Origin of the sequence: Marinobacter sp. ANT_B65, from assembly GCF_002407605.1 — a bacterium.
In the GTDB taxonomy this organism is placed as follows: Bacteria; Pseudomonadota; Gammaproteobacteria; order Pseudomonadales; family Oleiphilaceae; genus Marinobacter.
The window spans coordinates 1,086,981-1,143,348 of sequence record NZ_NXGV01000001.1; the positions used below are offsets into that span (position 1 = coordinate 1,086,981).

54 protein-coding genes and 2 tRNA genes (1 of these 56 running past the window's edge) are annotated in these 56,368 nt (G+C 53.5%); 35 read left to right on the forward strand and 21 right to left on the reverse strand.

Annotated features, from left to right (window positions below; all coding sequences use genetic code 11):
* Positions 1-162: the final stretch of a hypothetical protein gene (locus tag CPA50_RS05105; RefSeq protein ID WP_096781367.1), read on the forward strand. 603 nt of this gene lie to the left of the window's left edge; 162 of the gene's 765 nt are visible here — the last part of the coding sequence; its start codon lies off the left edge, out of view; its stop codon occupies positions 160-162.
* A gap of 38 nt (positions 163-200) precedes the next feature.
* Here the strand turns inward: CPA50_RS05105 and CPA50_RS05110 are convergent, their stop codons facing one another.
* Positions 201-1,775, reverse strand: a complete 1,575-nt coding sequence (locus CPA50_RS05110) for a DNA cytosine methyltransferase (RefSeq protein WP_096781368.1) — start codon at positions 1,773-1,775, stop codon at positions 201-203.
* 73 nt (positions 1,776-1,848) lie between these two features.
* Between CPA50_RS05110 and CPA50_RS05115 the strand changes: the two genes are divergently transcribed.
* The 5 genes from CPA50_RS05115 (at position 1,849) to CPA50_RS05135 (ending at position 4,967) form a co-directional block, all read left to right on the forward strand.
* Complete coding sequence (locus tag CPA50_RS05115; RefSeq protein WP_096781369.1) at positions 1,849-2,331, forward strand: very short patch repair endonuclease; 483 nt, start codon at positions 1,849-1,851, stop codon at positions 2,329-2,331.
* Positions 2,332-2,366: 35 nt separating this feature from the next.
* Positions 2,367-2,714, forward strand: a complete 348-nt coding sequence (locus CPA50_RS19610) for a class I SAM-dependent methyltransferase (RefSeq protein WP_227519492.1) — start codon at positions 2,367-2,369, stop codon at positions 2,712-2,714.
* A gap of 16 nt (positions 2,715-2,730) precedes the next feature.
* Complete coding sequence (locus CPA50_RS05125) at positions 2,731-3,282, forward strand: hemerythrin domain-containing protein (RefSeq protein WP_096781370.1); 552 nt, start codon at positions 2,731-2,733, stop codon at positions 3,280-3,282.
* Positions 3,283-3,379: 97 nt separating this feature from the next.
* Complete coding sequence (locus CPA50_RS05130; RefSeq protein ID WP_096781371.1) at positions 3,380-3,694, forward strand: hypothetical protein; 315 nt, start codon at positions 3,380-3,382, stop codon at positions 3,692-3,694.
* Between the two features lie 67 nt (positions 3,695-3,761).
* Entirely contained in the window at positions 3,762-4,967 is a 1,206-nt protein-coding gene (locus CPA50_RS05135) for an MFS transporter (protein WP_227519493.1), read from the forward strand.
* An 8-nt stretch (positions 4,968-4,975) separates the two neighbouring features.
* Here the strand turns inward: CPA50_RS05135 and CPA50_RS05140 are convergent, their stop codons facing one another.
* On the reverse strand, positions 4,976-5,455 hold the full coding sequence (locus CPA50_RS05140; RefSeq protein WP_096781372.1) for an Lrp/AsnC family transcriptional regulator: 480 nt from the start codon (positions 5,453-5,455) through the stop codon (positions 4,976-4,978).
* Between the two features lie 160 nt (positions 5,456-5,615).
* Here CPA50_RS05140 and CPA50_RS05145 point away from each other — a divergent pair, with 160 nt between their 5' ends.
* Positions 5,616-9,155, forward strand: a complete 3,540-nt coding sequence (locus CPA50_RS05145; RefSeq protein WP_096781373.1) for an indolepyruvate ferredoxin oxidoreductase family protein — start codon at positions 5,616-5,618, stop codon at positions 9,153-9,155.
* A gap of 78 nt (positions 9,156-9,233) precedes the next feature.
* Here the strand turns inward: CPA50_RS05145 and CPA50_RS05150 are convergent, their stop codons facing one another.
* Genes CPA50_RS05150 through CPA50_RS05175 form a run of 6 tightly spaced genes read right to left on the reverse strand, consistent with a single transcriptional unit; the run spans position 9,234 to position 16,136 of the window.
* Positions 9,234-10,472, reverse strand: a complete 1,239-nt coding sequence (locus CPA50_RS05150) for a PucR family transcriptional regulator (RefSeq protein ID WP_096781374.1) — start codon at positions 10,470-10,472, stop codon at positions 9,234-9,236.
* Between the two features lie 11 nt (positions 10,473-10,483).
* A complete protein-coding gene (locus CPA50_RS05155; protein WP_096781375.1) occupies positions 10,484-11,401 on the reverse strand; it encodes an ABC transporter permease in 918 nt (305 codons plus the stop codon).
* A complete protein-coding gene (locus tag CPA50_RS05160; protein ID WP_096781376.1) occupies positions 11,398-12,465 on the reverse strand; it encodes an ABC transporter permease in 1,068 nt (355 codons plus the stop codon). Before CPA50_RS05160 ends, CPA50_RS05155 begins: the two co-directional genes overlap by 4 nt.
* Positions 12,466-13,980 carry an ABC transporter ATP-binding protein gene (locus CPA50_RS05165; RefSeq protein WP_096781377.1) on the reverse strand — a complete coding sequence of 505 codons (1,515 nt, stop codon included), beginning with the start codon at positions 13,978-13,980 and terminating at the stop codon, positions 12,466-12,468.
* Entirely contained in the window at positions 13,980-15,080 is a 1,101-nt protein-coding gene (locus CPA50_RS05170) for a BMP family ABC transporter substrate-binding protein (RefSeq protein WP_096781378.1), read from the reverse strand. The genes CPA50_RS05165 and CPA50_RS05170 overlap by 1 nt, the downstream gene beginning before the upstream one ends.
* An 18-nt stretch (positions 15,081-15,098) precedes the next feature.
* Positions 15,099-16,136, reverse strand: a complete 1,038-nt coding sequence (locus CPA50_RS05175) for an isopenicillin N synthase family dioxygenase (RefSeq protein WP_096781379.1) — start codon at positions 16,134-16,136, stop codon at positions 15,099-15,101.
* Positions 16,137-16,517: 381 nt separating this feature from the next.
* On the opposite strand from CPA50_RS05175, the gene CPA50_RS05185 reads away from it, so the two are divergent.
* The 5 genes from CPA50_RS05185 to CPA50_RS05205 all read left to right on the forward strand — a co-directional run bounded on the left by CPA50_RS05185 (position 16,518) and on the right by CPA50_RS05205 (position 21,314).
* Complete coding sequence (locus CPA50_RS05185; protein WP_096781381.1) at positions 16,518-18,824, forward strand: YdbH domain-containing protein; 2,307 nt, start codon at positions 16,518-16,520, stop codon at positions 18,822-18,824.
* 75 nt (positions 18,825-18,899) lie between these two features.
* A complete protein-coding gene (locus CPA50_RS05190; RefSeq protein WP_096782338.1) occupies positions 18,900-19,082 on the forward strand; it encodes a YnbE family lipoprotein in 183 nt (60 codons plus the stop codon).
* A 43-nt stretch (positions 19,083-19,125) separates the two neighbouring features.
* Entirely contained in the window at positions 19,126-19,470 is a 345-nt protein-coding gene (locus CPA50_RS05195; RefSeq protein WP_096781382.1) for a YdbL family protein, read from the forward strand.
* A gap of 110 nt (positions 19,471-19,580) precedes the next feature.
* Positions 19,581-20,126: a DUF5610 domain-containing protein gene (locus CPA50_RS05200; protein WP_096781383.1), complete on the forward strand. Its 546-nt coding sequence runs from the start codon at positions 19,581-19,583 to the stop codon at positions 20,124-20,126.
* Between the two features lie 45 nt (positions 20,127-20,171).
* Positions 20,172-21,314, forward strand: a complete 1,143-nt coding sequence (locus CPA50_RS05205; RefSeq protein WP_096781384.1) for an L-lactate dehydrogenase — start codon at positions 20,172-20,174, stop codon at positions 21,312-21,314.
* A 70-nt stretch (positions 21,315-21,384) separates the two neighbouring features.
* Here the strand turns inward: CPA50_RS05205 and CPA50_RS05210 are convergent, their stop codons facing one another.
* Positions 21,385-22,575 carry a trans-sulfuration enzyme family protein gene (locus tag CPA50_RS05210; protein ID WP_096781385.1) on the reverse strand — a complete coding sequence of 397 codons (1,191 nt, stop codon included), beginning with the start codon at positions 22,573-22,575 and terminating at the stop codon, positions 21,385-21,387.
* A 239-nt stretch (positions 22,576-22,814) separates the two neighbouring features.
* Between CPA50_RS05210 and CPA50_RS05215 the strand changes: the two genes are divergently transcribed.
* Positions 22,815-23,729, forward strand: coding sequence for an AEC family transporter (locus CPA50_RS05215; RefSeq protein ID WP_096781386.1), 915 nt, complete (start codon positions 22,815-22,817; stop codon positions 23,727-23,729).
* On the opposite strand, the gene CPA50_RS05220 is transcribed toward CPA50_RS05215, so the two are convergent.
* On the reverse strand, positions 23,706-24,692 hold the full coding sequence (locus tag CPA50_RS05220; protein ID WP_096781387.1) for a zinc ABC transporter substrate-binding protein: 987 nt from the start codon (positions 24,690-24,692) through the stop codon (positions 23,706-23,708). The genes CPA50_RS05215 and CPA50_RS05220 overlap by 24 nt on opposite strands.
* Before the next feature lie 184 nt (positions 24,693-24,876).
* Here CPA50_RS05220 and gltX point away from each other — a divergent pair, with 184 nt between their 5' ends.
* The 3 genes from gltX to CPA50_RS05235 all read left to right on the forward strand — a co-directional run bounded on the left by gltX (position 24,877) and on the right by CPA50_RS05235 (position 26,632).
* Positions 24,877-26,358 (forward strand): glutamate--tRNA ligase, encoded by a 1,482-nt coding sequence (gltX, locus tag CPA50_RS05225; protein ID WP_096781388.1) that lies wholly within the window; start codon positions 24,877-24,879, stop codon positions 26,356-26,358.
* A gap of 115 nt (positions 26,359-26,473) precedes the next feature.
* A tRNA-Ala gene (locus tag CPA50_RS05230) sits at positions 26,474-26,549 on the forward strand.
* A gap of 7 nt (positions 26,550-26,556) precedes the next feature.
* Positions 26,557-26,632 (forward strand) — tRNA-Glu (locus CPA50_RS05235).
* 87 nt (positions 26,633-26,719) lie between these two features.
* On the opposite strand, the gene CPA50_RS05240 is transcribed toward CPA50_RS05235, so the two are convergent.
* On the reverse strand, positions 26,720-27,571 hold the full coding sequence (locus tag CPA50_RS05240) for a 6-carboxytetrahydropterin synthase (RefSeq protein ID WP_096781389.1): 852 nt from the start codon (positions 27,569-27,571) through the stop codon (positions 26,720-26,722).
* A 135-nt stretch (positions 27,572-27,706) separates the two neighbouring features.
* Here CPA50_RS05240 and CPA50_RS05245 point away from each other — a divergent pair, with 135 nt between their 5' ends.
* Positions 27,707-28,357 (forward strand): NTP transferase domain-containing protein, encoded by a 651-nt coding sequence (locus tag CPA50_RS05245; RefSeq protein ID WP_227519581.1) that lies wholly within the window; start codon positions 27,707-27,709, stop codon positions 28,355-28,357.
* Here CPA50_RS05245 and CPA50_RS05250 read toward each other — a convergent pair.
* Positions 28,317-29,402, reverse strand: a complete 1,086-nt coding sequence (locus CPA50_RS05250) for a response regulator (protein ID WP_096781391.1) — start codon at positions 29,400-29,402, stop codon at positions 28,317-28,319. The two genes, CPA50_RS05245 and CPA50_RS05250, sit on opposite strands and share 41 nt — an antisense overlap.
* Before the next feature lie 165 nt (positions 29,403-29,567).
* Entirely contained in the window at positions 29,568-30,044 is a 477-nt protein-coding gene (locus CPA50_RS05255; protein WP_096781392.1) for a hypothetical protein, read from the reverse strand.
* Between the two features lie 99 nt (positions 30,045-30,143).
* Between CPA50_RS05255 and CPA50_RS05260 the strand changes: the two genes are divergently transcribed.
* The gene (locus CPA50_RS05260) at positions 30,144-33,068 is read left to right on the forward strand and encodes an insulinase family protein (RefSeq protein ID WP_096781393.1); all 2,925 of its coding nucleotides are present in this window, start codon (positions 30,144-30,146) and stop codon (positions 33,066-33,068) included.
* A 66-nt stretch (positions 33,069-33,134) separates the two neighbouring features.
* On the opposite strand, the gene CPA50_RS05265 is transcribed toward CPA50_RS05260, so the two are convergent.
* Entirely contained in the window at positions 33,135-33,950 is an 816-nt protein-coding gene (locus tag CPA50_RS05265) for a pyruvate, water dikinase regulatory protein (RefSeq protein WP_096781394.1), read from the reverse strand.
* Positions 33,951-34,102: 152 nt separating this feature from the next.
* Between CPA50_RS05265 and ppsA the strand changes: the two genes are divergently transcribed.
* Together ppsA and rraA are read left to right on the forward strand one after the other, a co-directional pair.
* Positions 34,103-36,475 (forward strand): phosphoenolpyruvate synthase, encoded by a 2,373-nt coding sequence (gene ppsA, locus CPA50_RS05270; RefSeq protein WP_096781395.1) that lies wholly within the window; start codon positions 34,103-34,105, stop codon positions 36,473-36,475.
* A complete protein-coding gene (gene rraA, locus CPA50_RS05275) occupies positions 36,459-36,986 on the forward strand; it encodes a ribonuclease E activity regulator RraA (RefSeq protein WP_202971736.1) in 528 nt (175 codons plus the stop codon). The genes ppsA and rraA overlap by 17 nt, the downstream gene beginning before the upstream one ends.
* A 27-nt stretch (positions 36,987-37,013) precedes the next feature.
* Here rraA and CPA50_RS05280 read toward each other — a convergent pair whose 3' ends face one another.
* The 3 genes from CPA50_RS05280 to CPA50_RS05290 form a co-directional block, all read right to left on the reverse strand.
* A complete protein-coding gene (locus CPA50_RS05280; protein WP_096781396.1) occupies positions 37,014-37,304 on the reverse strand; it encodes a PilZ domain-containing protein in 291 nt (96 codons plus the stop codon).
* A 5-nt stretch (positions 37,305-37,309) separates the two neighbouring features.
* The gene (locus CPA50_RS05285; protein ID WP_096781397.1) at positions 37,310-37,981 is read right to left on the reverse strand and encodes a TIGR04211 family SH3 domain-containing protein; all 672 of its coding nucleotides are present in this window, start codon (positions 37,979-37,981) and stop codon (positions 37,310-37,312) included.
* A 126-nt stretch (positions 37,982-38,107) separates the two neighbouring features.
* Positions 38,108-38,407 carry a YciI family protein gene (locus CPA50_RS05290; RefSeq protein WP_096781398.1) on the reverse strand — a complete coding sequence of 100 codons (300 nt, stop codon included), beginning with the start codon at positions 38,405-38,407 and terminating at the stop codon, positions 38,108-38,110.
* 129 nt (positions 38,408-38,536) lie between these two features.
* Between CPA50_RS05290 and CPA50_RS05295 the strand changes: the two genes are divergently transcribed.
* Positions 38,537-39,415: a PHP domain-containing protein gene (locus CPA50_RS05295; protein WP_096781399.1), complete on the forward strand. Its 879-nt coding sequence runs from the start codon at positions 38,537-38,539 to the stop codon at positions 39,413-39,415.
* Here CPA50_RS05295 and CPA50_RS05300 read toward each other — a convergent pair.
* From CPA50_RS05300 to CPA50_RS05310, 3 genes are all read right to left on the reverse strand, one after another.
* Entirely contained in the window at positions 39,412-39,954 is a 543-nt protein-coding gene (locus tag CPA50_RS05300; protein WP_096781400.1) for a YecA family protein, read from the reverse strand. The two genes, CPA50_RS05295 and CPA50_RS05300, sit on opposite strands and share 4 nt — an antisense overlap.
* Positions 39,955-39,957: 3 nt before the next feature.
* Positions 39,958-43,173, reverse strand: coding sequence for a ribonuclease E (rne, locus tag CPA50_RS05305; RefSeq protein ID WP_096781401.1), 3,216 nt, complete (start codon positions 43,171-43,173; stop codon positions 39,958-39,960).
* Between the two features lie 243 nt (positions 43,174-43,416).
* Positions 43,417-43,740 (reverse strand): hypothetical protein, encoded by a 324-nt coding sequence (locus CPA50_RS05310; RefSeq protein WP_096781402.1) that lies wholly within the window; start codon positions 43,738-43,740, stop codon positions 43,417-43,419.
* A gap of 43 nt (positions 43,741-43,783) precedes the next feature.
* On the opposite strand from CPA50_RS05310, the gene rluC reads away from it, so the two are divergent.
* The 3 genes from rluC to CPA50_RS05325 are packed head-to-tail and all read left to right on the forward strand — an operon-like array spanning position 43,784 to position 46,571.
* Entirely contained in the window at positions 43,784-44,860 is a 1,077-nt protein-coding gene (gene rluC / locus CPA50_RS05315; protein WP_096781403.1) for a 23S rRNA pseudouridine(955/2504/2580) synthase RluC, read from the forward strand.
* Positions 44,860-45,507, forward strand: a complete 648-nt coding sequence (locus CPA50_RS05320) for an HAD family hydrolase (protein ID WP_096781404.1) — start codon at positions 44,860-44,862, stop codon at positions 45,505-45,507. The genes rluC and CPA50_RS05320 overlap by 1 nt, the downstream gene beginning before the upstream one ends.
* Positions 45,508-45,545: 38 nt before the next feature.
* Positions 45,546-46,571 carry a S49 family peptidase gene (locus CPA50_RS05325; RefSeq protein ID WP_096781405.1) on the forward strand — a complete coding sequence of 342 codons (1,026 nt, stop codon included), beginning with the start codon at positions 45,546-45,548 and terminating at the stop codon, positions 46,569-46,571.
* 23 nt (positions 46,572-46,594) lie between these two features.
* Here CPA50_RS05325 and CPA50_RS05330 read toward each other — a convergent pair whose 3' ends face one another.
* Positions 46,595-47,203 carry a Maf family protein gene (locus tag CPA50_RS05330; protein WP_096781406.1) on the reverse strand — a complete coding sequence of 203 codons (609 nt, stop codon included), beginning with the start codon at positions 47,201-47,203 and terminating at the stop codon, positions 46,595-46,597.
* A gap of 139 nt (positions 47,204-47,342) precedes the next feature.
* Between CPA50_RS05330 and CPA50_RS05335 the strand changes: the two genes are divergently transcribed.
* The 11 genes from CPA50_RS05335 to CPA50_RS05385 all read left to right on the forward strand — a co-directional run bounded on the left by CPA50_RS05335 (position 47,343) and on the right by CPA50_RS05385 (position 56,133).
* Positions 47,343-47,897, forward strand: coding sequence for a YceD family protein (locus CPA50_RS05335; protein ID WP_096781407.1), 555 nt, complete (start codon positions 47,343-47,345; stop codon positions 47,895-47,897).
* 107 nt (positions 47,898-48,004) lie between these two features.
* On the forward strand, positions 48,005-48,184 hold the full coding sequence (gene rpmF / locus CPA50_RS05340; protein WP_096781408.1) for a 50S ribosomal protein L32: 180 nt from the start codon (positions 48,005-48,007) through the stop codon (positions 48,182-48,184).
* A gap of 43 nt (positions 48,185-48,227) precedes the next feature.
* Positions 48,228-49,229, forward strand: a complete 1,002-nt coding sequence (gene plsX / locus CPA50_RS05345) for a phosphate acyltransferase PlsX (protein ID WP_096781409.1) — start codon at positions 48,228-48,230, stop codon at positions 49,227-49,229.
* Between the two features lie 112 nt (positions 49,230-49,341).
* Entirely contained in the window at positions 49,342-50,280 is a 939-nt protein-coding gene (gene fabD, locus CPA50_RS05350) for an ACP S-malonyltransferase (protein WP_096781410.1), read from the forward strand.
* Between the two features lie 16 nt (positions 50,281-50,296).
* Positions 50,297-51,040 carry a 3-oxoacyl-ACP reductase FabG gene (gene fabG, locus CPA50_RS05355; RefSeq protein WP_096781411.1) on the forward strand — a complete coding sequence of 248 codons (744 nt, stop codon included), beginning with the start codon at positions 50,297-50,299 and terminating at the stop codon, positions 51,038-51,040.
* A gap of 134 nt (positions 51,041-51,174) precedes the next feature.
* Complete coding sequence (gene acpP, locus CPA50_RS05360) at positions 51,175-51,408, forward strand: acyl carrier protein (RefSeq protein WP_012136033.1); 234 nt, start codon at positions 51,175-51,177, stop codon at positions 51,406-51,408.
* A 136-nt stretch (positions 51,409-51,544) separates the two neighbouring features.
* Entirely contained in the window at positions 51,545-52,792 is a 1,248-nt protein-coding gene (gene fabF, locus CPA50_RS05365; protein ID WP_096781412.1) for a beta-ketoacyl-ACP synthase II, read from the forward strand.
* Positions 52,793-52,798: 6 nt separating this feature from the next.
* Entirely contained in the window at positions 52,799-53,629 is an 831-nt protein-coding gene (locus CPA50_RS05370; protein ID WP_096781413.1) for an aminotransferase class IV, read from the forward strand.
* 4 nt (positions 53,630-53,633) lie between these two features.
* The gene (mltG, locus tag CPA50_RS05375; protein ID WP_227519494.1) at positions 53,634-54,683 is read left to right on the forward strand and encodes an endolytic transglycosylase MltG; all 1,050 of its coding nucleotides are present in this window, start codon (positions 53,634-53,636) and stop codon (positions 54,681-54,683) included.
* Positions 54,680-55,315, forward strand: coding sequence for a dTMP kinase (gene tmk, locus CPA50_RS05380; protein WP_096781415.1), 636 nt, complete (start codon positions 54,680-54,682; stop codon positions 55,313-55,315). The genes mltG and tmk overlap by 4 nt, the downstream gene beginning before the upstream one ends.
* A 38-nt stretch (positions 55,316-55,353) precedes the next feature.
* Positions 55,354-56,133, forward strand: coding sequence for an AraC family transcriptional regulator (locus CPA50_RS05385; RefSeq protein ID WP_096781416.1), 780 nt, complete (start codon positions 55,354-55,356; stop codon positions 56,131-56,133).
* Positions 56,134-56,368 lie beyond the last annotated feature (235 nt).

Here is a 56,368-nt window from a genome sequence, read left to right on the forward strand (position 1 = left end):
GGTGCTTCGAAAATGGAGGACCTTATGAGGAGGGTCACCCTCCAAACCCGACTACAGAATGAAATTCAGCACCTGCCATCTATGCCTTCGGGGGAGCTTGAGGAATTGATTAATAATCTTTTTGACGATGCTGCAGAAGCTTTTGGGCTTTCTCTGGCCTGAACACATAGATCATGTGGTCAGGCTTACAGGATGGTCTTTCACGATTTAAGCAAACCGAATACGACTGCTGCGATCCGGATAGCGAGTAGTGGCGGTACCGCATTGCCCACCTGCACGTATTGTTCCGTGCGATTTCCCTCAAAAAAATAATTGTCGGGAAACGTCTGAATTCTTGCTGCTTCACGCACAGTCAAACTTCTGCACTGTGTTGGGTCGTAATGAATGAAGTAATGACCATCCTTCGAAATATGGCTGGTAACGGTACTTGCGACGCGATTTTCAGCCTGTACTTTGAAGCGGTCTGTGAAGTTGCCGCTCTTCCAGTTCTTGTGTGCTGGAGCTAAACTTTCAGGGTAATTCACCGAGCGTGGTGACACTCCATCTTTTACCGCAGCGTAGCAGCTTGCGAATAAGTATCGGTGGAGGTCTTCAGCCATGTGGTTTCTGGCTTGATGGTTTACAAAGCCGATCAGTTTGTCGTCTTTGTACCATTTGGCGAGTTCGGTTGGCAGGCTGTTTTTCTGCCTTCCTTTATTAAGGACGAATCTACCTCCTTGCCCGGGGTCTGATGTGGCTGACTCATAGGCGGCTTTGGCTTTATCTTGTGCACTTTCAGAAAACGCCAGTGCAGGGTGGACCTTAAGAAATCCGTCGCTCAGGTTTTCTTTCCATGCTGCGAAATCATTGGGGTTGCGTCTCGATAAGCCACTACGGAGTTTAGGCAGATCAGCCAGAATTTTCCCTGGGGTGACTTGAACGTCAGTCCTCCAGCCTGCTAGCAGCTCCCCTTCAAGGTCTTTGGGCAATAAATCTTTTCGTACACCCAGCAGGATCACGCGATGTCGAGCTTGGGGTATACCAAACTCTTCAGCTCGTATGACGAAGTCCTTGTTACGATAGTGTCCGTAAAGGTTGCGATCTTCGAGAGGGTGTGCGAACGGAAGAAGTTCATACTCGACTTCGTTTCGGCCGCTGTTCAGGGTTCGTGCAGGACAGGTCAGGTCTTCGCGAATTTTTTCGAAGATCGATTCACCATTCACCTTGGCGGTCAGGATCCCTTTTACGTTCTCCATGACAAAAATATCAGGCTGCACTAGATCAAGTACTTTTAAATACTCCTGATAAAGGAAATGCCGATCATCTTTTTCGGCCGTATAGTCTTTGATTCCTTTGTTCCGGGCACGGCCCACCAGAGAGTATGCTTGGCAGGGTGGTCCGCCTATAACAACCTTGTGCCCTTCGTGACCATCTAGAGCTTGCTCGATTGCGGCAAAGATCTGGTCGTGGTCCTCGCTACCCAGAGCTTGGGGCCCCTCAAGGGTCTCTTGTTTCGCAGCTTGCCATTGCTCTGAGAACTTCTCAGAAAAAAAAGCTTCAGCACTAATTTTATCGCCGGTTTTCAGATAATCATAATACTCCGGAGGTGTCGTGAGACCCCGAAACTGTCTGAAAAAGGCTCTAAGCGTGAGTGTCTTGTGGGCGCTTGCTTCTTTTTCGATTGAAGCCACAATCTTGAATGGATGAGAGTTCCTTTCGTTTTTGAACCGAGAAAACCCCTCGCCAAGGCCACCAGGACCAGCAAAAAGGTCTATTACTTTGATAGTGTCAGTCATCAGTGGTTCGCCAATATCAGGATGGAAGCTAGGATACCAGGTAACTCATTTTTTTCCAGGGGGTATTTAGCAAATGGTAGATGTTGTTGGCCCAGAAACCCGATCAAGAATGATGTCCGGAATCCGAGGCAAGAATACAAAGCCGGAGCTGATGATCAGGCGAGGACTCCATGCATGCGGGATCAGGTTCAGGCTGCACCGCAAGGATCTGCCCGGGTCGCCTGATATTGTGTTGCCACGGTATCGGGCTGTCGTGCTGATCAATGGTTGCTTCTGGCATGGCCATGATTGCCGATTATTCAAATGGCCGAAAACCCGACCGGAGTTCTGGCAGAATAAAATTATCGGAAACATCCGTAGAGATGAAAGGAAGTTGACCGCCTTGAAGAAACTGGGGTGGCGTGTTTGTATTCTTTGGGAATGTGAGGTAAAGACAGCTGGTGAGGAACGCCGCCAGGCAGTTGTGGCGCAAATTGTTGACTGGCTCCGGAGTGATTCCCCGGAAATTGATATTCCGCATTCGCGAACTCAATGCTCTCCATGCAATGAGCAATAGCCCCTAATACAAATGAGAATTCATCGGAAGACGCCATGACAGTCGCGCCCTACAACAAAAACGCCAAAAAGTTCTTCAACCAATACCAATCCCTGACGTTCGAACAGGTTCACAGCGATTGGCTCCCCTGGTTGGACAAAACTGGTGGACTTGCACTGGATGTGGGCGCGGGCAATGGGAGTGATGCTCTGGCACTGGCGGAGCGCGGGTGGAATCTGGTGGCGGTGGAGCCAGCTTCTGAACTGCGTCGCAAGCGCCACGGGCAGATAAGCTTAAACGCCTGGATGTCTGGTGGGAAACGGCAGTGTATCGGTAGACTCTGGTATTACAATACCGAACGATTCAATATGGGGCCTAAGGATAGGCAAGACACGGCCCATTAGCTCAGGAGGTTTTCACATGGCTACGCTTAACAAACTGCGCCGCGATCACGGCAATATGGCTCGGTTGCTGCACGTGCTCTCGCTCCGGCATACGACGCTGGAGGAGGGCGAGCGCCCGGACTTTCGTCAGATACGCGAGATTGTGGATTATATTCTTGATTATATGGATGGCTTTTTGAAGCCTCTGGAGCGTCTGTATAGTGAAAATCTGCTGTCCGGGAAACCCGATGGTGAGGCGTTGAGCCGTCGAATGACTGAAGACTATCGGGCCTTGCATACGCGTTTGAAACTGCTTTCCGAGACGCTCGATATGATCCTGATGGATGCTGTGGTGCCTATGGAACGGTTTATTGACGATTTCAAAGCCTATCTGGATGCTCACCAAGCGTACCTGAAGGCAGAACGGGAGAAATTGTTTCCGTTCCTTCGTTTATACCTGACCGATGCAGAACAGCAGGAGTTATTGGAAATGCTGCCGGATAGTGCGCAGTCCAATCTGTCGAGGCTTCGTGAGGATTATCCTGAGCTTTATGCTGAGTTCAAGGAAGCACCGTCGCCGTTTTCCTGATTGGCTTGTCCAGCCCGGCTTAATCGTCTGTCGACAGGTGGCTCCGAATTAAATCGGCCAGCTGTTTCACAGGCTCCGAAGGCTTGCCGGCTGGACGGTGCAGGGCAATCTCCACATACTGACCTGCTGGCATGCGGTTGCGTTCATCCAGCACTCACAACTGGAGTGTGAGCATGTTTCGGGTGATGACAGCCACCGCGAGCCCCGCGGCGACTACGGGCATCAGGCCGGTCCATGTTTCCTGACGGCACCTGTTTTTACCAACTCGACGCTTGATCTGCAGGTAACCTGTAACTGCACTGCCGGAAACCTGGCGGCGGCGCTGATACTTGATGCCATCGGTGGTTATCTTTCCGGTGTTGCGGTTCCGGATCGGTTGTTACAACCAAGACGCGGAACAGCGACGCCCTGAAATGTTGATCTGGAAGTAATAAGCTGCAACCCGGTGACCTATTAAAACACCAACACTGAAAAACCTCTTGAGGCGGCCGGCTGATGAAGCCGGCCAGAACTTCGTGGCTGTGTGTGTATCGCTCACATTCTGCTTCGTCGTTTACTCGATGTTGCTTGTAGCTGTTCCTGTGCGTGGTCTTGAGCTCGGGGCAACGCCCCTTGTGCTGGGGGTTGTTCTCAGTTCGCAGTATCTGCTCCCTTTTCTGTTGGCCATTCCTCTTGGTGGGGTGGTTACGCGCCATGGAGGCCGGAAAACACTTGTGGCTGGCGCTCTTGTAATGACCGCTGGCCTGATGCTGATGCAGGTTTTGCCCGGCTATTACGGCCTTATCTGCGGGCAGCTATTAATCGGGCTTGCGCATCTTCAGATGGTGTTATCGGCGCAGACGATTATTTCCTCCCTGGCAACCGGCTCCAGGCTGGAAGGCTATTTTGGCTGGTATTCAACCTGGCTGTCTGGTGGCCAGGTAATTGGGCCCCTGTTAGCCGGGGGCTGGATTCATTGGGCTGGGGGTGTTGGTAATCTGTTTCTCGTTATGGCCGGTATTGCTTTGCTTGGCGGGCTATCAGGCCTGGCGTTGACCGGAGATGCGACCCTGGGTATGCGTGTTTCCGGCAAACAGACCGGTTTCCGTGCCCAGGCTTCGCTGATGCGTCGGAATACGGGTGTCCAGGTGTCTGTTGCGATTACCGTTGCGGGCATGTTTGCTATGGGCGTATACGGCAGCTATCTGCCCGTATATCTCGATAGCCTGGAAATGAGCGCGGTGATGATCGGGGTACTGGTGAGCCTGAGGTCTGGTGTTTCCATGGTGATACGCCCGTTCATTCCCCGAATTATTGGTGCGGTGGGTGGGCGTGAACGGTCAACAATGCTGGCTCTTTGCAGCGTGTCTGTGGGCCTGGGCTGTCTGGGATTCGCGGGTAATGCGCCGGCGATTGCATTGTTATCAATTCTTGTGGGGCTGGGGGGTGGTCTCACTCAACCCCTGTCGATGGTGGTTCTGGCGGAGAGTGTAGGTCGGGAGCAAAGGTCCGGCGCTCTGGGTATGCGCCTGATGGCTAATCGCGCAGTTCACTTTCTGGCCCCGTTGCTGTTTGGTGGGGTTCTTGGTCTGAGTGGTTTTGGCCTGTCGTTCGGCCTTTCAGGTATGCTTGTAGCACTGATTGCCGTTGTGCTGTTCCGGCTGCAGGGCCGGCACCGGGTTTCCGAATCCGGCACCCCGGGGTGACCGGATGATCATTCGGCTGCCCCTAAAGGGATGGCCTGAGTATTTTTGATCTCTCTTAGCGCGAAGTTGGAGTTAACCTGTGCGATGCCCTGTAGCGTGAATATTTTTTCGTTCAGGAAACGGTCATAGCTTTTCATGTCTGGCACGATCACCCGCAATACAAAATCTGCATTGCCGGTTACCGCGAAACACTGAAGCACCTCCGGGTAGCTACTCACCTGCTGTTCGATTTCCGCGGTGCTGTCTATGCTGTGCCGTAACAGAGACAGGTTTACCAATACACACAGGCCCTGGCCGACGCGCTCAGGGGCGAGTTGCGCGCTATAACCCGTTATTACGCCGGCATCCTCAAGGGTTCTTACACGACGCCAACAGGCCGCAGGCGATAATCCGATCCTTTCTGCCAGTTGCTGATTACTGATCCTTCCATCCTTTTGCAAAACCGCAAGAATACGCTGATCAAGTTTGTCCAGTTCTACCTGTTTCATTTGGTAACACCTGTTTTTTATAAAATAGTCTTCGAAAATAGTTATAAATATAAAAGGATCTTTCGAATATTGGGTCAGCCGAGGCCCAATACGCAAGCACCTTTTGCGCTCTTCCCTCTAGAATTCTGGTTATAAAACTGACAAGACAAGGGAGGGCGCCATGTCCACCGGCATTTCTCAATCTGATAGCTCTCAACTTGATAACTACAAACTTGAAGATCGCTACCTGCGTGACTCAGGGCGGGTATTCCTTACCGGAACCCAGGCGCTGGTTCGCATACCTTTGATGCAGGCCGCACTTGACCGGAAGCAGGGGTTTAATACCGCCGGCATGGTGAGTGGCTACCGGGGGTCACCTCTGGGTGCCTATGATCAGGCCCTATGGCAGGCCAAAGAGCTTCTTGATGAAAGTCGTATTGATTTCGTGCCCGCAATTAATGAGGATCTTGCAGCGACTATCATGCTGGGAACCCAGCAGGTGGAGACCGATGATGATCGTCAGGTAGATGGCGTATTCGGGATCTGGTATGGCAAGGGGCCGGGTGTTGACAGGGCTGGAGATGCGCTGAAGCACGGCACCACCTACGGCAGCTCTCCCCACGGCGGCGTGCTGGTGGTTGCAGGTGACGACCACGGCTGTGTGTCGTCCTCCATGCCGCATCAGTCTGATGTGGCATTCATGAGTTTCTTCATGCCCACGATCAATCCGGCAAATATTGCGGAGTATCTGGAGTTCGGGCTTTGGGGTATTGCCTTGTCTCGTTACAGCGGCTGCTGGGTGGGCTTCAAGGCAGTGTCGGAAACCGTAGAAAGTGCTGCGTCAGTTGAGCTTCCGCCTTTGCCGGAGTTTGTAACACCGGATGATTTCACGCCACCGGAAACCGGCCTTCATTATCGCTGGCCAGACTTGCCTGGCCCTCAGCTGGAAACCCGTATTGAGCACAAGCTGGCGGCTGTACAGGCATTTGCCCGCGCAAACCCTATTGATCGCTGCCTGTTCAATAATGCCAAGGCGCGGTTCGGTATTGTCACTACCGGTAAGGGCCATCTGGACCTTCTCGAAGCGCTTGACCTGTTGGGAATTGATGAAGCTCGGGCCAGTGAGATGGGGCTGGATATCTACAAAGTAGGCCTGGTGTGGCCGATTGAGCGTCGGGGCATTCTGGGTTTTGTGCACAACAAGGAAGAAGTGCTGGTTATAGAAGAAAAGCGGGGCATTATCGAGAGCCAGATCAAGGAGGCCATGTCCGAACCGGATCACCCCGGCGAGGTTCTGATTACCGGTAAACAGGATGAGCTGGGCCGGCCCCTGATTCCCTACGTTGGTGAGCTTAGCCCGAAGCTGGTTGCAGGCTTTCTGGCAGCTCGCCTTGGTCGTTTCTTCGGCGAGGATTTCAGCGGGCGTCTGGCGGCTATCAACAACATGAGTGATGCGCAGGACCCTGGTGGCGTCAGACGTCTGCCATATTTCTGTTCGGGTTGTCCCCATAATACTTCCACCAAAGTGCCGGAGGGCAGCAAGGCTCTCGCGGGTATCGGTTGCCACTTTATGGCGTCCTGGATGGGCCGTAACACGGAATCCCTGATCCAGATGGGTGGTGAAGGAGTCAACTGGATTGGCAAGAGCCGTTACACCGGCAACCCTCATGTGTTCCAGAACCTGGGTGAGGGCACCTGGTTCCACTCTGGCTCCATGGCCATTCGTCAGGCGGTTGCGGCGGGTATCAACATTACTTACAAGATCCTGTTCAATGATGCAGTCGCCATGACCGGCGGCCAGCCCGTGGATGGACAGATTACCGTGCCGATGATTGCGCAGCAGGTCGCAGCCGAGGGCGTGCGCCGGGTTGTGGTGCTCAGTGATGAGCCGGAAAAATATGACGGACACAAGGAAATGTTCCCGGATGACGTAAGTTTCCACGACCGCACTGAGCTGGACAAGGTACAAAGAGAGCTCCGCGATATTCCCGGTTGCACGGTGCTGATTTACGACCAGACATGTGCCGCCGAGAAGCGCCGCAGGCGCAAGCGTAATTTGTACCCGGACCCCGCCAGACGAGCGTTTATCAATCATCACGTATGTGAAGGTTGTGGTGACTGTTCAGTTCAGTCGAACTGTCTTTCTGTGGTACCGCGCCAGACGGAACTGGGTCGCAAACGCAGGATTGACCAGTCTTCCTGCAACAAGGATTTTTCATGTGTTAACGGTTTTTGCCCGAGTTTTGTGACCATCGAGGGTGGTAGGTTGCGAAAGTCCCGTGGTATGGATACCGGTTCTGTGCTGACGGGCAAACTTGCGGATATCCCTGAGCCAGTTCTGCCAAACCTCACTGGCTCATACGATGTGCTGGTGGGTGGCGTTGGCGGCACAGGCGTAGTCACTGTGGGGCAGCTCATTACCATGGCCGCGCACCTTGAGTCCAAAGGGACATCTGTCCTGGATTTCACCGGTTTCGCCCAGAAGGGCGGTACAGTGCTCAGTTATGTTCGCATGGCGTCGTCTCCGGCCAGGCTGCATCAGGTCCGCATCAGTAACGGTCAGGCCGATGCTGTGATTGCCTGTGATCTGGTGGTCGCTTCCTCCCAGAAAGCGCTGGGCGTTCTGCGTCCCCGGCACACCCGTGTAGTGGCCAACGAAGCCGAACTACCCACCGCAGACTATGTGCTGTTCCGGGATGCGGATATGCAGGCAGACAAGCGCCTGGGCCTGATCCGTAACGCGGTTGGTGATGACAATTTCGCGCGGCTGGATGCCAATGGCATCGCCGAGAAACTGCTGGGCGACACTGTGTTTTCCAACGTGATGATGCTGGGCTTTGCCTGGCAGCGAGGGTTGTTGCCACTGTCACACGCAGCTCTGATGAAAGCCATTGAGCTGAATGGCGTAGCAATTGAACGTAACAAGGAAGCCTTTGGCTGGGGTCGTGTTGCTGCTGTAGATGTAGAGGTTGTCACTGGTCTGCTGAGCGCAGGAGAGGGCGGAGTAGAAGACGTGAAACAGGAGGAGCCAGGCCTGGACGAATTGATCGCTGTTCGTCACAAGCACCTGGTGAACTATCAGAACCGTCGCTGGGCGGATCGCTATACTTCACTGGTATCCCAGGTACGCGAGGCTGAGGAAGCACTGGGTGAGACCAGTCAATTACTGACGCTTGCCGTGGCCCGGCAGTTATACCGGTTTATGGCGTTCAAGGATGAATATGAAGTGGCCCGGCTGTTCGCAGAAACCGACTTCATGAAGGAGGTAAACAACACCTTTGAGGGGGACTTCAAGGTCCATTTTCATCTGGCACCACCCATCATGAATCGGGGCCTGGATGCCCAGGGCCGTCCGCGCAAGCGTCAGTTTGGCCCCTGGATGTTCCGGGCGTTCAGGCTGCTGGCAAAGTTCCGCATGTTGCGTGGAACCCCCATTGATCCTTTCAGCTACTCCGCCGACAGGAAGATGGACCGGGCTCTGCTGAAAAACTATGAGCAGCTGGTTGAGCGAATCGTCAGGGAGCTGAATGTCAGCAACTACGATACCTTCCTTCAGTTGGCGGAGCTGGCCAGCGAAGTGCGGGGCTATGGTCCTGTGCGTGAGCAGGCCGCAGAAGCGGTTCAGGAAAGGAGCATTCAGCTGGTCAAAGCGCTGGATACAGGTCGCCCCACGCTGATTCGCACAAGCCAGGCAGATAACAAAGAAGCAGGCCATGTTTGAGGTTATCAAACATGGCTTCGGGACCCGGCACCTGCGGCTGGCGCAGATGATGACAGGCTCAGGTAGCTGGTTACGTATTCAGGCTGTTGAGCGAATTCGTCGTGTTGGTGAAATGCGCCAGATTTGCAGCGCCATTGCCAGGCTCAGGCGGTGATTGGGGTCATCAAGACCGGAGCCCAGTAAAGCCTCTATCCGTTGGAGACGAGATGTCATGGTGTTTCGGTGCACTCCTAACCGTGCGGCAGCTAATACCAGGTTCCCGTTAACCTGAAACCAGGCTTCCAGCGTTGGAATCAATACCGGTTCAGGTCCTTTGTCAGCTTTCAGGACAGCCCCCAGATTTTCCATCACGAAGCGATCCAGAATACTTCGATCACGAATACCTGCCAGTAGTGCTAATACCCCCATTTCATCAAAGCTGCACAACCCTAGCCGGTCAGGAAAGGCTTGTGCGGCCACCAATGCCTGACGTGCCTGATACAACCCAAGAGACCAGTCAGAAACATTCTTGCCAGGGCTTCCCAGCCCAAGACATAAACGTAGCGGGGCCAGTGTCTGATTGTGTTTTGCCAGCCACTGAGCCAGGTATTCTCTGCGTAACTCCGGGTTTGCATGGATTTCCGGCAACAGGACAATCCATTGGTCACCTTGTTGTAACACTGGTAATACCGGATCCAGCCTTGCTTGCCAGGCAGCCAGTGCTCTCGTTACCTGGGCCTGGCTGGCCTGTAACTGTCGTTCAGCGGCTGCGCTTCCATAGCGGTCAATAAGAGCATCGCTACCATCCAGGCGAGCCACTAATATCTGACGTGGGGACTCTATAGGTATTCCCAGTCGCTGTGCTCTCAGGCACAAGGTATCCATTGTTACAGGGTCACCTTCAAGCAACTGTTCAAGGACCTGCAACCGAGACCGCCCACGCATTTGCGCTTCTACAAGAGCGACACCAACCGCCTGTGTCACAACCACCATTTTCAGTTGGTAAGGTTGTTCAATGAGAGGTAGACCTAGCTGATCGGCGCGCTGAATGACGCTTTCCGGGATAGCCTTGATGTATTCCTGCCCTGTCAGAATCACTAGGCCAGCGATATGACGTTGATGCCCTTGTTCCACCAGTGTGAGTAAATTAGGCTCATCACGTACATGATTTATCCCGGTAACAAAAACCAGCTCACCTCCCATCACCCATTCAGCAATTGATTCATTCTCTGCTACATAGGGCCAGCGCACCTCAGAGTGAACGCCTGCAAGCCCGGCCCTGAGCGCCAGGGAATCCAGTTTGGGCAAATCAAATACATCAGCAATGGTCAAAGCCATGAAGTCAGTTCCTAGTGGCGGTCCTGGCGCAAGTAGGTTACGCCTAATGCTGCGGGCTCATCGCGAAAGCGTGAGCGCGTTGCCAGAACCAACACCAGTATGGTCAGAAGGTAGGGGAGCATTCCCATCAGATAAACAGGTACCTGAAGTCCTTGCGCCTGGAGCCTGGGCAGAAGCATGTCTACGGCGCCAAACAGCAGTGCACCAACCAATGCACGGCCAGGTCGCCAACGAGCGAAAACGACCAGAGCCAGGGCTATCCATCCTCTTCCTGCCACCATGTTGTCAACCCAGATATGGGCACTGGCAACTGATAGATACGCTCCGCCCAACCCACACAGGGCTCCACAGAGCATGCCTGCTGACATCTGCATGCCAGGGACAGAAATGCCCGCATTATCTGCAGCGGCAGGATCTTCCCCTACCGCCGTAAAGCGCAGACCAATACGGGTACGATGGAGTATCCATGCAATCACAATTACGAGCAGAATAGACACCCATGCAAGCAACGGTTGTTTGAAGAGTAGCCCTCCCAGTAACGGGAGCTGCTGTAATCCAGGAAGGTCAGGAGCGTTCATGCCATTAAATGGCTGATGCACCCAATGACGCCCGATAAAACCTGAAAGTCCGAGACCAATTGCCATTACCGCCAAGCCACTGAGTATCTGGTCGGCTTTAAGAACTGCAACAGAAAATGCGAAGAGCAGTCCAAGGCAACAACCGGCAAGGACCCCGGCTCCTATTCCCAGCCAAGGCGATCCGGTCAGGAGTGTTACCACAGCCCCGGACATTGCTCCGACAGCCATATACCCCTCGGCGCCCAGGTTAACGACTCCCGAACGTTCAGATAAAATCAGCCCCAGACACGCCAGTAGAAGAGGTAGTGCTGATACCGGAATGCTGGCGAACCAAAACGAAATAAAGCTCATACACTTACCTCCTGACGCCGGTCGATACTGAATGCAGCAATAAACTGACACCACAACAAGGAGAGTAAAACGATGCCTTGCATAAGCAGCACAGTGGCTTCCGTTAAGCCATAAAACACCTTGAGGGAAGCTCCTGCGTTATATACACCTGCCAATACCACTGCTACCGGCAGAACCCAGAAAGGTCTGAGCCGGGCGATAAAAGCAATCACGATTCCAGAAAAAGTCATGTTCCAACCCAGATGCTGAGTCAGACGATATTCGGTACCCGCAACCAAGAGGCCTCCGGCTAATCCAGCCATAGCGCCTGAAAGCAGGACCATCACTACCAGTGTCGTTCCAACCGCAATGCCGCTGGCCTCGGCAACCTGTCTGTTTGACCCGAGGATGCGAGACTGGAATCCAAAACGACTGCGTTCCATAATCCACATGATCAGAAACACCATTCCAATGGAGGCAAACAGTCCTGTATGTAAATTGCCAAAACCCAGTTTGAGCAAGCGCTCTGGTTCGGAGATAGCAGGTGATATGGGAAAGCTCTGTGCTGGATCTCGCCAGGCGCCAAACAGCAAATGCAGCATTAGCTGAAAGGCGACGTTGCTCAGCAGCAAAGTAACAACCAGTTCACTGGCATGAAAACGCTCTTTCAGCCACAAAGGGACTGCAATCCATAATGCGCCCCCCGCCATTGCGGCCACTAGCATCAGTGCCCAGCGGTAGCTATCGCTGCCAACTCCATAGATCGACACGGCCATTGCAGCAATTGCACCCAGCCAGAGCTGCCCTTCGATGCCTATGTTCCAGAACCTCACTCTGAGCGCCAATGCTGCAGACAACCCTGCAAGGATAAGTGGTATCGACAAGGTCAAGGTCTGAGCCAGCCCGTCGGCTTGAAAGAAAACCTGCCAAACCAGGTCATCAAACAGCATGTCAGCGGGCACACCCGCTTGAATGAGTAATGCTACGCAAAGCAATAAACCCAACAACAGGCCGCCGGAAAAAGTCAGAGAACTTCTGAGGAAAGATGTATTTACCCTGCGCTGGAGAGCGAACTGGAAGGCCATTCAGTGACCTCCTATCATCAGAGCACCGATTTCACTTGCACTGGCTGTGCCTGGTAGTTCTCCAGTGATGCAACCGGTGTTCATCACCAGAATACGGTCAGACAAGGTCATGATTTCCTCCAGGTCCTCACTGATAAGCAATACCGCACCCCCTCGGGAAGTTAATTCACGCAGTGCGGTATGTACGGTCCCACAAGATTTCACATCAAGCCCACGGGTTGGTGAGTGTGTAATGGCAACAACACAATCGTTGTCCAGCTCTCTGGCCAGAACCAGTTTTTGCGCATTCCCGCCGGAGAGAAGCCTGGTCAGGCCCTGAGGGCTGGCACCGGCAATCCGGTGTTCAGTAATTGTGTTTTGAGCATCATGGAGCAGGCCTTTGCGTGAAATCCAAAACCGCCCTTTGTTCCCTGAAGCTACCTTCGTCAAAGCCAGGTTATCGCTGACAGGCAGGTCCAGAGCCAGAGCATTCGTGGCGCGATCAGCGGGTATATAACGTAAGCCATGGGAGCGCCGTTGTGATACAGAGCACTGGGAAATCTGAAATCCATCCAGCTGTATTGACCCGCTATCTATTGGCAAAAGCCCCATCAGTGCTTCACAAAGTTGTGGCTGGCCATGCCCTCCAACGCCGGCTACACCGACGATCTCTCCACGGCGTAGTCTGATACCGATATTGGAAATAGCGGTTGATCCATCATTGCGTGATGCGTTCAAGCCAGTGGCAACCAACAAATCAGGGCCATTGGCCTGCAGGTTGGACGGTTGTCGCTGAGATACCGCGACATCGCCCATCATCAGCTGAGCAATATCTGCCTGTGTGAGAGATTCCGTAGCCAGGTTGGATGCAACTGCGCGACCTTGTCGCAAGATAGTCACCCGATCGCTGTGAGCAACCACTTCCCTGAGCTTATGAGTAATTAAAATTACTCCTTTGCCTGCGTTGGCCATCCGCTGGATAGCGGCCAGCAGGCTTTCAGACTCAGTGTCGGTCAGTACGGCAGTAGGCTCATCCAGAATCAGAATTTGTGCACCCAGCGCAAGTACTTTGCAGATTTCTGCACGCTGACGTTCCGCAACAGAGAGATCCGCAACCCGTGCATAGGGATCAAGCGCTAAACCTAACTGCTCCGCCGTCTCCTGCAAGGCTTTTGCTGCTGCAGACAAACGCTGCAATTGAGGTGCACGATCGGCGGCGAGCACCAGGTTCTCTGCAACACTGAAGCGTTCCACTAAACGATAGTGCTGATGCACCATGCCAATTCCATGTGCCATAGCATCCGTTGGCTTGCGAATCGAGCAAGGCTGGCCGTCCAGAACAATTTCGCCATGATCTGGAACATACACGCCAGTGAGCAGGTTCATTAGTGTGGATTTACCCGCGCCGTTTTCTCCCAGCAGTGCATGCACTTCACCAGAGTGGAGCTCAAAGCCAGCATTTTCCAGCACAGTGCATTCACCAAAGCGTTTGCACAAACCCTGTAGATGCAACGTCTTGAAATTGGCTTTGCTCATCAGCGTGTTGACCCGGTAACACCCTTAACGAGGTAATCCATATCCCATATCTGTCCAGCATCAAGTTCAGCGCCTTCAGCCAGGATTTCGCTGCCATCCTGTTTCAGCAGTGGGCCGGTGAAGGGTGAGAAGTGTTCATTTATCATTAGGGCCTTCACCGCTTCAATTTCTGCACGCGTATCGGCAGGCACGTCGGCATGCAGTGGGGTTATGTCAACTACACCCTCAGCAAACCCGGGAAAAGCACCATAGGGGTTTGGCGTCCAGCTTCCTTCAATGATTTTCCGGATAGTGGGTACCAGATATTGATCCCAGTTGAATACAACTGATGTAAGGTGGCCATTCGGGGCTGCGTCACTCATGTCCAGCTGAAACCCAATGCTGTAGTTCCCATTGCGCTCTGCTGCGGAAAACGGCGCTGAAGACGAAAGGTTGTTTGCAATGACATCCGCGCCCATTTCAATCAGTGACTGCGCAGATTGCCCTTCCCGGACCGGATCCCACCATGAGTTGGTATAGATAGCATTAACGGTTGTTTCCGGATGGCTGGACTGAACTCCCAGTGCAAATCCATTAATATCCCAATTCACGACCGAAACCGGAAACCCTCCGAGCATTCCCAGTTTATTGGTTTCACTAACTGATGCGGCGGCCATACCTGCCAGATACCAAGCCTCGTATGTTCGCGCGTAGAAGCTCTCCAGGTTATCGGAGTTATAAATACCTGTTGCTGACAGGAAAGCGACATGTGGGTACTTTTCAGCCGCTTGTTTGACCCCTTCAGAGTATCCGTAGGTGGTGGCAATGATAATGTTGGCGCCGCGGCGAACGAAAAGGTCTACGGCGTTGACTAGTGCGGAAGCTTCTTCAGGAATGCTTTCAGCAACCATCACTTTTACATCCAGTTCATCTGCAACTTTTTGACGGGCATTATCGATAGCTTCATTCCATCCTCCGTCTTTAGCGGGAGAAGCATAGATAAATGCAATAACAGGGTCTCCATCCAGACTAAATGGTTCCGCCTGAGTGAAGCATGCGACGGAAAACAGTATCAGTGTGGCAACAATGCGTGGTACGGCGGAAACAGATAAGCGGTGCATAGGTTCACCTCATGCAATTTAAAGTGTTGTGGGTTGACGAAGCTGGTACGTTTGATCAAAACGGGATCTGATATAGTCACCCGCTATGATCGGCGGGTATTGAGAAGGCCAGTCCGGGTTCTGGCATGTTGGTAGAACTTTTATAAGGCTTTGTGAGTTAGGGCCGAAAAAGAATGGGATAGAGAATCTTTCACGACCCGATGCATTGATTACGCGATGCAGGGTTGATGCAAAATAATTGTTCGTCCAGCGTGCCATCAGATCGCCAACATTAACGATAAAAGCACCGGGAATTGGCGGTGCCTGTATCCAGTTGCCCTGACTATTCAGCACCTGCAATGCAGGTACTTCGTCCGTACGTAAAATAGTGAAGCATTCATAGTCAGAATGAGGACCGATGCCTATCTGTTGTTCATCTACTTTTCCCTCCTGGAAGGGATAAGAAAGTACACGCATATGCGCCATTGGCCTGGTAATGAAAGGTTGGAAATACTCCTCGTCCAATTCCAGCGCCAGTGCAAACGCCCGGAAGATCATCCCGCCTAACTCCAGCATGGCTTGATGGTATGCCTGAAGCGCTTCACGGAAACCCGGCAGGTCTTCCGGCCATTGATTTGGCCCATAGCCAAAAACACCTGCGCGCACATCTTCATCATCCGGTGGTATATCCAGGGCGATATCAAATCCTTCGTGAAGATCACCTTTGCCTTCGATATTGGTGTTTTCATGTAATAACGGGGTATAGCCGCGCATGTTTAATGAACGGTTAATGTCTAATGGGATCTTCTTGCTAAGCGGCTGGGCAAAAAACTGTTTGGCGGCCGAGAAGGTCTCATCGATAACAGATGGCGGAACCTGGTGGCCAGTGATATAAAAAAAACCAACTTGAGTACAAGCTATTCGAACGGCTTCGCCTACGCGCCTGCGAGCTTCAGGGTCGGAGCCATACAGGGCTGAAATATCAATCTGTGGAATTTCTGAAAAATCGAGATTTCTGGCTTCCAGACCTGACGCTGTTAATGCGCGAGGCCCCAGGCCAGTGATAACCGTATCCATGCAAGAATCTCCCGTTGAAAAACTGTGCACTGGGCACACACCAACTTCCTCTGATAGTTGTTAACGCAAGAGCTGTGCCATGGTGTCAAGCGTTGGTTTCTTTGAAAAACAGGTCTGATTGCGAGGCAAAAAATGTGCATGATGCATAGGTCGAGGCGTTGGGTAGTTGTGGGTGCCCCCACATAGAGCGTCTGGCGCCCTATGTGGGGGCGGAAACTGAGTAAAATTCTTGAGTAAGGCAAATCATTGCTGCGGCAGGCCTGAGTGATAAGACTCTGCCCCGGGCCGGCAGCGGGTATTGCTATCTTTTGGGGTATCCCCTGGATGGCCTGACCGATATATTGGGCGGCAGCAGTCTGGAGCGGCCTGGAGAAAGCAGTCATGCGCATTGCCTGGAAACCCTTGGGGTGGAGTGTCTTTGTTTTTGTAGCGGTGGCCGCAGTGGCCGGTGCGTTATTGCTTCGTCAATTCTGGAACGAAACGCTGCAGCACAACGGTATTGAAACGCTGGAGTGGCAGGGGCTGGAACTTTCGTTTGCCGGGATGTCTGTGAGCGAACTTACACTCACTCAGTCCATTCCTGCGAGGGATGCTGTATTGCACGGCAGGGACTTGATGCTTGGGTGGCGCGCGCCCGAGCCAGGGGAGGGTTGGCTGCCGCAGTTGACCCGGCTGGAAGCTGGGTACCTGGGGTTTGATCTGCATACCAAACTGCTGCCATCAGACCCGGAACCGGAGCAGGAGCAGGAACAACTGATTCAATGGCCGCCTGAATTACCGGCATGGCTGCCTTCAGAAATCGCCGTACATAAGTTTGCAGTGACTCTACCATGTGGAGCGGTCCGTTGTGCTCTGGGGGGAGACCTGTCGCTGAGCAGTTCCGGAACTGATTCTTCCTCTGGTCAGCCGGCAGGTGCGATGCTGCCTGTTGAAGCCAGGGTTCAGCTTGAGCGTGACGGAGATCAGGTTGATGTGCTGGCAACCCTTGAAGGCTCTTTAACCAGTAATTCGGAGGTTTCTGCAAGGCTGGAACTGAGCTATTCCGCCGCATGGCTCCAGAAAGTGCCAGAGTTGATGCGGCCGGACTCTTTGACGCTGTCTGTCAGGTCTGGCGATGCTTTAGCTCCTGCCTATCCGGTGCCGAGTCCGGCCCAGGCCAGCACCAAGCAGGCCCTGTTGCCGCTGAACCTGAATGTTACCAGTCGTGGCGGCGCAAATATTGCAATTGACTCACACCTTGCTGTGTCCACAAAAGCTCCCTGGGTTGTACAGCTAGGGCAAACGCAACTTACTGCAGCTTTGCCGGAACTTGAGTCAGCCGGTTGGCTGCTGACAAAACCCCGGGTGCAAATGGCGTTCACCGGGTGGCTGGATTCTTCTGCTGCGACATTGAAGTTTGGTAAGCCTTCGGTGCTTGAGGTTGACAAGGCCGAGCCTCTTTCTGGCGCGGCCGCAGCAGCGGATGAAATATCGCTCAAGAGCTTTAATGCTGACCTGACAGGCACAACGCTGGAGGCCGGTTACCGGATAGAGCAGGGCGCTCTGGACAGATTCAGCCTTGCAGGCGCGCTTGGCCTGTCTGCAAAGCAGATCAGCCACCCTCAGCTGCAACCGCAATCCTGGCAGTTCAATGGCAAAGTAAACAGCAACCTTGCTCGAACGGATATTGCCGGCTTGCTTAAGGCCGGAACCGGAGCAACGGTGAACCTCGATGTGAAGTTTCCATACACAGGGCCTCTGAATCTGGTTGGCAAAATGCGCGTGAGTGGTAAGCAGGAAGCCGAAGCCTTGTATCGGACCTTAGCAGCCTGGCCGCCACTGCTTACGGTATCGGGCGGAACGGTCAGTGCCAATGCGGTGTATGCGCAATCGCAAAATGCGGCAATGCAGCTAGAGGGAAAGTTATTGTTTTCCGACTGGAGCGGTACCTATGACCGGACCGCCTGGAGCCGAATGAATGGCGCAGCTGAATTCGGTTTTGATAATGACCGCATCAGAATAGCAATGCCGGAGCTGACCATAGAAGAGGTGAGTTCCGGCCTGCCGGTCGGGCCAGTGCTCCTTGCCGGGTATTACGACGCACCGCTGGCGCAGCTTTCCGCCGGGCAGTTAACACTTGAGCAGTTTAATACCGGTGCTCTGGGCGGAGTGGTACGTATCCAGCCTGGAAGCTGGGACCTGGCAAAGGCGCCGGTGACCATTCCTGTTGAGCTCGATCAGCTAAGTCTTGCACAACTCTTGCAGCTATACCCCACTGAAGGCCTTGCTGGCACAGGCATTCTGAGAGGAACTGTTCCCGTGTTATTTGATCCCTCTACCGGCGTTCGGGTGGAACAGGGCCGTATTGATGCACTCAAGCCGGGAGGACGGTTACAGCTGCCGGCTGACCGGCTGCGGGCCCTGGCCAGCCAGAGCGACACCATGAAGCTGGTTGCACAGGCACTGGAGGATTTTCGCTACTCGGTTCTGGAGAGCGGGATCAATTATGATGAGAGCGGAACCCTGATGCTGAACCTTCATCTCAAAGGCAGCAGCCTGGAGGTTGGTGAGGGGCAGCCTGTGGTTTTGAATATCAATCTGGAGGAGAACATTCCTGCGCTGCTTACCAGCCTGCAATTGAGTGGCAGAGTGAGTGATGCTGTTACTGAAAGAGTCAAAAAATTAGTGCAGGAGCGCGAACGGGATTAAGACGACCTGTTAGAGTAGACGGCAACCAAGGAGTACACCGATATGATGCAATATTGTTTGAGGTTTCCCCGGCGCATGCCCGCCCTGTTTGCGGGCCTGATTACGGGGGCGTTGCTGGCAGCCTGTACACCGACTGTTCAGGTTGCCGCGCCGAAAGAGCCGATTACTGTAAATCTGAATGTAAAAATTCAGCATGAGATCTATGTGAAGGTCGATAAAGATGTGGACGAACTGTTCAGCGAGAAAGGCCTGTTCTGATTTTTTTTTATTTTGTCTGCAGCGAATTATTAAGGAGTTAACAATGACATTATTTGCGCGATTCAGTGCCCTCGTTCTAGCGTTTTTCCTGGCTCTGCCTGCAATGGCCATGAGTCTGGATGAGGCGAAGAATGCCCTCGAATCAGCAAAAAGCGAGGGACTGGTTGGTGAGACGCCGGAAGGTTATCTGGCGGCTGTGAGCTCTGACCAGAAAGCCAAAGAGATTGCGAGTGCGATTAACGATGCCAGGCGAGAGGCTTACAAAAAAATCGCCGAGAAACATGATATTGCGGTAACCAAAGTAGAGACAGTGGCAGGGCAGAGGGCGGTCGAAAAAACGCCGAAGGGGCAATACATTCGGGTGAACGATCGTTGGATAAAAAAGTAGGAGTGAACGGAGCGGCGGGTGGATGGATTGATTTATACCCAAACGGTCTTAATGTTGGGCCGTTGCTTGCCGTTAACTGTTACACATAAGCTCTTGCGGAGGAAATCATTATGGTAGCGCCAATCATTGGTCGCGGGCCGGATACGACTGGCCGATTAACTACGGGGGCGACTGAAACCCGTTCCGCTGGACGGGTATCCACCGGGGCGCATGTCGACAAGCAGGCTTCTATTCGCACACCCGCGGACGCAATCAGCGTTATGCGCACTCGCATGGAACAGCGGCTGCAGGAAGCCATGGGAAATCAGAGCAAGCCTGTGTCGGGTGCGGATAAGTATGCGGAACAGTCTGAGCCATCCTCGGCCTCTGACGTTGCCAGTGTAATTCTCGGGTTCGTACAGAATCGCCTGCAGCAGGAAGCAGATGGCGGTGCCGACGCTGAGAAACTGGCGGACCTGATGTCACAGGCCCGGGCCGGAATCGAACAGGGTTACGCGGAGGCACGAGAGCAGATTGAGGCACTGGGCATGATGAACGAGACACTTTCCGGGGAGATTGATGAAGGTTTCAGTCTTATCCAGGAGGGGCTTCTGAATCTGGAAAAGCTGTTTTCAGGTATAGAGCCTGAAACGGATAGTCCAACCGAGACCGGCTAAATCACCGGAAGTGTGGTCCCGGGTGCACGGAGAACAGGCAACGACATGATTACGCCCGCCAATACATCGGATAACCGTAAACTTGCCAGATCCCGGCTACCCCGAATGATGTTCGACTATTTTGATGGTGGCGCCTTTTCCGAACAGACTCTCAGTGAAAATACTGAGGATTTCCGGAAGCTGCATTTTCGCCAGCGGGTTATGCGGGATGTTTCCACCGTTTCTGCCGCTGGAAGAATACTGGGGCAGGATGTTTCACTGCCTCTGGCTCTCGCCCCGGTTGGCCTTGCAGGTATGCTTGCAAGGCGGGGCGAGGTCCAGGCCGCGCGGGCAGCACAGAAAAGCGGTGTGCCCTTTTGTCTGAGTACAGTTTCCATCTGCTCTATCGAGGAGGTTTCCGGGGCAACCGGTTCGGCCAACTGGTTTCAGCTATACGTACTGAAAGACAGGGGGTATTCAGAAGCGCTGCTTAACCGGGCACACAAGGCAGGGTATTCGACGCTCGTCTTTACTGTGGATCTTCCAAAGCTTGGTATGCGCTACAGGGATGTACGTAATGGCATGAATGGAGGCCTCTCGCCCTGGGGGAAAATCCGGAAGCTCTCCGACCTGCTTGCCCATCCATTCTGGCTTTGGGATGTTGCTATCAAGGGCAAGCCCCTGACGTTTGGAAATCTTTCTGATGCGGTGCCTTCGGGGCGCAACCCTGAGGATTTCAAAGCCTGGGTTGATCAGCAGTTTGATGCCTCTGTTACCTGGAAAGATCTGGACTGGGTAAGACAGCATTGGCCCGGCAAGCTTGTGATCAAGGGTATTATGCACCCCGATGATGCCCGTTCGGCTATTGATGTCGGGGCTGATGGTATTGTTGTTTCCAATCATGGCGGGCGACAACTGGATGGCGCACCTTCAACTATCTCTGCGTTGCCGGCCATTGTGGACGCGGTTTCAGGGAAAACCGAAATTCTGTTTGATGGTGGCGTGCAGTCGGGGCAGGATGTTGTACGGGCGCTCTGTCTGGGTGCAGACGCCTGTCTGGCCGGGCGTGCATGGGCCTATGCGCTTGCCGCTGGTGGCGAGGCGGCCGTTGTCCGGATGCTGGAAAACTTTCGTTATGAGGTGGAATTGACGCTTGCACTACTGGGTAAAAATTCCATAGAGCAGCTAAGCCCCGATGATCTTGTCTGATCCCTGTTTGTGGTACCGAACCACAACAGGGGTCTGAAGAACTGACCACAGAGTTCTGGGTAACGGCGATTTACAACCGCTCCAGTGCCTGTTGCAGATCTGCTATCAGGTCTTTCACATCTTCCAGTCCGACAGATAGTCGCAGCATACTGTCTGTTATGCCCTGACGTTCCCTCTCCTGGCGGCTGATGCCGTGATGACTCGTAACACAGGGTTGTGAAACAAGGCTTTCTACGCCACCCAGACTGGTGGCCAGCAGGAAAACCCGCAGGCTGTCGGCAACTCTGGCCGTTTGCTCCTGGCTGCCTTTGAGTTCCAGTGTCATCACGCCGCCAAACCCGTCCATTTGTTGTGAGGCCAGGCGATGACCGGGGAAATCCGGTAACCCCGGATATAACACTCGCTTGATTGCCGGATGGCCCTCCATTGCGCGGGCGACGGCCATTGCATTGTCATTGTGCTGTCGGATCCTTACGGGCAGGGTCCTGAGGCTTCGGGAGAGAAGGGCGGCGGTTTCCGGTGCCAGAATCTGGCCCAGGTTTTTTCGCCACACGGCAATGGGTCTGGTTCGCTCTGCAGACGCCATTACAGCGCCAGCGGTAATGTCACTGTGGCCGCCAAGAAACTTGGTTGCGCTGTGAATACTCAGGTCCGCACCCAGTGACAGAGGTTGTTGATTTATCGGTGAGGCAAAGGTGTTGTCAACTGCAAGAAGGGCTTCCCTGGCATGAGCCAGTTGAGCCAGATCCCGGATATCCAGTATTTCCAGTGTCGGGTTGGCCGGGGTTTCACAGTATACCAGCATGCCTGGCCTGTTCAGAGCTCCGGCCAGTTGGTCATATTCATTCTTCAGTAAAAAGGTAACGGGAATTCCCAAGGGTTCCAGGTGTCGGGTGAGCAGCTCCTGGGTTCCGCCATAAAGGTCGCCGATACAGACGATACCTTCACGTCCGTGTGCAAATAAAGTTGAAGAAATAGCAGCCATGCCAGACGCAAATGCCAGAGCATCCTCTGCGCCTTCAAGACCTGCCAGCCCCTGCTCGAGTTCCCGGATAGTGGGGTTGCTGCCCCAGCGGGTGTAAAGGTTGCCAGATGTACGGCCTTCAATCACATTCTGCAAGGAAGCAGTGTCGGCGAAGCGGTAAGTAGTGGTGTTGTAAACCGGCGAATAGGGGCTGCCAAGGCTATCCTTGTGGCGGCGATTATGAATGATGCGGGTGGCTCTGCCATGTTCTGGTTTAGGCTCGGACTCGGGCTGCATAAGGCACCTCCCTGATGCTGACTATAAGGGGTGAATGGGGATATAGAGGCTTGGCCCGAGTTATTCTGGCAGGCATGTGCCTGCCTGGCCACAGGGTAAGATGATCAATGCCAAACGGCGTTGTGTCAGCCCATGTCCAGAGACGGTTTATTGGCCATCTGATATGCTTGGTTACAGCTACCCGCCTCATAGGCCGGGCTGGCTCTTCTTGAAAAATTACTGATGCTGGAGTTTTCGGTATGCCGGTTATGGTCCAGGCGCTGGTGCCTGTTTTTGCGCTTATTGTATTGGGACATTTGTTTCGGCGCTGGGGATTCCCTTCTATTGAGTTCTGGCCTCAGGCGGAGCGCTTCACATACTACGTGCTCTTCCCCGCAATGCTGGTTTACAAGCTCGGCCAGGCCCGGTTACCTGCCTCGGCCTATGGTGATATGGCATTGCTTATTGGTTCCATGCTGCTGGCGATGACACTGCTGCTGGTAGTCGTGCAGTTTTTCTGGCGTTGGGAGGGGCCTGTTTTCTCTTCGGTCTATCAGGGTGCTATCCGGTTCAATTCATATGTTGGTCTGGCTGCGGGCGGAATGCTGCTGGGTGATGAAGGTCTGTCGCTTACCGCAATCGCTGTTGCTGTAATGGTGCCGACGCTGAACCTGATGTGTATTCTAATGTTTTCTCTGGTTGTGACTCAGGGGCCGGTGAAAATCAAGCCGGTGTTGCGTGCCATAGTCTCGAACCCTCTGATTGTTGGATCGGTGCTCGGGGTAGTCTGGAGTTTTTTCGAGATTGGTTTTCATCCACTTCTCGCAGGCACGCTCGAGCCTTTGAGTAACCTGGCGCTGCCGATGGGGTTGATGACGGTTGGCGCAGGGCTTCAGCTTAAAGCCCTGCGGGGGGGATCTGTGCCTTTCATTGTGTCATCGGTATTGAAGCTGTTGCTGTTTCCGTTAATGACAGCCGGCCTTGCCATTGTGCTGGGGTTTGATGGAGTGCTGGTCCAGGTGGCGGTACTTATGGCCACCCTTCCAACGGCGACATCGGCTTATATACTGGCAAGGCAGTTAGGTGGCGATGCGCCGCTGATGGCAGGCATAATCAGTGCTCAGACTCTTCTCGCCATGGTGTCTATACCATTAATGCTCAGCATTCTCTGGTAAGCACCGGAGAACAGCGTCGGCTATGCTTTGCTGAAATGCCTCGTAGCCTTTTGCGGTTGCATCGATGTCTGTGGCTAGTGGGTCCCAGGTGCTGAATGTTACGTCCAATCCCTCGGTAATTGAGTGCCACCACTGACGATTGAACTGCGGCTCCGTCAGCAGGCATGGGTGGTTTGCATTACGTAACTGGTTCTGGACTTCGGCAATATGTTGTGCCCCCGGCGCCAGGTCCGGATTAAGTGTCAGTACACCCTCAACATTCAGGTTGTAGTGTTCGCCAAATTGGTTGAAGGCACTGTGATAGGCAAACAGGCTGATACCTTTCAAGGGTTCAAGCTGCTTGCGGATCTGAGCTTCTTTCTGGGCAATGGATTCCCGGAACTTTTCAAGATTCCGATCCAGGGCTTCATGATCTGCACCATCCAGTTTCACCAGGGCATCCCGAATACTCTCTGCCATGCTAACCGCCACCTGGGGATCTACCCAGATGTGCGGATCTGTTCCATCACCATGGTCATGACTATGCCCGTGATCACTATGACCTTGGTCATCATGGTCTTCGTGATCTTCGTGACCATCGTGGTCGTCGTGGTCAGCATGATGATCATCATGCTCTTGTTCATCAACATCGCCATCGGTGGTCATAAGCGAGACTGAGCGCTCACCAAATTCACTACCGGTTAACAGACGGGTCAGGAACGTTTCCATTTCCGGGCCAATCCAGAAAATGATATCGGCACCTTCCAGGGCCCGTCGTTTTGACGGTGTCATTGAGTAATTATGAGGGCTGGCTCCTGGAGGGACCAGGGTGCTTGTTCGCATGTTTTCTGTTGCAACAGCGCGCACCAAGAGTTCCAGGGGTTTGATGGATGCCAGTATTTGCGTATCTGCAAGAGTATTGCTGCCGTACAGGAGCGTGCTGGCGCTAAGAGCAATAGCTGTGGCGGTCTTGATTGTGCGCATGGTAATCGGTGTCCTGATAATTTAATAGAATGTTATAATGTAACATAGTGTTTTGGCGGATCGCAAAATATGCTGTGCTTTAGGGGTATCGGCGTAACGTTACCCATGGCAGTCATGGGAAATGTTGCCCGGACCGGTATAATAGCGGGCTTATCAAAAGGCCACCGACTTTCAGGAAGGTTTCATGACTGTACGTACCCGAATTGCTCCATCACCCACCGGTGATCCACACGTTGGTACCGCCTATGTGGCACTGTTCAACCTGTGTTTTGCCCGGCAACACGGGGGACAGTTTATTCTGCGTATTGAAGATACCGACCAGGTACGCAGTACTGCGGAATCCGAGCAGGATATTCTCAAGGCGTTGCGCTGGTTAGGTCTTAACTGGGATGAAGGTCCTGACGTGGGTGGCCCCCACGGCCCCTATCGCCAGTCTGAACGTAAACACTCATATGGCCAGTACGCTGAAGATCTCGTTACTGCAGGCCATGCTTTTTATTGCTTCCGTACACCTGAAGAACTGGATGCCATTCGTGAAGAACGTAAGGCAAAAGGCCTGAATCCCGGTATCAAAGGGAATCTTGAGCTGTCTCAGGAAGAGGTAAAGCGCCGCCTGGATGCGGGCGAGTCCTACGTGATCCGAATGAAGGTGCCTGATGAAGGTGTCTGCGAAATTGAAGACATGCTTCGTGGCACGATAGAAATCGACTGGGCGCAGGTGGATTGCCAGATTCTGCTTAAATCAGATGGCATGCCCACTTACCACCTCGCCAACGTGGTTGACGACCACCTGATGGAAATCACCCACGTACTGCGTGGCGAAGAATGGATCAACTCTGCGCCCAAGCACAAGCTGTTGTACCAGTATTTCGGATGGGAAATGCCTGTGCTTTGTCATTTGCCGCTTCTGCGTAACCCTGACAAAAGCAAGCTGTCCAAGCGTAAGAATCCTACCAGTATTAATTTCTATGAGCGTATGGGCTTTTTACCGGAAGCCGTTACCAACTACCTTGGTCGCATGGGCTGGTCCATGCCGGATGAACGTGAAAAGTTCAGTCTGGATGAAATGATCGCAAACTTCGATATCCAGCGTGTCTCTCTTGGAGGCCCTGTTTTTGACGTTGAAAAGCTGCGCTGGCTTAACGGCCAGTGGCTGCGTGACGAACTTACAGAAGATCAGTTTGTCGAGCGCCTGCGTCAGTGGTGGTTTAACGAAGACGCGCTTAAAGCTCTGGTTCCGCATATCAAGGGCAGGGCGGAAGTGTTCTCTGATGTGGCGCCCATGGCTCAGTTCATGTTCTCGGGCATGCTGAACCTGAAACCAGAGGACTTTGTTCATAACAAGTTGGAAGAAGGTCAGATCAAGCGAGTGCTCCAGTTTACCTTGTGGAAGCTCGAGGCTCAGCGCCACTGGAGTAAAGACATGATCTTTGCCGATATCAAATTCCTGGCCAAGGCCATGGATCTGAAAATGGGTGACTTCATGTTCTCTGTTTTCGTGGCAATTGCAGGCTCCCCTAATTCCTGGTCTGTTATGGACTCCATGGAAGTGCTGGGCCCTGATATGACCCGTGCCCGTTTGCGACAGGCTCTTGAAGTGCTTGGTGGTTTCTCCAAGAAAGAAACCAAGAAAGTAGAAAAAGAATACGCTGCATTGAGTGCTTGATAACCAGTTTGGTGAATAAATGATCGGTCTGGACAGGGAAGTTCAGAAAACTGGAAAAAAGTAGGGCTAAAGGTTGACGCCCATAGGGTGGATCCTTAATATACGCATCCGTTGAGGGGCCATAGCTCAGCTGGGAGAGCGCAACACTGGCAGTGTTGAGGTCGGCGGTTCGATCCCGCCTGGCTCCACCAATTTCTAGTCCCCTTCGTCTAGTGGCCTAGGACTCCGCCCTTTCACGGCGGCAACAGGGGTTCGAACCCCCTAGGGGACGCCAATACGGCTTGACGGTTTAGTCCACCGGATAGCCATCAAAAAAACCGCCTTCGGGCGGTTTTTTTGTGTGTGCAGGAAACATGAAGTATTAGCGCAGGGCTATGGCTCCCTTACCAACACCTTCGTAGGCTTTTACCTGGATAGTATCCGCTGGGAACTCCGCTTTAAGCTGGCCGGCAATGTGTGCTGCGATCAATTCGACAGTAGTGTCTGTGTTGAGCATGTAAACCCTGTTTTCAGGCAGGGTCAGGGCAAATTCCCCCTGATTGGCTTCATACTCGAAAGTTATATAGCGTGTGCCATCTTCTCCTGCATGCCTGCGAGTCACATCTTCCTCGCTGCCCACATAAATATCCTGCCAGAGCTTCGCCCAGGAATGCTCCAGGTCATAGTCCCGGTGGCCGTTGCGGTCAATGCGAATAGGAGAGCGGTGGCCGTGGGCTATGCGCTGGCAGTTTCCCAGGTGCTTTTTCAGGCCGTGTACATAGTGGTAATAGGCCCCTTCAATTACATCTTCCCGGAGGTTGATCTCTACAGTGGTTACGTTTGCCGGCAAAACCGCCATCAGTTCGCGTTCCAGCAGGGCTGCAACCGCTGATGGCACCACCCGCTCCGAAGAAAGCCACACTGTGGCTTCGTCCGGTGACCGGTGCACTATGTGGCTGCCATCGGTAAGTGCCCAGGTAAAAGTGTCTGGCGTATCCTGATTCCAGGAGAGGCCTTCGTAGCCACGGGGTATTACCAGTCGGTGATCCACACGCTCATCTATAATGCGCTTGATTGTGCGTTTTACGTTGCTGAAATCGAATACCATGCCCTGGTCGTCAAGCTCGCCTCCCAGTACAACGTCTGCAATCCAGCTTTCCCCGACCAGCCCGCGGGTGGGGTCAAGGTAGGCGAAATCAATAACGGTGAGGTTGTCTACAAACAGGTGGTTCATCAAGTGTCCGGACGGGTATGGTTGAATGATGTGAGGATTCTAGCAAAAATCCGTAATGAGTGACCTGCCGGATGAATGGTCTGAGTCTATTCATGTCATTGTTCCGGTCTTCATCTTTTTCTCAGGAGCGAAATCATAGCTGCCTCTGTTCATGATCGCGATCAGGATTTTCCGGCACTTGTTCTTGCAGCTGGTGCATCCAGCCGTTTCGGGCGTCCCAAAGCCATGTTGACTGTAAGTAATCAGGGTGGTGTGAGTCATTCTCTGTTGGACTGCGCCATTGGTCAGGGCCGGGTGCTCAGCAGGAACGTTCGAGTTGTGTGTGGTGCCTGGTACCCTCTGATTCGCTTTCGGTGTCGTGCCCAGCCGTGTCGGTGGGTGCGTGTCGCAGACTGGCAGGAGGGTATGGCAGCCTCGCTGGCGGCTGGCATCCGTAGCCTGGGGCCACACGCTAAAGGTGTGTTTGTGCTGCTGGGGGACCAGCCACTACTGGACCCACAGGCTCTTGAAATATTAGGCGAAACGGCGCGCAGTTTTCCCGGTCAGGCCGTTGCGGCGGACTACGGCCGTCACCCCGGTGTGCCTGCCTATCTGCCCCGGAAACTTTGGTCAGATGTGCTGGCACTGAAAGGTGACCGGGGTGCTGGTAGTGTGCTGGCTGAAGCTGATGCAACCCGGCTGTATATTCCGGGTGTCCATGATGATGTGGACACCCCGGAAGACTGGTGCAGGATCCGCAACGCGGTTACCCGAACAGGCCAGCGAGCCAGGCAGCCCCAAGGCTGAATATACCAAGCCCCAGGGCCAGCGCAACAGTGTAGATTCTGGATGTTGCAGAGCGTTGCTGAGCCACAAACATATCAATGGTGCGCTGGGCAATATCTTCAGCTGTTTCACGGGAAATCTCGTGGGCCTGCTGTATTGCTTCAGACTGAAGCGTTTGCCAGAACTCTGTGTCGATGGTCTGAACACTGGTTATGTGGTCCTTCAACTCCGCCATGTGGTTGCTGGTAAAGCCCGAGTTGCGTGACAGCTCCTTTTTAAACTCTGCGAGTTCACGCCCCAGATTGAGATTAACTTCGGCTGCCACTTCATCGCGCAGGTTTTGGGTGCGTTCTTCTATCATTCCGCTTATTGCGTTCAGCCGCTCTTCAATCACACTGTCCTGTTTGCTGCTTGATTCATCCAGCGCCCGTTTGAGGTGATCAAACTGTTCATCAAACAAGGAACTGAGCAGTTCGTGAAGGCGGTTGTTGACGTGCGTTTTAACGGCGGAATGTGAAATCTGCTCGATCAGATTACTGGTAAGTGGAGCGATGCTGGCCGGGATGTCACCGTTGTGGGGAGCTTCATCTTCGGGCGGCTCAGGTTCTGCATTGTCTGGCATATCCTCCAGACAGATGTCTGTAAGGGGTTCCCTGTCATCCTGAGGGGCCTCTGACAGTGTGGCTGCTATAACATCGCTTGCAAGTTGGTCCAGAACCAGGCCCAGGCGGTCAGGCGGAGTTGGTTTTGTCAGGATGTTATAAACACCGAAGTTTTTCGCCTCCTTTGTGAAGGATGAAGACTTCTGGGACGTGCACATAATGATTGGTATGTCGGCAGTATCGGGATTGCCTTTGATGGCCTTGGTGGCTTCGACCCCGTTCATCCCGGGCATCAGGTGGTCCATAAAGATGACATCAGGGTGTTCCCGGCTGCTGAGGAGTTCCAGAGCTTCTTCCGCAGAGCCGGCCATGCTTACCTGTATGCCGCGGTCTTCCAGTAACTTGCGCAGGGCGAATCTGGCTACTTTGGAGTCGTCTACCAGAAGAGCGTTCTTGATCTCCATCTCACTACCTCAGGCTGTTACTTGAATCGCGTTGTATTGTCGGGCCGGCATTGCCGGCCTTGGTGGGGTTGTTATATGTAAATTCGTCAGTGGTTTGATCTTACCCAGCGTGAGCCGGATTATATAACTGAAAAGTGTCTGGTCTTGGTGAGAATGTTGTCCAAATCACATTTTAGCCGGAAGTTGGTCATGGTTGAGCTGTTCCCATGCTTTCATGTAGACGTCGGCCTCGTATTCGTAAGGTGATTTGAAGGGCGTCAGAACAAAGTCAAAGATCAGAAAGAAAAAGCCAACCGACGCCCAGGCGATGGCAAAAGTGCTGAGCATTGTGGCTTGTACTTCAGGATTCGAGTTCACGAAGTCCTCGAGTAATGGAATCAGGTCAGAGGCAAGAACCACCGGGTTGAAGCTGGACAGCACCAGGGGAACCCAGAAGGCCATGAATACAGGGAAGAAACCAAACGACCAGAGCAGACGGCGAGCCAGATAAATGGCAACTTCGCGCCAGAAACGCTGTCTCACTTCCGGGGATTTCCGGATGCGCTCCAGGTACCGGCGGCGCTCTGCCCAATAGGCTGCGACTTCGGGAGCCTGCTCTGCGCTCGCTGGGCCTGAATTTGCTGGGCCTGAAGATGTGCTCATGGATCTGGGGTTACCTTATTGCCTGGGGACGAATACATGATAATTGATACTACGTGTTACCCTGTAATTCTCCAATTGTTTAACGACAGGATAGTTTGAATGGCGGCAGTTATCGACAACGCAACCCATCCGGCTTTTGAGAAGCTTCGCAGTCACCGGATCGATACGCTTAATCTGGACGTTGAGGAGTATCGTCACATAAAAACCGGTGCCCGCCACCTGCACCTCGCGGCAGATAACGAGGAAAACGTATTTTTTGTGGCGCTCAGAACATTTCCGATGGATTCGACTGGCGTTGCCCATATTCTTGAGCATACGGCACTTTGCGGCAGTGAACGCTACCCTGTTCGCGATCCGTTTTTCATGATGATTCGCCGGTCTCTGAATACCTTCATGAATGCTTTTACCAGCAGTGACTGGACGGCTTACCCCTTCGCAAGCATGAACCGCAAAGATTTCGATAACCTGTTGTCGGTTTATCTGGACTCGGTGTTTTTTTCCAAGCTCGACCCGCTGGATTTCGCCCAGGAAGGCCACCGGCTGGAATTTGAGAAGCCAGATGACCCGAGTACTGAGCTGGTATACCGGGGCGTCGTCTATAACGAAATGAAAGGTGCCATGAGTGCGCCTACTTCACAGCTCTGGCAGAACCTGAGCAGTCACTTGTTTCCGACCACCACTTATCACTACAACAGTGGCGGTGAGCCGGATCAGATCGTTGATCTGAGCTACGATGATCTTATCCGCTTTTACCGGCATCACTATCACCCCAGTAACGCGATATTCGCCACCTACGGCAACATTCCGGCTCACGAACACCATGAGCGTTTTGAAGAGCTTGCACTCAAGCGGTTCGACAGACTGGATATTGAGCTGCCAGTGCGCGATGAAAAACGTATGTATGCACCCGTTCGTGTTGAACAGGGCTATGGGGTAAATGAAGGCGAAGACACAGCCAGCAAGACCCATATTGTGATGGGGTGGCTGCTGGGTCACAGTTTTGATCTGCAGGAAAACCTGGAAGGGCAACTGTTGTCCTCCGTATTACTGGAAAACAGTGCGTCACCGTTAATGCGTGTGCTTGAAACAAGCGATATTGGTCAGGCTCCGTCTCCTATGTGCGGTTTGGAAGATTCCAACCGGGAAATGACCTTCGTCTGTGGTGTTGAGGGCAGTGAACCTGAGAAACAGCGGGATCTGGAAGCGCTGGTGGAAAGCACACTCCAGAAAGTAGCCGAAGAAGGTGTCAGCAAGGAACGCCTGGAAGCGATTCTTCATCAGCTTGAATTGCACCAGCGCGAAATCTCCGGCGACAGTTTCCCTTATGGCCTGCAACTGATCATGAGTGCGATTGCACCTATGGTTCATGGTGGTGATCCGGTTGAATTGCTTGATCTGGAGCCGGTTCTGGCAACACTTCGTGAGAAAATTCAGGATCCTCAGTACGTTCCGGATCTTATTCGTCGCAAGTTGCTGGATAACCCGCACAGGGTAACTCTCACTTTGCGTCCGGACGATAAGCTGGATGCGCGGCGCCAGCAGGCAATCCGTGAAGCCCTTGCAAAACGTAAGGCTGAGCTTTCCGGTGATGAAGTGGAACAGATCGTTAATCGCGCAAAAGCTCTGGAAGAGCGCCAGATGCGTAAGGATGATGACTCGATTCTGCCGAAAGTGGATCTGACCGATGTGCCGCTACAAATGCCGGAGCCGAACGCCAGCTTTGATGGAGATATATCGGCAACCATCTTCGCCCGGGGTACCAACGGCCTGGTTTATGAACAGGTTGTTCTCCCTCTGCCGGATCTGAAAGATGAAGAGCTGTTGCTGTTGCCATATTACGGTGCCTTGATTTCGGAAGTCGGTTGCGGAGAGCTGGATTACCTGCAGATGCAGGATCGGATCTCGGCGGAATCGGGCGGAATTGGCGCCTCATTCTCGGCTAAAGCCCGCATTGATGATGTTCAGGATCTGGCTGGTTATGTGGTTTTCAGTGGCAAGGCGCTTGCCCGCAATCGCACGGCACTGACCAGACTGCTTCGGGATGTATACACCAGCGCCAGGTTTGATGAAAAAGACCGTATTCGGGAAATTGTTGCCCAGATTCGCGCCCGCCGAGAACAGGCTGTAACAGGTAGTGGTCACGCACTCGCTATGGGTGCAGCAGCACAGGGTATGAGCCCGGGAGCCTGGCTGACGTTCCGCCTCGGAGGTCTGGCCGGAATTCGGGGTGCCAAAGAGCTGGATCAGTCACTGAAAGACCCTGCCGCGCTTGATGCTTTCTGCCAGAAACTTGCAAGCCTGCATGACAGGATTCGTAAGCAGGCGCGGGAATTCCTGATCATCGGTGAGGACGAACAGCTTCCGCCATTAATCGACGATCTCAAGTCCTGCTGGCAGGGTGACAAGGGTGTTGAGTCATCCCGATGGAAGCTGGATCCAGTGAGTTTTATTACACGCGAAGCATGGCTGACCTCCACTCAGGTTAACTTCTGTGCCCGTGCCTACAGCACAGTGCCGGTTGATCATCCGGATGCAGCTGCGCTTACTGTACTGGGTGGCTTTTTGCGCAATGGGTATCTGCACAGAGCCATCAGGGAGAAGGGTGGCGCCTATGGTGGCGGAGCAGCCCAGGACAGTGTGAATGGCAACTTCCGCTTTTTCTCATACCGGGATCCGCGGCTGGCTGAAACTCTTGATGATTTTGATAAAGCGCTGGTATGGCTTCAGGAAACCGATCATGAATATCAGGAGCTGGAAGAGTCTATTCTTGGGGTTATCGGTCAGTTGGACCGTCCGCGCTCTCCGGCGGGTGCAGCGCGTCATGCCTTTCACAACAAGCTGTTCGGACGCAGCCCTGAGCAGAGAGTGCGTTTCCGTGAACGGGTGTTATCTGTAACGCTTGATGATCTGAAGCGGGTTGCGACGACCTGGCTGATCCCTGAAAAGGCAAGCACAGCGGTAGTGACTGGCCCGGAAAATCGTGGGCTTGTTGAAGAGCTTGGCCTGAATATTCAGGAGCTGTAGAGTAAAAAAGGCAGGCCGGTACTGGTCTGCCTTTTTCTCATCGTCCGGCGCCCTGCAGGCGCGGTGTTAGCGGTTTCGCTTGAGGCCGGTGGACACCATGATGCGCGTTGCGATTTCTTCGACTGAATAAGCTGTTGTATTCAGAAAGGAGATGCGTTCCCTTCGGTACATAAGCTCAATCTCTTCGATTTCGTGCATACATTGTTGTATCGACGAATAACGGGAGTTTGGGCGACGCTCATTGCGGATAGTGGCCAGCCGCTCTGGCTCTATCGTCAGGCCAAAGATCTTTTCCTTGTGGGGACGAAGAGCTTTCGGAATCTGCTGATCCAGAAGGTCTTCTTCCGTAATCGGATAGTTAGCGGCTTTGACTCCATACTGGAGAGCCAGATACAGGCAGGTGGGTGTCTTACCGCTGCGGGAAGCGCCTACAAGAATGAGGTCGGCTTCATCATAGTGTCGTGTGCGTGCCCCATCATCGTTGTCCAGCGCAAAGTTCACAGCATGGATGCGGCGCTCATAAACGCCTTCGTTACTGATTGCATGGGATTTGCCCACGGAATAGGACGAAGATGACTGCAATTCCTGTTCGAGCGGGCTCAGGAACGTGCCGAAAATATCCACCATGAAGCCCTGGGCACCCGAAATAATTTCACGTATAGCGCCGTCCAGAATCGTGTCGAATACCAGAGGCCGGGTACCATCAGCTTCCGCCGCACTGTTAATGCGTTTGACCATATCCCAGGCTTTTTCTACGTCGTCAATGTAGGGTACGGTGACACGCTCGAATTCGATTTTTTCAAATTGGGCCAGAAGGCTGTGTCCAAGTGCCTCAGCTGTCAGGCCGGTGCCATCGGAGATAAAGAAGGCTGTACGTTTCATGGTGTTGATCCCGCTCCCTAGGTAAAATCCGAAGGTTACAGTATCATACACGCCAAGTTGGAGACTCTGCAGTGGTTGTTGTCCGCTTTTTTATGCTTGGTTTCGCGGGCCCCGTTTAATTCTTTGCTATATAGATTCAAGGGAGACACGCTTTGGAAGATTACATAATCTGGTTTGATCACCTGGGAATGTCCGATGTTGACCGGGTGGGTGGCAAAAATGCCTCCCTCGGTGAAATGATCAGTAATCTCGCCAACGCAGGTGTCACTGTGCCAGGTGGTTTTGCCACTACTGCATACGCCTATCGTGAGTTTCTGGCTAAAGACGGCCTGAAGGACAAGATTGATAACGCCCTCGACAGTCTTGATATTAACGATGTGAACGAACTTGCCCGTGTCGGAGCAAAGATACGCCAATGGATTATCGATACCCCATTTCCGGACGCTCTGGAAACTGCTCTTAAGGATGCATACAGCACAATACTCAACGGTAATGAGAAAATGGCTGTGGCAGTGCGTTCGTCGGCAACAGCTGAAGACTTGCCTGACGCTTCCTTTGCAGGCCAGCAGGAAACCTTTCTGAATGTAGTCGGGCTTGAGCAGGTACGGACGTCTGTAAAAGAGGTATTTGCTTCACTGTTCAATGATCGTGCGATTTCCTATCGCGTTCACCATGGTTTTGATCACAAGCTCGTGGCTTTGTCTGCCGGAATCCAGAAAATGGTCCGCAGTGAGACCGCCTCCAGTGGTGTAATGTTTACGCTGGATACGGAGTCTGGCTTCAGGGATGTGGTATTCATTACAGCCTCATACGGTCTTGGTGAAACGGTTGTTCAGGGTGCGGTAAACCCGGATGAGTTTTACGTTCACAAACCGACTCTCGAAGCTGCTCGCCCGGCTGTATTGCGTCGTAACCTGGGAAGCAAAGCCATCAAGATGGTTTACCACTCTGCGCCCGCCGAAGGTCAGTTCGTGGAAACAGTGAAGGTGGATCAGGAAGAGCGTAACCGTTTCTGTATTACTGATGCGGAAGTGGAAGAGCTGGCCAAGCAGGCCATGATTATCGAAAAGCACTATCAGCGTCCCATGGACATTGAATGGGCAAAAGACGGTGATGATGGCCGCATCTATATCGTTCAGGCCCGCCCGGAAACGGTCAAGAGCAGGGCTTCTGCCAATGTTATGGAGCGCTATCTGCTGAAAGAAACAGGGACCGTGCTGGTAGAAGGGCGCAGTATTGGCCACAAGATCGGCGCGGGTCCGGTCAAGATTATTACCAGTATCAAGGAGATGGATCGTGTTCAGGCCGGTGATGTGCTGGTTACTGATATGACAGATCCAGACTGGGAACCGGTCATGAAGCGGGCTGCAGCGATTATTACTGATCGTGGTGGGCGTACCTGCCATGCGGCTATTATTGCCCGGGAGCTGGGCATTCCTGCTGTGGTTGGTTGTGGCGATGCAACTGAACTTCTGAAAGATGGCCAGGAAGTAACAGTATCCTGTGCGGAAGGCGATACCGGATTGATTTATGAGGGCGCTCTGGATTTTGAGCTGCGTGAGAACACCGTAGACTCCATGCCCAGTATTCCCTTCAAAATCATGATGAACGTGGGTAACCCGGATCGGGCCTTTGATTTCCAGTCACTGCCCAACGAAGGTGTTGGCCTGGCGCGTCTTGAGTTCATCATCAACCGTATGATTGGTGTACACCCTAAAGCCCTTCTGAATTTTGACGGTCTTCCCAGGGATATCCAGCAGACGGTAGAGAAACGTATCTCCGGTTATAGCTCGCCGATTGATTTCTATGTGGACAAACTGGTTGAAGGTATTTCCACTCTCGCAGCCGCGTTTGCGCCCAAGAAGGTCATCGTTCGTCTGTCGGATTTCAAATCCAATGAGTACGCCAATCTGATAGGCGGTACTTTATACGAGCCTGACGAAGAAAACCCGATGCTGGGTTTCCGGGGTGCATCGCGTTATATCTCGGAAACTTTCCGTGACTGTTTCGAACTGGAGTGCCGCGCGCTCAAAAAAGTGCGTGATGTGATGGGTCTGACCAATGTTGAAGTTATGGTGCCGTTCGTACGTACTGTGGGTGAAGCGGAGCAGGTAGTAAAACTGCTGGCGGAGAACGGCCTGAAGCGTGGTGAGAACGGTCTGCGTTTAATCATGATGTGTGAACTGCCCGCGAATGCATTGCTTGCGGATCAGTTCCTTGAACACTTTGATGGTTTTTCCATTGGCTCAAACGATCTGACTCAGCTGACGCTGGGGTTGGATCGCGATTCAGGCATTATCGCCCACCTGTTCGACGAGCGGAATGACGCTGTTAAAATTCTTCTGTCCAGCGCCATTCAGGCCTGTAACAAGGCTGGTAAATACATTGGTATTTGCGGGCAGGGACCGTCTGACCATCCTGACCTTGCAAAATGGTTGATGGATCAGGGTATTGAGTCCGTCTCTCTTAATCCGGATTCGGTGCTGGATACCTGGTTCTTCCTGGCCGATGAAAAAATCGACTGAATTCATTTCTGCACGTAAGGAGATCGATAAGGTGGCAACGATTATTACCCCGGACCTGTGTGATGAGTTTCCGGAAGTCGAGGTGGCTGCACCCGGCTTTAATAATTATGGTGGAATAAAGGCATTTGGTGGCGAGATTGTCACTGTTAAGTGTTTTGAAGACAATTCTGTTGTTAAAGAGCAGGTAGGCCTGCCCGGTAAAGGCCGCGTTATGGTGGTTGATGGCGGAGGCTCTATGCGCCATGCACTATTGGGCGACATGCTTGCAGAAAAGGCCGCGGTCAACGGCTGGGCAGGTTTGATTATCTACGGCTGTGTGCGGGATGTTGATGAGATTGGCAAAACAGACCTGGGAGTTCAGGCGCTGGCAACCTATCCCCGGAAAAGTGAAAAGCGGGGCCTTGGTGACCTTGATGTACCGGTGACCTTCCACGGAGTGACCTTCCGTCCGGGCCACTACGTGTACGCTGACAACAACGGCATAATTGTGTCAGAGAAGCCCCTGGTCTAGATCTTGATTTAGTACCGGGGCAAAGAACTAGCGGGTGACTTCGCTGATGTTGGTTCCCAGCAGGAAGCCGTCACCCTCTGGTTCGCACCGGATTACCTCACAGATTGTCTCCAGCGGGGGAAATTGATCACTGCTCGGGTGCAGCACGGTGCTCAGCTCCTCACCAATCGCTACCGGGGTGCTTACAAACAGCTGCATTCCCGTTGCGCTGAGATCCCTGCAGGTGCCATTAAAGGTATGGCCGTTGCTGTCGGTGATTTCAATTTCTGACTCGACTTGCATGCGATGAAAATCGCGCTTTTCCGAATAATCCTTCATATCGTTTAAGCCCAGTTATCTGCTTTTCTTGTGGGTTTAAGCATCGGAATTACCAAGGCCAGAAGCACCCCGCCGAGAACAAGGCCGGCGCCTACCAGCATGAAATCCGACTCTTTGCTGGCTTCCAATCGCTCGTTTTCTGCAGTTAACACTTCCAGGTCGTTCCGCAGTTTCTGGTTTTCCTCCAGCAACTCACCATTCCGGCGTTGCAGGTTAATTGAATCCGAAGCAATATTCTTGATGCGCCGGAGTTCTTGCTCCAGCTTCTCTGAGCGGGCAGATAATGAGGATTCGGTGCTGCTCAGAGAATCTCTTTCGCTGGAGACTTCGGAGAGTTGTCCCTTCAGGGTAGCCAGTTCAGCCTGGGCCTGCTCCAGCTGTCGGCTGACGGTTTTCAGCCTGTCTGCGGCAATCGGGGTATTACTGAGATACTGGCTTGAAACCCAGCCATCGTTGCCTTTCGGGGTGCGTACGCGAGTATATCCGGAATCTGATACTTCAATAACTTCCAGTGGTGTACCGCTGGGAACTGCGTTTTCTATGATCCGGAACTGGGATCCGGCGCCAGACCGCACAGGCAGATAGAGTTGATCATCAACCCATGCGGTTTTCGCCTGAGCAACAGCAATGGAAGACAATATAAAAAGCGCACTGATGGCAAGGCGAAAAAGCGTCACTGGCAAGGTTCCCACAGTATTCGGATTGAAAAGCTGGTTGTTACTAAAGTCGCAATTTTGTCACAGATCTCAGGCCGTTCAAGCGAGCTGTCATTACAATAAGCTCATGGAGTGAGGCCAGGGGGTTCAGGGCAGCACGACTTTAAACGGTTTAACGGATACTTTCTGGTAAACGCCGGCATCCATGTAGGGGTCGCTGTCAGCCCAGGTCTGAGCTGCGGTCAGGGAGTCGAATTCCGCCACAATAAGGCTGCCTGTAAAGCCAGCGCTTCCTGGGTCCGAGGTATCGACGGCCGGATGAGGACCCGCCACCAGTAGCCGGCCTTCCGCTTTCAGTTGCTGTAACCGCTCGATATGCGCAGGTCTGGCCTGCTGGCGTAAGGGTAGGCTGTTATCGACATCTTCACAGATAATGGCGTAATACATGCGGGACTCCGGTTCTTGGGTGTATTTCGTTAAACAATGCATGGAGATGAATGGCTGTTACACTGAGAGCCCTGGCCAACGTAGTTTAGCTCAGGCCTCTGTTTCCACTCTTTTCATCCGGGAATTTTTGTGACTATACCGCAAGACCCAGTTTTGTGCATTGACCTGCATTGCCACAGTACAGCTTCAGATGGGGCGCTTACTCCCACAGAGCTGGTGAATCGCGCCGCAGGGCAAAAAGTTACGCATCTTGCGCTGACTGATCACGATACCGTCGGCGGTCTGGCCGAGGCTCAGAGTGCTGCGGCAGAAAACAGTATGGTGCTGATCCCGGGCGTCGAACTTTCCTGTTTGTGGCGTAGTCATACAATACACATTGTTGGACTGGACTTTGATCTGGATGATGCCGGATTTCGCGAAGCACTCGATCGGCAAAAGAGCAACCGTTGGGCCAGGGCGGGTATGATTGCTGAGCGCCTGGCCAGGCTGGCTATTCCAGACCTGCTGGAGCGCGCTACGGCTGAGGCCGGAGGGGATGTTCCGGGGCGTCCACATTTCGCACGAGTGATGGTTGAGGCGGGGGTCGTGAAGAACGCCGCTCAGGCCTTCAAGAGATACCTCGGCGCGGGAAAGGCGGGTGACGTCAAGGCATACTGGCCAGAGCTGCAGGAGGTTGTTCAGTGGGTCAATTCAGCGGGAGGAATTGCTGTGCTGGCGCACCCTCGCAAATACAAGCTGACGGCAACTAAGCTGCGAGAGCTGACCGCGGATTTCCGCCGTGCCGAAGGGCGGGCTATTGAGGTTTCAACATCCGGTCAGTCCAGTGGGGATCTGGGTTTTCTTACCGAGTTGTGTATGCGGGAGAAACTACTGGCGTCTCAGGGCAGTGATTTTCACTTTCCCGGTGCGCCCTGGTGTGAGCTGGGCCGGATTATGAAAATGCCAGACGGGCTGGAGCCAGTCTGGCATCATTTCAGGCAAGTGCCGGGTATTGATGCGCCGGGTTAATCCGGCGCGTGGAACAGAAGGTAAAGGTCGGTCAGCGAGTCAGGGATAGCGTCTGCCATCTGACGTGACAGCTTTTCGCTGTCACGAACATTCTGGAAGTCCTCGTCGTCAAACAGACCCGACAATGTGAGCATAGGCATTATCAGATCAGCGGTATCTTCTTCGCTCGCCGCGTCCAGCCACTCATTCTCATGCTCCATGAATGTGTCCACGAAACCGGCGCACCAGTTTTCCAGTGCGTTCATCGGGTCGCCGTCTTCCGGCTCGGGCAGTTCCAGAGTCTGGCCCATATCCAGAGCCTTGACCAGGTCCCCTGCGAGCTGGTTGACACACTGCCGGAATGTTTCCGGAATTCCGCCCCCGGGAGTCTCATCCGCTCCGGTAACCAGACGAAAGATTGTTTCCAGGCTCAGCTTTGTTGGCCCGACAACGCTGGCGCAAACTGCGCCGTGGAAACCGAAGAAGTCCAGGGCGTCGTCCCCCCAGGGTTCGGCAAACAGAATGTCCTCCAGCGCTTCAATGTCGGAATCGGACAGCATATTTTAGTTACCCCCGGATTTTTTGGCTTCTTCAGCCGCTGCCCGCTGACGTTTGCGAACCTCACGAGGATCGTTATATGCGCGCCCAGGTGTTACTGGAACGCCTGTTGGGGCCTCAGGTTTTTCTGCAATCTCAGGTGCCGGTGCAGGTGTGCCCGGTGCCGTTTCTGGCTTTTCTGAAGGCTTTCCTGGCGCCGTTTCCGGCTTTTGCACAGGCGTATTTTCTTCCTGTTTGTCTGTCGCGGTAGCCTTGCTCCTGCTTCTGGCGGGAGCGGATCTGGGCTTTCTGGCTGGAGCCGCTGAGTCCTGGTTTTCGGCTGTGGTGGACTCTGCATCCGCTGGGAGCTCTTTGGCTTTATCTGCTGCGGGCGCTTTAGCTGTATCAGCTGGGCGCGCTTCAGTTTTTGCGGTCGAAGGCTCCTTATCTTCCACAGCCGTTACGGGTTTGCTCGTCTCCGCTGTGGGCTTGCTTTCCATAGCGGTCTGATCAGCCGGCTTTGGGCTGGCCGCTGGTGCTGTTTCAGCGGAGGGCTGCGCCGTCGCTGCCGTCGCTGAGGCTTTGGGTCTGGTGACCGCGGCTTTCGGTTTCTCCGCCGCTGCTTCAGCTTTTACAGGAGCATCTGCCGGAGCAGTCTCTGCGGGTTTTTCAGCCTGCGAGACTGTAGCTGGTGCTTCCGGTGATGAAGCTGGAGTCTCTTTCGGCTTTTCTGCTGAAGTATCGAGGAGAGCCGTGTCAGTGGCAGCTTCTGCCTTTTGAGTGGGCCTGGTCTCTTCAGTTGCCTTCTGTTCCGGCTGCTTCTGCTCATTCTGCAGAGCTGCGGGAGCCTTGATAGTAGCTTGATCTTCACTCTTGCGGGTTTCGGCAGTTGCTTTTACTTTAGTTGCTTCAACATTACCGCTGTCAGGCTTTCCTTCCGGCTGGGTATCCTTCTGATGCTTCTCGTTACGGCTGCTCTTGCGGGCTACAGGGGTAGACGCAGGAGTATCGGAAGGCGAGCCATCACGGTTGCGTGGGCGGCGCGGCTTACGACGGCTGTCATCAGTACCGGATTTTTCGGCAGCAGGCGCCTTCGGTGAAGTATCCCGCTGATTCGAGTCTTTCTGATCGCTGGTGCTCTTGGCATCGCGCTGAGGTCTGTTGCGATTCTGGCCGCGGCTCTGACCGTCTTTGCGGTTTTCCCGGCGGGTATCATCACTGCGGCTGTCGGTGCTTTTGTTCCCGGAGCCTTTATTCTCAGCGCCCTTGTCTGCGGTCTGGCGATTCTGATTGGAGCGACTCTGGTCGTCGGTGCGGTTGCGGCCCCGGGCACGATTATCGTCACTACGGTTTGGCTGGTTGCTCCCCTGGCGACGTTCGTTTCCGGTACGACCATTATTGCCGGAGCTTTGTCCATCGCGGGCCACGCGGGTCTTGCGGCGATCCTGACGTGCCTGGTTGCGCTGGTCATCGCGGCTGGTGTCTGGCTTGGAGTTATCCCGGGTTTTGTTTGGCTGATCTTCTTCACCGCTGAAGATGCAGGCAATCTTACGGCCAATCCGGCGAAACAGGCCATCTTCCTGTTCTGTCGTAGATGTGCTCGTTTCTGCAACTTTCGCGACGGGAACTGAGGCGCTTGGTCGAATAGCTTTGACGGCAGCCTGTTCGCGAACCGGCTTTTCTGCTGCCGGTACTTCAAATACCTCTTCCTCACGCTCGCTGTATTCTTGCGCTACCTGATGGCTGGAGATGTGTTCAGGTGTGGCTTCGTCATCACGCATACGCAGGATTTCGAAGTGCGGGGTCTCCATATGGGGGACTGGCACAACAACAACGCTGACTTCCTGAAGTGCTTCAATGTCGGCAAGCTGTTTGCGCTTTTCGTTCAGCAGAAAAGTGGCTACTGATACAGGCACTATGGCCCGTACTTCGCCGGTTTTCTCCTTGGAGGATTCTTCGTAGATCAGGCGCATGATGCTCAGCGCCAGTGATTCGATTCCTCGGATAGTGCCCTGTCCTTCACAGCGAGGGCAGACTTCGCTGCGGGTTTCGCCCAGAGAAGGTCTGAGACGCTGACGGGACATTTCCAGCAGGCCGAAACGTGAGATCTTGCCAACCTGAACTCGCGCCCGGTCAATTTCAAGCGCTTCGCGCATTTTCTGCTCGACTTCGCGCTGGTGTCTGGCCGGAGTCATGTCAATAAAGTCGATGACAATCAGGCCGCCCATATCCCGCAGGCGCAGTTGACGTGCAATTTCTTCTGCCGCTTCCAGATTGGTCTGGAAGGCAGTTTCTTCAATGTCGTGGCCTTTGGTGGCACGGGATGAGTTGATGTCGATAGACACCAGTGCCTCAGTAGGATCGATAACGATTGAGCCGCCAGAGGGGAGTCTGACTTCGCGCTGAAAAGCAGTTTCGATCTGACCTTCTATCTGGTAACGGCTGAACAGAGGAATCTCGTCCTTGTACAGCTTGATCTTGTTTTCAAATGTAGGCATTACAGCGCGGACGAAATTCAGAACGTCCTCATAAACGCCTTCCGAGTCAATCAGTACCTCTCCGATATCCTGGCGCAGGTAGTCACGAACTGCACGGATGATAACGTTACTTTCCTGATGGATCAGGAAGGGAGCCTTACGTTCGCCAGCCGCCTGAGTGATTGCCTCCCAGAACTGTACCAGATAGTCGAGATCCCACTGCAGTTCTTCGGTAGTACGGCCAATGCCCGCAGTGCGCACGATAATACCCATGGATTTGGGCACTTGTACGCTGTTCATGGCTTCTTTCAGCTGGGCACGCTCTTCGCCTTCAATGCGGCGGGAAATGCCGCCTGCACGAGGGTTGTTGGGCATCAGAACCAGGTAGCGACCGGCAAGGGAGATAAATGTGGTAAGAGCGGCGCCTTTGTTGCCGCGCTCTTCCTTGTCGACCTGAACGATGACTTCCTGGCCTTCGGAAACCACTTCTTTGATGTTGACCTTGCCTTCAATCTGGCCTGGAGACTTTTTGAAATAGTCTCTGGAAATTTCCTTCAGTGGAAGAAAGCCATGACGATCAGCGCCAAAATCAACAAAGGCGGCTTCAAGGCTCGGTTCTACGCGGGTAATGCGTCCTTTGTAAATGTTGGCTTTTTTCTGCTCGCGGGAGCTGGATTCAATATCGAGGTCAAACAGGCGCTGGCCGTCAACCAGGGCGACGCGCAACTCTTCTGGGTGAGTTGCATTAATAAGCATTCTTTTCATGGAAAGAGGATTTTCCTGTCGTTTAATTTTGACGGAAAACCGAAGGGCGTCGCATCTGCGAAGCGGGATGTTGCGTGCCGCGGGCCCCGCTAAATCAGGGGCAGAGCGGCGGACAGACGAATCACACCCTGTCGGGGTATGACCCTGTTGATCTGAGACCACCGTCGACGGCCCACCCGCCTGCTGGCAGGGGCGTGTCGTGTAGGGTTCGTGTCTGTTGGCGCATATAATCCGTTTTCAGGTTCACACCAGTGCCTGGGTCTCACGTCGTATTCGTAAGCTGGACAGCCCGGCCTTGCGTGGCAGTGATTCTTCGCGATATCGCCCGGCGGTTTTCCGCACGGTTTCAGTTTTTCCGGTGCCAGTTGTCCGCTTTTTTAGCGGGTCTTCCCTGGCATTTCGGAAGCATTTCTTGCGCCGTGCCCGATAGTGATTGGGCGTTCGGCGTTCAAACTCTTGGATAGTGTCGGTATACTTCTGCCGCTCCGGCTTCTGACTCGAATTGGTCAGGCCGTAGACAAACGACAGATCACGCAGGAATATAACAGTATTCAGGGAGTCGTTCAATCCCGCTCGTATCACCCGCTACACTACCAGTCAAAGGAATCCTATGTCCCGCAAATCTGCTACCGGAAAGCCCGCAAAAGCCAGGGTAAAAAAACCGGAGCCACGCCCGGATGGCGGGGGCGATTCCAGGCCGGCACCCCGGCATGAAGCTACCGGAAAGGGGGTGGTTCAGCAGGGTGTCGTGTGGGTGACTGTCGATGAGGATAATCATGGGCAGCGGCTGGATAACTTTCTGCTGGCGCAGCTTCGAGGTGTGCCCAGAAGCATTATTTATCGCATTGTGCGGAAGGGTGAGGTGCGGGTTAACAAGGGAAGGGTGAAGCCCGATACGCGCATTGCAACCGGTGATCAAGTGCGTATTCCGCCGGTTGTCCGTAAAGAGAAGGCTCCTCAGGCTGCGCCGGGTAGCCGGGTTCAGAATGTGGTGGAGGCTGCCGTTATCTTTGAGAATGACCAGATGCTGGTGGTCAATAAGCCGTCTGGTATAGCGGTTCACGGAGGCAGTGGTCTCAGTTTCGGGTTGATTGAAGTGCTGCGGGCGGCTCGCCCGGAAGCACGTTTTCTGGAGCTGGTGCACAGGCTGGATAGAGATACGTCCGGGCTTGTAATGATCGCCAAGAAACGGTCAGCTCTGCGTTATTTGCAGGACGAGCTCCGGCAAAGGCGGATCCGGAAGCAGTATCACGCTCTGGTTGCGGGCAGTTGGCCTGACAGGCTAGGTCGTGTTGATGAACCATTACTGCGGTATGAAATGCCTAATGGTGAAAGAAGGGTGAGGGTGGATAATGCGGGCAAGGCCTCGACTACGCTCTTTCGCTGTCTTTCGCGTTACAGCGGTTACAGTCTGGTTGAGGCATCTCCGGTTACCGGTCGCACTCATCAGATTCGTGTTCACAGTGCCTGTGCCGGTCATCCGATAGCGGGGGATGACAAGTATATGGATGATGTAAGTCTTAAAGCGTTCCGGTCTGTCGGCGGTCAGCGCCTTATGCTGCATGCCCGGGCGCTTGAGCTTACGTTGCCGGTTACAGAAGAAGCTGTGCGGTTCGAAGCCCCTTATGATGATGTGTTCAGTAACGTGCTGAGCAGGCTCGAAGTGCGCGCAACGGGAGCAGTTTGATGGATGTGAAAGTTGTGATATTTGATTGGGACGGGACTCTTGTGGATTCCGTGGAGCATATTGCGGGTAGTCTGCATCAGGCGGCCACTGAGTTGGGGTATCCGGCGCTTGAGAGGGAGGCTTATCGTGACATTATCGGTCTGGGTATGGTCGAGGCTCTGGAAAGGCTTTATCCGGGAATCAGTCACGAGGAGATGACGGCTATTCGGGAAGGTTACGCGAATTATTTCTTTCGTAAGGTGACCACACCTCAAAATATATTCGAAGGTATGGCCGATGTAGTCGCGGATCTTCGCAGTGCTGGTCGCGGATGCTCGGTCGCGACCGGTAAAAGCCGCAGGGGGCTTGAATCGGCGCTCGTTTCCAGCGGTCTCGGAGTGCATTTCGATATTACCCGCTGTGCCGACGAAACCCGATCCAAGCCGGATCCCCGGATGCTCGAGGAAATCCTGCTTTTTTACGGAATTGAGGCTTCTGAGGCCGTTATGATTGGCGATACCCGTTATGATCTCGAAATGGCTCAGCGTATTGGTATGCCTTCTATAGGTGTTGAGTGGGGGGTGCACAAGCGTGATGTGCTTGGGAGTTATGCTCCCCATGCCATCGTTGACTCTGTGCCGGATCTGCGCAGTGTGCTTGGCTTGTAGGTATATTTTTTTGATTTTATTTCTGACAGGACAGATGTATGAGTGACTGGGATTCCGATAAAACACCAGGGTGGGGTGACAGGCCTGAAGGATCTGGCTCCGGGCGAAATCAGCCGCGTTTGCCACCCGAATCGGGGCGTGACTGGCGGTTGATCGAAAAGCTTGTGATGTCCTTGCAGTCTGAACAACGCCGGAGTCGCCGGTGGGGTATTTTTTTCAAGTTTCTCACATTTGCGTATCTTTTCGCTTTGCTGGCTATTGTCTGGTCACCGTTTGGCGACACTCTGGATTCCGCCGGTGGCGAGCATACGGCTGTGGTTGAAGTAAATGGCCCTATTGCCGCTGACGAGCTCGCCAGCGCTGACAACATCGTTGGCGCTCTGCGCTCAGCGTTCGAGGAAGAAGATGCTGTCGCTGTTATTCTGCGCATAAACAGTCCGGGCGGCAGTCCTGTTCAGTCTGGTTATGTCTACGATGAAATTAAACGGCTAAGGGGGGAGTATCCGGATAAGAAGCTTTATGCGGTGATTTCGGATATCGGGGCGTCAGGTGCCTACTACATAGCTGCGGCGGCGGATGAGATCTATGCGAACCGGGCGAGTCTGGTCGGGTCCATTGGTGTTGTTGCAGGTGGTTTCGGGTTTACCGGTATCATGGACAAGCTTGGGGTGGAGCGAAGGCTTTACACTGCGGGTGAGAATAAAGCGTTTCTGGACCCGTTCTCACCTGAGCAGGAGCAGGAGGTGGCTTTCTGGCAGGATGTTCTTGAGAACACTCATCGTCAGTTTATCGAGGCTGTCAAGGATGGTCGCGGTGATCGTCTGGTGGATGATGAGCGCCTGTTCAGTGGTCTGGTGTGGAGTGGTGAGCAGGCGCTGGAGCTGGGGCTTGTCGACGGGCTTGGCAGTACCTCTTATGTCGCCAGGGATATAGTCGGACAGGAGGATCTGATTGATTACAGTCATCACAAAGGGGCTCTGCGAGATCTGGTAGATCAGCTGGGAGTGTCGTTTGGCCAGGGTGTTGTCGGGCATCTGATCGAATCTGGTATGGAGTTGCGATAACGGGCGACTGGATTTGGTTTGGCTCAGAGGTGTTGTTGCGGCTCCAGAAGGGGATTTCTTCCCCAGGCTGTCAGCATCCCGGTCAGGGCGATCAGGGGGAGGCCGATCAGGGTGTTCGGGTCCCGGCCCTGTAGTTCCCGGAACAGAGTGATGCCGAGGCCTTCCATCTTGAAGCTTCCAGCGCAATCGTAGGGCTTCTCTTTGTGGAGGTAAGCGTCGATTTCTTCGCTGCTCAGATTCCGGAAGTGTGCTGTGAATTGTTCGCAGGATGTTTGCAGGTTTCCGGAGCTGGCATCCAGTAGTGCGAGCCCGGTGAAGAAATTGATGCTCTGGCCGCTGCTCTGGGTTAGCTGTTTGCGGGCATTCAGGTGGTTTCCTGGTTTGTTCAGTAAGGTGCCATCTGGCAATGCAGCAACCTGGTCAGAGCCGATGATCCAGTGCTCCGGATGTGTGGAGATCAGGGCTCGGGCTTTAGATTCGGCCAGACGAATAGCGAGGGCGTCCGGAGTTTCTCCGGCAAGGGGTGATTCGTCAATGTCGGGGCTGGCGCTGGAGAATGGCAGTCCGAGTCTTGTTAGCAACTCATGGCGATACCTGGATGAGGAGGCCAGCAAGAGGGGAGGGTGGGGCATATGTAAGTTCCTTTCCGGGATTTGAGTGCTGTTTTTCAGCGTCCATATCGTAGAATACACTTATGGAAACTGGAACCCTTGGTCAAAACCCTACGAAGTCTTTGACAGCAGCGAGCTTGGCCCCTAGAATTGCGCGCCTATGTCAAATGCGTCTAGTGCCGAATTACCAAGAATAGTCGACCCGTACCGGTTGGCGGAACATGACAGCGTGCTGGAAGGAGAAATTCCTCTCAGTGCATTGTCTCGTTTTCGTGAAGCTGTATTGGGGTTTGAAGATGGCGCTGTATGTCAGGTTAAGCTGTCCTTCTATATGGACGGTGAGCGTCGCCGTATCGCCTCCGGTGAGGTTGAGGCCCCTGTAAGGCTGGAGTGTCAGCGTTGCATCGGGTCTATGGATTCGGTATTGGTTTCCCGGTTCACGCTCGGGCTGGTTACTAGCGATGAGCAGGCCCAGCGGTTGCCAAAGGATCTTGAGCCGTTTCTGACGGTTGATTTCAGTGCAGATCTCTGGTCCATGGTTGAGGATGAGTTGTTGCTCGTTCTGCCTCCGTATCCGCTTCATGACCGGAATGAATGTCCGGCAAAAGAAGATCTGGAAGCGTACGAGCCAGGCCATTCTCCGGCGGAGCCGGAAAAGAAGTCAGGGGATAACCCGTTCAGTGTGCTGGCGGGTCTTGGGAAAACAAAGCATTAATGCGGGCGTGGGCTTCTTTTCATTGGAGGCCGGCGCAATCAAATGAACATACGTTACGCGTAACGATATTCAAGTAAAGTTTACGTTAACAGGTCAGGAGTAGAACCATGGCTGTACAGAAGAACCGTAAGACCCGTTCCAAGCGCGGCATGCGCCGTTCCCACGATGCTCTGAGCACTGCAGCTCTGAGCACTGATTCAACAACTGGTGAAGTGCATCGCCGTCACCACGTGTCTCCGGACGGGTTCTACCGTGGCAAGCAGGTAATCGAAGCTCGCGACGAATAATACCGTTGCATAGCCGCGTCAACTTCAATTGAATGGCAGAGCGGTGAAACCGGTCACCATAGCGATTGATGCCATGAGTGGCGATCGGGGGGCTGCAGTTGTAGTTGCTGCGGTTCTTGAAGCGGTGCGTGAAAATAAAGCCTTGAGTTTTATTCTGGTGGGAATCCGGAGTGAGCTTGAGGCTTTTTTGCGTGATGGGCATCCGCGAGTCCGCATTGTCGAGGCTGCGGATGTTGTTTATATGAACGAACGCCCTTCTCATGCGTTGCGCCACAAGAAAAACTCCTCCATGGCCATTGCCTTGTCTCTGGTTCGCGATGGCGAAGCGCAGGGTTGTGTCAGTGCAGGAAACACCGGGGCCCTGATGGCCTTTGGTCGTTCAATTATTCGTATGTATCCGGGTATTGAGCGTCCGGCAATTGCTAAATTGATCCCTTCCCTGCGGGGGAAGTGTCATGTTCTGGATCTTGGTGCCAACGTAGACTCAAGTGCGGAAAACCTCTATCAGTATGCCCTGATGGGTTCCCTCATGGCCTCTGCAATATGCGGTCAGGGCGAGCCGCGAGTCGCATTGCTGAATGTTGGTGAAGAAGAAATAAAAGGCAACGAGCAGGTTCGCCTGGCATCCCACATGCTCGCCCAGTGTGAATCACTTAACTATATTGGATACGTTGAGGGCAGTGACCTGTTCCGGGATGTCGCCGATGTGGTGGTTTGCGACGGGTTTGTTGGTAATATCGCCCTGAAAACCGGTGAAGGGGTAGCGGGTCTGTTAATTGAGCTCATGGAGCAGGCATTTACCCGAACTTTTTATGGCCGCTTTGTGGGGTTACTTTCTCGCCCTATTATCGGGCGACTCCTCCGGCTCATGGACCCATCCCGTCATAACGGTGCGAGCCTTCTCGGGCTACAGGGTGTGGTCATCAAAAGCCATGGAAATGCTAATGAACGCGCTATGTTGGCCGCTATTCGTCAGGCTGTACGTGAGGTCGAACTGGAAGTGCCACGGCGTATCAATGAGCGCCTTGACGACCTGATGCTGTGATAGTCCCGGGCTGAAGTCGCTTCCGGTTTGTGCGCTATACTCGCGCCAGATCCGCCCAGCTTGTACTATTGGCTAATCTCTTGAAACTCCCAATGACGATAAGATCCCGCTTATGAAATCAGCCTTTATATTTCCCGGACAGGGTTCCCAATCAGTTGGCATGCTTTCCGCGGCTGCTGAATCCTGGCCCATGATCAACAAAACCTTCGCCGAAGCGTCCAACGTACTTGGTTACGATCTCTGGCATTTGTGCCAGAAAGGGCCGGCTGAAGAGCTTAACCAGACAATGATCACCCAGCCGGCAATGTTAACTGCCAGTATCGCTCTGTGGCGGCAGTGGTTGGTTGCAGGTGGTCCCAAGCCCGATTTTCTGGCTGGGCACAGCTTGGGCGAGTACAGCGCTCTGGTAGCTGCAGAAAGCCTTGATTTTGTAGAGGCAGTCAAGCTGGTTCGCCTGCGTGGCGAACTGATGCAGGAGGCCGTACCTTCGGGTGAGGGGAAGATGGCTGCTATCCTTGGCCTTGAAGATGCCGATGTTGTGGCAGCCTGTGAAGAGGCTGCCAATGGTGATGTTGTAGCAGCGGTGAACTTTAATGCTCCCGGCCAGGTAGTAATTGCAGGATCAGCTTCCGCAGTTGACCGGGCTATTGAAGCATGCAAAGCGAAGGGTGCACGGAAAGCTATGCTTCTTCCTGTCAGCGTACCCTCCCATTGCGCACTGATGAAAGGTGCTGCTGAGGAGCTGGCTCAGGCACTGGAAGAAGTCCGCTTCAACGATGCACGGACTCCGGTTATACAGAATGTTAACGCAGCGGCGGAGACAGATTCGGCTACACTTAAGGCCAACCTTCTCAAACAGCTTTATTCGCCTGTGTTGTGGGTCGATTCGGTTCGCACTCTGGTTAACAGCGATGTTACCGTCGCCATTGAGTGTGGTACCGGCAAAGTGCTGGCAGGCTTGTCCAAGAGAATTGACCGTGGACTTGCTGTTCACGGAATTGAGGATCCTCAGGCACTGACAGCTGCACTAGCGGCATTTGAACCGTCTTGAAGAAAGGGAGTTATACATGTCTCTGGAAGGTAAAGTTGCACTGGTAACCGGTGCTACCCGTGGAATTGGTAAGGCCATTGCTCTGGCACTGGCAAAGCAGGGCGCAGAAGTAGTTGGGACCGCCACAAGCCCGGAGGGTGCAGCAACCATTACGGATAATCTCCAGGCTGCGGGTGCAAGCGGCTACGGTATTGTGATGAATGTTGCCGACCCTGAAAGTATTGAAGCGGGCCTGAAAGAAATAGCTGATAAGTCCGGTGCGCCTCTGATTCTGGTTAATAACGCGGGTATAACCCGTGATAACCTGCTGATGAGACTGAAGGATGACGACTGGGCATCTGTGCTCGAAACCAATCTCTCGAGCGTGTACCGTACCAGTAAGGCTGTATTGCGGGGCATGGCGAAAGCACGTTGGGGACGTATTATTAATGTGAGTTCCGTGGTCGCCAGTATGGGCAACCCGGGACAGGCCAATTACTGTGCTGCCAAGGCTGGGGTAGAAGGTTTTACCCGCAGTCTGGCGAAGGAAATGTCGAATCGTGGCATCACATCGAACTGTGTTGCGCCCGGGTTTATCGACACGGATATGACAAAAAAACTGGACGACGGGCAGCGTGAGGCTATGCTGGGAATTATACCAGCAGGTCGTCTGGGGCAGCCGGAAGAAGTGGCGGCTGTGGTTGCTTTTCTGGCATCGGATGTTGCCGCTTATGTGACTGGGGAAACCATTCATGTAAACGGCGGAATGTACATGGGATAAGCTCCGATTGCGGAGTTCGTGCGCAACCCCTTGCCGCACAACATGTTTAACCGGATCCCTGCTTGTTTGCAGGTAGGGTTTACACTAAACTGGCAGCACTTAGTTGCTTGGTTGATACACAAAGTGAGGACATTATGAGTACAGTTGAAGAGCGCGTGAAGAAGATTGTTTGTGAACAGTTGGGCGTTAAAGAGTCCGAAGTTCAGAACTCTTCTTCTTTTGTAGAGGATCTTGGCGCTGACTCACTGGACACCGTTGAGCTGGTCATGGCGCTGGAAGAGGAATTCGAAACTGAAATTCCTGATGAAGAAGCCGAGAAGCTGGCAAGTGTTCAGGACGCGATCGACTACATCGTCGCGCATACCTGATACTCTGCAGTTAAGTTAGCCAGGCAAAAAGCCGTCCTTGTCATTCAGTGAAGGACGGCTTTTTTATTGCCTGAGAATTCCCGGATTTCGGGATCATGAGTAACAGCGACATATGAAAGGTCAGGTGAGCAGGGCTATGAGTAAACGACGGGTTGTGGTCACTGGCATGGGAATGTTGTCTCCTCTGGGAAATGATGTGGCGTCTTCCTGGGAGGGTATCCAGGCTGGTCGTAGCGGAATTGGCGGGATTGACCGTTTTGATGCTTCCGGATACAACACTCGTATTGGCGGTGCGATCAGAAACCTTGATCTGGAGCCCTATCTTTCTTCCAAAGAAGCCAGAAAACTCGACGCGTTTATTCATTACGGACTTATTGCAGCCCAGCAGGCAGTGGATGATAGCGGGCTTGCAGAATTCGATGGGCTGGACCGGGACCGTGTGGGCATAGCTATCGGGTCCGGCATCGGGGGTCTGGAATATATAGAGAAGAGCGTACTGACCATGGAAAAGTCAGGTCCTCGCAAAGTGTCCCCGTTCTTTGTGCCCGCCTCAGTGGTTAACATGATTTCCGGCAATGCTGCGATTCGGTTCGGGTATCGGGGGCCAAACATTGCAATTGTTACCGCCTGCACTACGGGCACCCATAACATAGGATACGCCGCCCGTACCATCGCATACGGCGATGCGGATGTGATGCTTGCCGGTGGTTCCGAGATGGCGACAACGCGTACAGGTATTGCCGCATTTTCGTCTGCCCGGGCGCTTTCAACCCGCAATGATGAGCCTGAGAAAGCCAGTCGCCCATGGGACAGAGACAGAGATGGTTTTGTGCTCAGTGACGGCGCGGGGGTGCTGGTGCTGGAAGAGCTGGAACATGCAAGACGTCGCGGTGCAACCATCTACGGTGAGCTGGTTGGCTTTGGCATGAGTGATGACGCCCATCACATAACAGCACCACCTGCAGATGGTGAAGGCGCTGCGCGTTCAATGGTTAACGCGTTGCGGGACGCCGGAATGGAGCCGGGAGAGGTTGACTATATTAATGCGCATGGCACCTCGACACAGGTAGGCGATATAGCTGAGATTGCGGCAGCCAAGCGTGTATTTGGTGATCATGCGAGCCGGCTCGCCATGAGTAGCACCAAGTCCATGACCGGGCACTTGCTGGGTGCTGCAGGTGCGGTTGAGGCTATATTTTCCCTGCTTGCTATAAAAAATGGCCTGTTGCCTCCAACGATCAATCTGGATAACCCGGATGAAGGCTGCGACCTGGACCTTGTACCCAATACCTGTCGCAAAGCAGACGTTCGCGTGGCCTTGTCCAACTCTTTTGGCTTCGGTGGCACTAACGGTACTTTGATTTTCCGACGCTTTGAAGGTTAAGTAATCATGTTCAACCTGCGCTGGGCTGATGAAGGTGGCTTCCCGGCCAGTGACCGGGGTGCAGCATACGGTGATGGTTTGTTTGAAACCATAAGGATGCATGGTGACCGGGGGGTGTTGCTCTCCCGCCATCTTGACCGGATGGTTCGGGATGCCGGCCGGTTAGATATCCCTGTTTCGCTTACAAAACTTCGGGAAGCCTGTACTGCTGCAGCCAGTCGTTACTCCGGCAGTTTTATGAATAGTGAGATGGACTGCGGCTGGGTGCTTAAACTGATCCTTACCCGGGGAGAGGGTGGCAGAGGGTATCGGCCGGGTCTGGGGGGGCGGCCAACACTGATGGTATCTGCTGGCCACCTGCCTGAAATGCCACTTTCCACTGGTGTTGCCGTTGATTTTTCCCGTGTTCCTCTGATGGTGAACCCTCTGCTTGTGGGAATCAAATCCCTCAACCGGCTGGAGCAGGTTCTGGCGGCCAGAGAGATTCAGGGCTCGCTGTATGAAGTCATCATGTCGGACAGCGCCGCTAATCTGGTTGAGGGTACCCGTACCAACCTGCTGCTCAAGGTTCCCGGAGGCTGGGTGACACCGCCAGTCAAGAGTCTTGCTGTTGCCGGCGTGCTGCGCCAGTGGCTGCTGGAAAGGCTCAGAGCCCGTGGAGAACTGGTCGATGAGCGAGCTATGGGTATCGGGGATGTACTTGGGGGGCATTGTCAGGGGCTGTATCTGTTGAACAGTGTTATTGGCGTTGTTCCCGTCCGAAGTCTTGCCGGGCAGGATTTGCCTGTAGATGGCGGACTTGCGACAATCTTCAATCCTCTCGAACTGCTGGAATAATTCGTTGTTCAAAAAACTTTTGATTGCAGGTATTTGTGCCGCTGTTCTGGTTGGCGCGGGCACAGGTTTGTGGGTATGGCAAGGGCTTGGCTCATTGTCAAAGCCGGTCGTGATGGCCGAACCAGTGTTGTTTAATGTGCCCGGGGGTACCGCTTTCAGCGAGGTTGCCAGGCAACTGGAGGCTCGGGGCCTGGTTGAAAAGAGTCTGTGGGTAAGGGTTTATGGTCGTTTGTTTCCTGATAAGGCAAGAATCAAAGCCGGAGAATATGAATTCAGTGACGGAATGACGGCTGAAGCCATGCTGGACAAAATGGTGGCAGGTGAGACCAAGCACTGGTCAGTGCAGTTTATCGAAGGCTGGACGTTCCGTGACCTGCGTGCCGCACTTGCATCGACAGAGCGTCTTGACGGACTTACCTCCGGTTGGTCGGATGCGCAAATCATGGAGGCCGTTGGTGCTGAAGGGGAGCATCCGGAGGGGCGTTTCTTCCCTGATACCTATCTGTTCACCTCCAGTGAGACGGATCTTGATCTGCTCCGGCGTTCGTTTCAGCGCATGGAGGCTGTTCTTTCGGAAGAGTGGGAGAATCGGCAAGAGGACCTGCCATACGATAGTGCATATGAAGCGCTGATCATGGCATCCATTGTGGAACGGGAAACCGGAGCACCCCATGAACGTGGACAGGTCGCTGGTGTGTTTGTACGGCGCCTGGAAAAAGGTATGCGATTGCAGACCGATCCCACGGTAATTTACGGTATGGGAGACAAATACAAGGGCCGTATTGGCAGTCGCGATCTGCGTACTCACACACCCTATAACACCTACCGCATTAACGGGTTGCCGCCTACTCCTATTGCCTTGCCTGGCCGTGAGGCCATTCATGCCGCGTTGCACCCGGAACCTGGCAAGGCTCTCTATTTTGTCGCTCGCGGTGATGGCACCCACAAGTTTTCGAGCACACTGGCGGAGCATCAGAAAGCGGTCAGGGCGTTTCAACTGAATCGTCGGTCGGATTACAGGTCTTCTCCAGCAGGCAAGGATGATAAAGAATGACTGTTCGTGGTCGGTTTATTACGTTCGAGGGAACAGAGGGTGTGGGTAAGTCTACCCAGATCACCAATGCCGCTGGAATGCTGAGAGAGCTTGGCGTTGATTGTATTGTTACCCGTGAGCCTGGTGGCACCCCTATGGCTGAGTCGATCCGGGAGCTGCTTCTGGCCCCGCGGGACGAACCGGTCAACGATTTTACGGAATTGCTTTTGATGTTTGCCGCCCGCGCGCAACATCTGCACACGTTGATTCTTCCTGCTCTTGCGAAAGGGCAGTGGGTGCTTTGTGATCGATTTACTGATGCGACCTTTGCCTATCAGGGCGGCGGGAGGGGTGTTCCCCTGGAACGGATTGCGTTGCTGGAAGACCTGGTGCAGGGCGAAGTGCGCCCGGATCATGTGGTGTTATTGGATGCTCCGGTCGAAACCGGTATGGCTCGGGCAAGGGACAGGGGGCAGCTGGATCGTTTTGAACAGGAAGCTGTGTCCTTTTTTCAGCGTATACGTGACACCTATCTGGCTCGCGCTGCAGCTGCGCCCACCCGGTATAACATCGTGGATGCTGCGGCGCCACTGGATGTAGTAAGCGCCAGGGTCCGCGAACTTATGTGCAAGTTCCAATCAAATCTGCTTTAATTGAGTAATATTCTCACTTAAAGGTTTCTGTTGCGTCTATGCTGGATGCCCGATTACTAAAGCTTCCAACATCCTCTCATCAGCATCGTCATGAACATCATCAGATAGTAGTTGGTGTTCAGGGTGAGGCAGATCTGAGCGTTGACGGAACCGGATCTCACCTGGATACCTGGAAAGCATGCCTTGTGCCCACGGAGGCCAGGCATGACTACTGTGGTGATCATCAGAATCATGTGATGGTTATCAATCTTGACCCCTCAAGTTCTGTTGTTTCCACTCCCCACCATGCCGACTATGAGCGTATGGTCAGGGTATTTGAAAAACCCCTAACGGTTCATATGGATAGCCGTTTACAGGGGCTGGTTCAGTTTGCTGCCAGCGAGTTTGACCGAGCGCCCGGCAATCTTGCGATGCATGGTCACCTTGCTGCCAGTATCCTGTATTGCATGGCCGACAGAATTGTTGATCGCAATGTTGGTATGCCAAACCGGCACAGCCTTAGCCCGGATACAATCCAGCGCTATGTCAAAGCGAATCTTCACCGGAAGATCACGGTTCAGGATCTGGCTAGTGAGTCTTGCCTTAGTGTGAGCCGTTTTCATGAGGTTTTTCGGGAAGTGGTAGGAACGACACCCCATCAGTTTCTCTTGCAGGCCCGCCTTAATCAGGCAGCTCACCTTCTCGCCTCGACACAGCTCTCGGTATCGGAAATCAGCTACCGTGTTGGCTTCTCTTCACAGAGTGCATTAACCAATGCGTTGCGTAAACATAAAGGAACTACCCCCTCAAGGCTGCAAGTCAGTGATAATGTTGCCTGATTTTACGTAGCCCAGTCTCACTCCCGTAGAATTCTGCAAAAGAATCGTAGGATTTTGTAAGCCGCTAATACGTAGTAATACTAGGCTTGTCGAGTAATCCCTCATCTTGACGATCTGGTGAAGTTGCAGTCGCAGAATGGCAATACTTAACTATAGTTAAGGTCGAACATTCGATTCGCGATTGCGCTTAGATTCGGAAGGAATTTCAGTATACAAAAAGAAAGACACAGTAATC

What these genes read in the sequence shown, in the direction of transcription:
- CPA50_RS05110 (WP_096781368.1), bottom strand. Translation starts at nt 1,775, where the DNA reads ATGACTGACACTATCAAAGTAATAGACCTTTTTGCTGGTCCTGGTGGC.
- CPA50_RS05115 (WP_096781369.1), top strand. Translation starts at nt 1,849, where the DNA reads ATGGTAGATGTTGTTGGCCCAGAAACCCGATCAAGAATGATGTCCGGA.
- CPA50_RS19610 (WP_227519492.1), top strand. Translation starts at nt 2,367, where the DNA reads ATGACAGTCGCGCCCTACAACAAAAACGCCAAAAAGTTCTTCAACCAA.
- CPA50_RS05125 (WP_096781370.1), top strand. Translation starts at nt 2,731, where the DNA reads ATGGCTACGCTTAACAAACTGCGCCGCGATCACGGCAATATGGCTCGG.
- CPA50_RS05140 (WP_096781372.1), bottom strand. Translation starts at nt 5,455, where the DNA reads ATGAAACAGGTAGAACTGGACAAACTTGATCAGCGTATTCTTGCGGTT.
- CPA50_RS05145 (WP_096781373.1), top strand. Translation starts at nt 5,616, where the DNA reads ATGTCCACCGGCATTTCTCAATCTGATAGCTCTCAACTTGATAACTAC.
- CPA50_RS05150 (WP_096781374.1), bottom strand. Translation starts at nt 10,472, where the DNA reads ATGGCTTTGACCATTGCTGATGTATTTGATTTGCCCAAACTGGATTCC.
- CPA50_RS05155 (WP_096781375.1), bottom strand. Translation starts at nt 11,401, where the DNA reads ATGAGCTTTATTTCGTTTTGGTTCGCCAGCATTCCGGTATCAGCACTA.
- CPA50_RS05160 (WP_096781376.1), bottom strand. Translation starts at nt 12,465, where the DNA reads ATGGCCTTCCAGTTCGCTCTCCAGCGCAGGGTAAATACATCTTTCCTC.
- CPA50_RS05165 (WP_096781377.1), bottom strand. Translation starts at nt 13,980, where the DNA reads ATGAGCAAAGCCAATTTCAAGACGTTGCATCTACAGGGTTTGTGCAAA.
- CPA50_RS05170 (WP_096781378.1), bottom strand. Translation starts at nt 15,080, where the DNA reads ATGCACCGCTTATCTGTTTCCGCCGTACCACGCATTGTTGCCACACTG.
- CPA50_RS05175 (WP_096781379.1), bottom strand. Translation starts at nt 16,136, where the DNA reads ATGGATACGGTTATCACTGGCCTGGGGCCTCGCGCATTAACAGCGTCA.
- CPA50_RS05185 (WP_096781381.1), top strand. Translation starts at nt 16,518, where the DNA reads ATGCGCATTGCCTGGAAACCCTTGGGGTGGAGTGTCTTTGTTTTTGTA.
- CPA50_RS05190 (WP_096782338.1), top strand. Translation starts at nt 18,900, where the DNA reads ATGCCCGCCCTGTTTGCGGGCCTGATTACGGGGGCGTTGCTGGCAGCC.
- CPA50_RS05195 (WP_096781382.1), top strand. Translation starts at nt 19,126, where the DNA reads ATGACATTATTTGCGCGATTCAGTGCCCTCGTTCTAGCGTTTTTCCTG.
- CPA50_RS05200 (WP_096781383.1), top strand. Translation starts at nt 19,581, where the DNA reads ATGGTAGCGCCAATCATTGGTCGCGGGCCGGATACGACTGGCCGATTA.
- CPA50_RS05205 (WP_096781384.1), top strand. Translation starts at nt 20,172, where the DNA reads ATGATTACGCCCGCCAATACATCGGATAACCGTAAACTTGCCAGATCC.
- CPA50_RS05210 (WP_096781385.1), bottom strand. Translation starts at nt 22,575, where the DNA reads ATGCAGCCCGAGTCCGAGCCTAAACCAGAACATGGCAGAGCCACCCGC.
- CPA50_RS05215 (WP_096781386.1), top strand. Translation starts at nt 22,815, where the DNA reads ATGCCGGTTATGGTCCAGGCGCTGGTGCCTGTTTTTGCGCTTATTGTA.
- CPA50_RS05220 (WP_096781387.1), bottom strand. Translation starts at nt 24,692, where the DNA reads ATGCGCACAATCAAGACCGCCACAGCTATTGCTCTTAGCGCCAGCACG.
- gltX (WP_096781388.1), top strand. Translation starts at nt 24,877, where the DNA reads ATGACTGTACGTACCCGAATTGCTCCATCACCCACCGGTGATCCACAC.
- CPA50_RS05240 (WP_096781389.1), bottom strand. Translation starts at nt 27,571, where the DNA reads ATGAACCACCTGTTTGTAGACAACCTCACCGTTATTGATTTCGCCTAC.
- CPA50_RS05250 (WP_096781391.1), bottom strand. Translation starts at nt 29,402, where the DNA reads ATGGAGATCAAGAACGCTCTTCTGGTAGACGACTCCAAAGTAGCCAGA.
- CPA50_RS05255 (WP_096781392.1), bottom strand. Translation starts at nt 30,044, where the DNA reads ATGAGCACATCTTCAGGCCCAGCAAATTCAGGCCCAGCGAGCGCAGAG.
- CPA50_RS05260 (WP_096781393.1), top strand. Translation starts at nt 30,144, where the DNA reads ATGGCGGCAGTTATCGACAACGCAACCCATCCGGCTTTTGAGAAGCTT.
- CPA50_RS05265 (WP_096781394.1), bottom strand. Translation starts at nt 33,950, where the DNA reads ATGAAACGTACAGCCTTCTTTATCTCCGATGGCACCGGCCTGACAGCT.
- rraA (WP_202971736.1), top strand. Translation starts at nt 36,459, where the DNA reads ATGAAAAAATCGACTGAATTCATTTCTGCACGTAAGGAGATCGATAAG.
- CPA50_RS05280 (WP_096781396.1), bottom strand. Translation starts at nt 37,304, where the DNA reads ATGAAGGATTATTCGGAAAAGCGCGATTTTCATCGCATGCAAGTCGAG.
- CPA50_RS05290 (WP_096781398.1), bottom strand. Translation starts at nt 38,407, where the DNA reads ATGTATTACGCCATTATCTGTGAAGATGTCGATAACAGCCTACCCTTA.
- CPA50_RS05300 (WP_096781400.1), bottom strand. Translation starts at nt 39,954, where the DNA reads ATGCTGTCCGATTCCGACATTGAAGCGCTGGAGGACATTCTGTTTGCC.
- rne (WP_096781401.1), bottom strand. Translation starts at nt 43,173, where the DNA reads ATGAAAAGAATGCTTATTAATGCAACTCACCCAGAAGAGTTGCGCGTC.
- rluC (WP_096781403.1), top strand. Translation starts at nt 43,784, where the DNA reads ATGTCCCGCAAATCTGCTACCGGAAAGCCCGCAAAAGCCAGGGTAAAA.
- CPA50_RS05320 (WP_096781404.1), top strand. Translation starts at nt 44,860, where the DNA reads ATGGATGTGAAAGTTGTGATATTTGATTGGGACGGGACTCTTGTGGAT.
- CPA50_RS05325 (WP_096781405.1), top strand. Translation starts at nt 45,546, where the DNA reads ATGAGTGACTGGGATTCCGATAAAACACCAGGGTGGGGTGACAGGCCT.
- CPA50_RS05330 (WP_096781406.1), bottom strand. Translation starts at nt 47,203, where the DNA reads ATGCCCCACCCTCCCCTCTTGCTGGCCTCCTCATCCAGGTATCGCCAT.
- CPA50_RS05335 (WP_096781407.1), top strand. Translation starts at nt 47,343, where the DNA reads ATGTCAAATGCGTCTAGTGCCGAATTACCAAGAATAGTCGACCCGTAC.
- rpmF (WP_096781408.1), top strand. Translation starts at nt 48,005, where the DNA reads ATGGCTGTACAGAAGAACCGTAAGACCCGTTCCAAGCGCGGCATGCGC.
- fabD (WP_096781410.1), top strand. Translation starts at nt 49,342, where the DNA reads ATGAAATCAGCCTTTATATTTCCCGGACAGGGTTCCCAATCAGTTGGC.
- fabG (WP_096781411.1), top strand. Translation starts at nt 50,297, where the DNA reads ATGTCTCTGGAAGGTAAAGTTGCACTGGTAACCGGTGCTACCCGTGGA.
- acpP (WP_012136033.1), top strand. Translation starts at nt 51,175, where the DNA reads ATGAGTACAGTTGAAGAGCGCGTGAAGAAGATTGTTTGTGAACAGTTG.
- fabF (WP_096781412.1), top strand. Translation starts at nt 51,545, where the DNA reads ATGAGTAAACGACGGGTTGTGGTCACTGGCATGGGAATGTTGTCTCCT.
- CPA50_RS05370 (WP_096781413.1), top strand. Translation starts at nt 52,799, where the DNA reads ATGTTCAACCTGCGCTGGGCTGATGAAGGTGGCTTCCCGGCCAGTGAC.
- tmk (WP_096781415.1), top strand. Translation starts at nt 54,680, where the DNA reads ATGACTGTTCGTGGTCGGTTTATTACGTTCGAGGGAACAGAGGGTGTG.
- CPA50_RS05385 (WP_096781416.1), top strand. Translation starts at nt 55,354, where the DNA reads ATGCTGGATGCCCGATTACTAAAGCTTCCAACATCCTCTCATCAGCAT.